The sequence below is a fragment of the Benzoatithermus flavus genome (genome assembly GCF_037908215.1).
In the GTDB taxonomy this organism is placed as follows: domain Bacteria; phylum Pseudomonadota; class Alphaproteobacteria; order Geminicoccales; family Geminicoccaceae; genus Benzoatithermus; species Benzoatithermus flavus.
In genome coordinates this window covers 166,003-222,463 of record NZ_JBBLZC010000005.1, presented here as the reverse complement: position 1 = coordinate 222,463, position 56,461 = coordinate 166,003, and the positions used below count along the sequence as shown (strand labels likewise).

Annotated in this window: 50 protein-coding genes and 1 pseudogene (2 of these 51 running past the window's edge); 27 read left to right on the top strand and 24 right to left on the bottom strand. The window is 69.1% G+C overall.

Translation table 11 applies throughout. The features are described 5' to 3' along the window. From U1T56_RS07425 to grxD, 8 genes are all read left to right on the top strand, one after another. Nucleotides 1–547 carry the 3' portion of a nitrilase-related carbon-nitrogen hydrolase gene (locus U1T56_RS07425; protein WP_418158815.1) on the top strand. The gene continues 704 nt to the left of window position 1, outside the view, so 547 of the gene's 1,251 nt are visible here — the last part of the coding sequence; its start codon lies off the left edge, out of view; the stop codon is at nt 545–547. A 114-nt stretch (nt 548–661) separates the two neighbouring features. Then, nucleotides 662–1,426 carry a phosphoribosylaminoimidazolesuccinocarboxamide synthase gene (gene purC, locus U1T56_RS07420; protein WP_418158814.1) on the top strand — a complete coding sequence of 255 codons (765 nt, stop codon included), beginning with the start codon at nt 662–664 and terminating at the stop codon, nt 1,424–1,426. Between the two features lie 143 nt (nt 1,427–1,569). Continuing rightward, a complete protein-coding gene (gene purS, locus U1T56_RS07415) occupies nt 1,570–1,812 on the top strand; it encodes a phosphoribosylformylglycinamidine synthase subunit PurS (RefSeq protein WP_418158813.1) in 243 nt (80 codons plus the stop codon). Between the two features lie 19 nt (nt 1,813–1,831). After that, nucleotides 1,832–2,128 (top strand): DUF29 family protein, encoded by a 297-nt coding sequence (locus U1T56_RS07410; protein WP_418158812.1) that lies wholly within the window; start codon nt 1,832–1,834, stop codon nt 2,126–2,128. Nucleotides 2,129–2,132: 4 nt separating this feature from the next. Then, the gene (gene purQ, locus U1T56_RS07405) at nt 2,133–2,798 is read left to right on the top strand and encodes a phosphoribosylformylglycinamidine synthase subunit PurQ (RefSeq protein WP_418158811.1); all 666 of its coding nucleotides are present in this window, start codon (nt 2,133–2,135) and stop codon (nt 2,796–2,798) included. After that, entirely contained in the window at nt 2,795–5,017 is a 2,223-nt protein-coding gene (gene purL, locus U1T56_RS07400; RefSeq protein ID WP_418158810.1) for a phosphoribosylformylglycinamidine synthase subunit PurL, read from the top strand. Before purQ ends, purL begins: the two co-directional genes overlap by 4 nt. A gap of 18 nt (nt 5,018–5,035) precedes the next feature. After that, nucleotides 5,036–5,272 (top strand): BolA family protein, encoded by a 237-nt coding sequence (locus U1T56_RS07395; protein WP_418158809.1) that lies wholly within the window; start codon nt 5,036–5,038, stop codon nt 5,270–5,272. A gap of 37 nt (nt 5,273–5,309) precedes the next feature. After that, nucleotides 5,310–5,639, top strand: coding sequence for a Grx4 family monothiol glutaredoxin (grxD, locus tag U1T56_RS07390; RefSeq protein WP_418158808.1), 330 nt, complete (start codon nt 5,310–5,312; stop codon nt 5,637–5,639). Between the two features lie 18 nt (nt 5,640–5,657). Here grxD and U1T56_RS07385 read toward each other — a convergent pair whose 3' ends face one another. After that, on the bottom strand, nt 5,658–6,485 hold the full coding sequence (locus U1T56_RS07385) for a DUF3108 domain-containing protein (protein WP_418158807.1): 828 nt from the start codon (nt 6,483–6,485) through the stop codon (nt 5,658–5,660). 131 nt (nt 6,486–6,616) lie between these two features. Here U1T56_RS07385 and U1T56_RS07380 point away from each other — a divergent pair, with 131 nt between their 5' ends. Then, on the top strand, nt 6,617–7,810 hold the full coding sequence (locus tag U1T56_RS07380) for an alginate lyase family protein (RefSeq protein WP_418158806.1): 1,194 nt from the start codon (nt 6,617–6,619) through the stop codon (nt 7,808–7,810). A 47-nt stretch (nt 7,811–7,857) separates the two neighbouring features. On the opposite strand, the gene rpsD is transcribed toward U1T56_RS07380, so the two are convergent. Further along, nucleotides 7,858–8,472, bottom strand: a complete 615-nt coding sequence (gene rpsD / locus U1T56_RS07375) for a 30S ribosomal protein S4 (protein WP_418158805.1) — start codon at nt 8,470–8,472, stop codon at nt 7,858–7,860. Nucleotides 8,473–8,829: 357 nt separating this feature from the next. After that, entirely contained in the window at nt 8,830–11,994 is a 3,165-nt protein-coding gene (putA, locus tag U1T56_RS07370) for a bifunctional proline dehydrogenase/L-glutamate gamma-semialdehyde dehydrogenase PutA (RefSeq protein ID WP_418158804.1), read from the bottom strand. A gap of 133 nt (nt 11,995–12,127) precedes the next feature. Here putA and U1T56_RS07365 point away from each other — a divergent pair, with 133 nt between their 5' ends. Further along, on the top strand, nt 12,128–12,349 hold the full coding sequence (locus U1T56_RS07365) for a type II toxin-antitoxin system Phd/YefM family antitoxin (RefSeq protein WP_418158803.1): 222 nt from the start codon (nt 12,128–12,130) through the stop codon (nt 12,347–12,349). Further along, nucleotides 12,346–12,495 (top strand): annotated as a pseudogene (locus U1T56_RS07360) (type II toxin-antitoxin system VapC family toxin); the annotation flags it as partial. The gene U1T56_RS07365 and the pseudogene U1T56_RS07360, both read left to right, overlap by 4 nt. Before the next feature lie 217 nt (nt 12,496–12,712). On the opposite strand, the gene U1T56_RS07355 reads toward U1T56_RS07360, so the two are convergent. The 5 genes from U1T56_RS07355 to U1T56_RS07335 are packed head-to-tail and all read right to left on the bottom strand — an operon-like array spanning nt 12,713 to nt 18,709. Next, nucleotides 12,713–13,630: a hydroxymethylglutaryl-CoA lyase gene (locus U1T56_RS07355; RefSeq protein WP_418158802.1), complete on the bottom strand. Its 918-nt coding sequence runs from the start codon at nt 13,628–13,630 to the stop codon at nt 12,713–12,715. Next, nucleotides 13,627–15,639 carry an acetyl/propionyl/methylcrotonyl-CoA carboxylase subunit alpha gene (locus tag U1T56_RS07350; protein ID WP_418158801.1) on the bottom strand — a complete coding sequence of 671 codons (2,013 nt, stop codon included), beginning with the start codon at nt 15,637–15,639 and terminating at the stop codon, nt 13,627–13,629. Before U1T56_RS07350 ends, U1T56_RS07355 begins: the two co-directional genes overlap by 4 nt. A 48-nt stretch (nt 15,640–15,687) precedes the next feature. Beyond that, nucleotides 15,688–16,254 carry a Uma2 family endonuclease gene (locus U1T56_RS07345; RefSeq protein ID WP_418158800.1) on the bottom strand — a complete coding sequence of 189 codons (567 nt, stop codon included), beginning with the start codon at nt 16,252–16,254 and terminating at the stop codon, nt 15,688–15,690. A 29-nt stretch (nt 16,255–16,283) separates the two neighbouring features. Beyond that, the gene (locus U1T56_RS07340) at nt 16,284–17,093 is read right to left on the bottom strand and encodes an enoyl-CoA hydratase-related protein (protein ID WP_418158799.1); all 810 of its coding nucleotides are present in this window, start codon (nt 17,091–17,093) and stop codon (nt 16,284–16,286) included. Between the two features lie 8 nt (nt 17,094–17,101). Next, nucleotides 17,102–18,709 (bottom strand): carboxyl transferase domain-containing protein, encoded by a 1,608-nt coding sequence (locus tag U1T56_RS07335; protein WP_418158798.1) that lies wholly within the window; start codon nt 18,707–18,709, stop codon nt 17,102–17,104. 114 nt (nt 18,710–18,823) lie between these two features. On the opposite strand from U1T56_RS07335, the gene U1T56_RS07330 reads away from it, so the two are divergent. Continuing rightward, nucleotides 18,824–19,087 carry a type II toxin-antitoxin system VapB family antitoxin gene (locus U1T56_RS07330; RefSeq protein ID WP_418158797.1) on the top strand — a complete coding sequence of 88 codons (264 nt, stop codon included), beginning with the start codon at nt 18,824–18,826 and terminating at the stop codon, nt 19,085–19,087. Next, nucleotides 19,084–19,482, top strand: coding sequence for a type II toxin-antitoxin system VapC family toxin (locus U1T56_RS07325; protein WP_418158796.1), 399 nt, complete (start codon nt 19,084–19,086; stop codon nt 19,480–19,482). The genes U1T56_RS07330 and U1T56_RS07325 overlap by 4 nt, the downstream gene beginning before the upstream one ends. An 18-nt stretch (nt 19,483–19,500) precedes the next feature. Here U1T56_RS07325 and U1T56_RS07320 read toward each other — a convergent pair whose 3' ends face one another. The 8 genes from U1T56_RS07320 to U1T56_RS07285 all read right to left on the bottom strand — a co-directional run bounded on the left by U1T56_RS07320 (nt 19,501) and on the right by U1T56_RS07285 (nt 27,313). Beyond that, complete coding sequence (locus tag U1T56_RS07320; protein WP_418158795.1) at nt 19,501–19,701, bottom strand: FitA-like ribbon-helix-helix domain-containing protein; 201 nt, start codon at nt 19,699–19,701, stop codon at nt 19,501–19,503. Between the two features lie 99 nt (nt 19,702–19,800). After that, the gene (locus U1T56_RS07315) at nt 19,801–20,403 is read right to left on the bottom strand and encodes a 2-hydroxychromene-2-carboxylate isomerase (RefSeq protein WP_418158794.1); all 603 of its coding nucleotides are present in this window, start codon (nt 20,401–20,403) and stop codon (nt 19,801–19,803) included. A 157-nt stretch (nt 20,404–20,560) separates the two neighbouring features. Beyond that, nucleotides 20,561–21,733 carry an isovaleryl-CoA dehydrogenase gene (locus tag U1T56_RS07310; protein WP_418158793.1) on the bottom strand — a complete coding sequence of 391 codons (1,173 nt, stop codon included), beginning with the start codon at nt 21,731–21,733 and terminating at the stop codon, nt 20,561–20,563. Nucleotides 21,734–21,819: 86 nt separating this feature from the next. Continuing rightward, a complete protein-coding gene (locus tag U1T56_RS07305) occupies nt 21,820–23,508 on the bottom strand; it encodes an AMP-binding protein (RefSeq protein WP_418158792.1) in 1,689 nt (562 codons plus the stop codon). An 81-nt stretch (nt 23,509–23,589) separates the two neighbouring features. Then, nucleotides 23,590–24,069 (bottom strand): MarR family winged helix-turn-helix transcriptional regulator, encoded by a 480-nt coding sequence (locus tag U1T56_RS07300; protein ID WP_418158791.1) that lies wholly within the window; start codon nt 24,067–24,069, stop codon nt 23,590–23,592. 58 nt (nt 24,070–24,127) lie between these two features. After that, a complete protein-coding gene (gene mmsB, locus U1T56_RS07295) occupies nt 24,128–25,138 on the bottom strand; it encodes a 3-hydroxyisobutyrate dehydrogenase (protein WP_418158790.1) in 1,011 nt (336 codons plus the stop codon). Beyond that, nucleotides 25,059–26,141, bottom strand: coding sequence for an enoyl-CoA hydratase/isomerase family protein (locus U1T56_RS07290; RefSeq protein ID WP_418158789.1), 1,083 nt, complete (start codon nt 26,139–26,141; stop codon nt 25,059–25,061). The genes mmsB and U1T56_RS07290 overlap by 80 nt, the downstream gene beginning before the upstream one ends. A 29-nt stretch (nt 26,142–26,170) precedes the next feature. Further along, a complete protein-coding gene (locus tag U1T56_RS07285; RefSeq protein ID WP_418158788.1) occupies nt 26,171–27,313 on the bottom strand; it encodes an acyl-CoA dehydrogenase family protein in 1,143 nt (380 codons plus the stop codon). 184 nt (nt 27,314–27,497) lie between these two features. On the opposite strand from U1T56_RS07285, the gene hemB reads away from it, so the two are divergent. Both hemB and U1T56_RS07275 read left to right on the top strand, forming a co-directional pair. After that, entirely contained in the window at nt 27,498–28,520 is a 1,023-nt protein-coding gene (gene hemB / locus U1T56_RS07280) for a porphobilinogen synthase (protein ID WP_418158787.1), read from the top strand. Between the two features lie 159 nt (nt 28,521–28,679). After that, nucleotides 28,680–29,651 (top strand): NAD(P)/FAD-dependent oxidoreductase, encoded by a 972-nt coding sequence (locus U1T56_RS07275; RefSeq protein WP_418158786.1) that lies wholly within the window; start codon nt 28,680–28,682, stop codon nt 29,649–29,651. On the opposite strand, the gene U1T56_RS07270 is transcribed toward U1T56_RS07275, so the two are convergent. The 8 genes from U1T56_RS07270 to ubiE all read right to left on the bottom strand — a co-directional run bounded on the left by U1T56_RS07270 (nt 29,602) and on the right by ubiE (nt 37,454). Next, on the bottom strand, nt 29,602–30,444 hold the full coding sequence (locus tag U1T56_RS07270) for an alpha/beta fold hydrolase (protein ID WP_418158785.1): 843 nt from the start codon (nt 30,442–30,444) through the stop codon (nt 29,602–29,604). The genes U1T56_RS07275 and U1T56_RS07270 overlap by 50 nt on opposite strands. Nucleotides 30,445–30,512: 68 nt before the next feature. Next, nucleotides 30,513–31,451 carry a DMT family transporter gene (locus U1T56_RS07265; protein ID WP_418158784.1) on the bottom strand — a complete coding sequence of 313 codons (939 nt, stop codon included), beginning with the start codon at nt 31,449–31,451 and terminating at the stop codon, nt 30,513–30,515. Nucleotides 31,452–31,550: 99 nt separating this feature from the next. Then, entirely contained in the window at nt 31,551–32,528 is a 978-nt protein-coding gene (gene cysK / locus U1T56_RS07260) for a cysteine synthase A (RefSeq protein ID WP_418158783.1), read from the bottom strand. Nucleotides 32,529–32,618: 90 nt separating this feature from the next. Further along, a complete protein-coding gene (locus U1T56_RS07255) occupies nt 32,619–33,074 on the bottom strand; it encodes an RrF2 family transcriptional regulator (RefSeq protein ID WP_418158782.1) in 456 nt (151 codons plus the stop codon). A 16-nt stretch (nt 33,075–33,090) separates the two neighbouring features. Then, entirely contained in the window at nt 33,091–33,573 is a 483-nt protein-coding gene (gene dut, locus U1T56_RS07250) for a dUTP diphosphatase (protein WP_418158781.1), read from the bottom strand. Further along, complete coding sequence (gene coaBC, locus U1T56_RS07245) at nt 33,566–34,783, bottom strand: bifunctional phosphopantothenoylcysteine decarboxylase/phosphopantothenate--cysteine ligase CoaBC (RefSeq protein ID WP_418158780.1); 1,218 nt, start codon at nt 34,781–34,783, stop codon at nt 33,566–33,568. The genes dut and coaBC overlap by 8 nt, the downstream gene beginning before the upstream one ends. A gap of 328 nt (nt 34,784–35,111) precedes the next feature. Next, nucleotides 35,112–36,632 (bottom strand): 2-polyprenylphenol 6-hydroxylase, encoded by a 1,521-nt coding sequence (gene ubiB, locus U1T56_RS07240; RefSeq protein ID WP_418158779.1) that lies wholly within the window; start codon nt 36,630–36,632, stop codon nt 35,112–35,114. 6 nt (nt 36,633–36,638) lie between these two features. Continuing rightward, nucleotides 36,639–37,454, bottom strand: a complete 816-nt coding sequence (ubiE, locus tag U1T56_RS07235; protein WP_418158778.1) for a bifunctional demethylmenaquinone methyltransferase/2-methoxy-6-polyprenyl-1,4-benzoquinol methylase UbiE — start codon at nt 37,452–37,454, stop codon at nt 36,639–36,641. A gap of 97 nt (nt 37,455–37,551) precedes the next feature. Here ubiE and mutM point away from each other — a divergent pair, with 97 nt between their 5' ends. The 12 genes from mutM to U1T56_RS07175 form a co-directional block, all read left to right on the top strand. Continuing rightward, entirely contained in the window at nt 37,552–38,367 is an 816-nt protein-coding gene (gene mutM, locus U1T56_RS07230) for a bifunctional DNA-formamidopyrimidine glycosylase/DNA-(apurinic or apyrimidinic site) lyase (protein ID WP_418158777.1), read from the top strand. 167 nt (nt 38,368–38,534) lie between these two features. After that, nucleotides 38,535–39,308, top strand: coding sequence for an enoyl-CoA hydratase (locus U1T56_RS07225; RefSeq protein ID WP_418158776.1), 774 nt, complete (start codon nt 38,535–38,537; stop codon nt 39,306–39,308). A gap of 99 nt (nt 39,309–39,407) precedes the next feature. Continuing rightward, nucleotides 39,408–39,695 carry a 30S ribosomal protein S20 gene (gene rpsT, locus U1T56_RS07220; RefSeq protein WP_418158775.1) on the top strand — a complete coding sequence of 96 codons (288 nt, stop codon included), beginning with the start codon at nt 39,408–39,410 and terminating at the stop codon, nt 39,693–39,695. Nucleotides 39,696–40,179: 484 nt separating this feature from the next. Next, nucleotides 40,180–41,583: a chromosomal replication initiator protein DnaA gene (dnaA, locus tag U1T56_RS07215; RefSeq protein WP_418158829.1), complete on the top strand. Its 1,404-nt coding sequence runs from the start codon at nt 40,180–40,182 to the stop codon at nt 41,581–41,583. Between the two features lie 145 nt (nt 41,584–41,728). Next, complete coding sequence (dnaN, locus tag U1T56_RS07210) at nt 41,729–42,847, top strand: DNA polymerase III subunit beta (protein WP_418158774.1); 1,119 nt, start codon at nt 41,729–41,731, stop codon at nt 42,845–42,847. After that, entirely contained in the window at nt 42,844–44,013 is a 1,170-nt protein-coding gene (gene recF, locus U1T56_RS07205; RefSeq protein WP_418158773.1) for a DNA replication/repair protein RecF, read from the top strand. Before dnaN ends, recF begins: the two co-directional genes overlap by 4 nt. Then, entirely contained in the window at nt 44,006–46,420 is a 2,415-nt protein-coding gene (gyrB, locus tag U1T56_RS07200; protein WP_418158772.1) for a DNA topoisomerase (ATP-hydrolyzing) subunit B, read from the top strand. The genes recF and gyrB overlap by 8 nt, the downstream gene beginning before the upstream one ends. A 353-nt stretch (nt 46,421–46,773) precedes the next feature. After that, nucleotides 46,774–49,716 carry a PAS domain S-box protein gene (locus U1T56_RS07195; RefSeq protein ID WP_418158771.1) on the top strand — a complete coding sequence of 981 codons (2,943 nt, stop codon included), beginning with the start codon at nt 46,774–46,776 and terminating at the stop codon, nt 49,714–49,716. Nucleotides 49,717–49,928: 212 nt separating this feature from the next. Further along, a complete protein-coding gene (locus U1T56_RS07190) occupies nt 49,929–52,949 on the top strand; it encodes a PAS domain S-box protein (RefSeq protein ID WP_418158770.1) in 3,021 nt (1,006 codons plus the stop codon). Nucleotides 52,950–53,028: 79 nt separating this feature from the next. Beyond that, the gene (locus tag U1T56_RS07185) at nt 53,029–53,271 is read left to right on the top strand and encodes a DUF433 domain-containing protein (RefSeq protein WP_418158769.1); all 243 of its coding nucleotides are present in this window, start codon (nt 53,029–53,031) and stop codon (nt 53,269–53,271) included. An 82-nt stretch (nt 53,272–53,353) separates the two neighbouring features. After that, nucleotides 53,354–53,590 (top strand): hypothetical protein, encoded by a 237-nt coding sequence (locus U1T56_RS07180; protein ID WP_418158768.1) that lies wholly within the window; start codon nt 53,354–53,356, stop codon nt 53,588–53,590. 54 nt (nt 53,591–53,644) lie between these two features. Then, a protein-coding gene (locus tag U1T56_RS07175) for an indolepyruvate ferredoxin oxidoreductase family protein (RefSeq protein ID WP_418158767.1) crosses the window boundary here: on the top strand, nt 53,645–56,461 show its 5' portion. It continues 750 nt past the right edge of the window; 2,817 of the gene's 3,567 nt are visible here — the first part of the coding sequence; it begins with the start codon at nt 53,645–53,647; its stop codon lies off the right edge, out of view.

Sequence of the window (56,461 nt, the reverse complement as noted above, 5' to 3'; positions counted from 1 at the left end):
GTCGCCCGCGAGCCGTGGCCCGATCGCCCCGCCGCTCCCGGAACTCGAGGCGCTGTGGCGAGCGCTGGTGCTGGGCCTGCGCGATCAGGCCCGCAAACGCGGACGGGAAGCGGCGCTGCTCGAGCTCTCGGACGAGCCGGATGCGACCCTGTTGGCCGCGGTCGCGGTGGAGGCGCTGGGTGTCGAGCGCGTGCGGGCCGTGGCGGGGGCGGGTTCGGCCGAGCTCGCCGGACGGCTCGGCATCCGGCTCGACGCGCTCGACACGGCACCGGCAATGGCAGCCCTGCAGCGGGCGCTGGAGCCGCTTCTGGGAGAGCGGCCCGCGGGCGGCATCGAGGCGAAGCTGCGGCCGGGTCTGCGCGACCTCGCCCTGGCGACGCTCGCCGAAGGACTCGGCGCTCTCCTGCTCGCCACCGAGGACGGGGGTTCCGGTTTTCCGGTGCTGCGCGGCCTCGACCCGCTGGACCGGCAGGCGCTCTTGCGCTGGCGGAACGCTGGCTGCGCCGAGCCGATGCCAGCGCATCCGAACAAGCAGCCTTCGACGTGAGCTGCGTTGTGCCGGCGGGGCTGCTACACTATACATGGCCCGCGTGTTTGGTATCCTCGCACGCCGGCGCCGAACCGACGCCGGCGCGCATGGTTTTTTGCAAGGCGGTGGAGCATGAGCCGGCGGCGGCAGGTTTACGAGGGCAAGGCCAAGGTCCTCTACGAGGGTCCCGAGCCGGGCACGCTCATTCAGTACTTCAAGGACGACGCCACGGCCTTCAACAACCAGAAGAAGGGCGTCATCACCGGCAAGGGGGTGCTCAACAACCGCATCTCCGAGTACCTGATGATCAAGCTCGGCGAGGTCGGCATCCCGACCCACTTCATCCGTCGCGTCAACATGCGCGAGCAGCTCATCAAGGAGGTCGAGATCATCCCGATCGAGGTCGTGGTGCGGAACGTGGCCGCGGGCTCGATCGCCCAGCGCTTCAAGCTCGAGGAAGGGACACCGCTCCCCCGCTCGATCGTCGAGTACTACTACAAGTCCGACGAACTGGGCGATCCCATGGTCACCGAGGAGCACATCACGGCTTTCGGCTGGGCGACCTACCAGGAGATCGACGAGATCTTGAACCTGGCCCTCCGGATCAACGACTTCCTCTCCGGCCTGTTCACCGGCATCGGGCTGCGGCTGATCGACTTCAAGGTCGAGTTCGGGCGTCTGTGGGAGGACGAGGACATGCGGATCGTCCTCGCCGACGAGATCAGCCCCGACAATTGCCGGCTCTGGGACGCGCGGACCAACGAGAAGCTCGACAAGGACCGCTTCCGGCGCGACCTCGGCAACGTCCAGGAAGCCTACGCCGAGATCGCGCGCCGGCTCGGCATCCTGCCCGAGGCGGGCCCGCGCGACCTCAAGGGCCCGGAGACCATGCAGTAGTGCCTCCCGGTCGAGGCTCGCGGGCAGCCCCGATCGATCGGACGTGGACATCGGGGGGTGGTTGCGCCATACCACGCCCGCATCCGCCAGAATGTCGAGGATCTGCGCGGCCCGTGCGCCCGCCTGACAATGGAGATTGCCCCTTGAAAGCCCGGGTGGAAGTCTCGTTCCGTGACGGTGTGCTCGATCCCGAGGCGCAGGCGATCGGCCGCGCACTCGCGAGCCTGGGCTTCGGCGACGTCAGGGGCGTGCGCCGCACCAAGGTGATCGAGCTCGACCTCGCCACGACCGATCGCGCCACCGCCGAGAGCGAGCTGAAGGCGATGTGCGAGCAGCTCCTCGCCAATCCCGTGATCGAGACCTACCGGATCAGCCTCACCGAGTAAGGTGCCTGGGGGCAAGCCCATGAGCACGCTCTACGAGCGGGACTTCTATAGCTGGACGCAGCAGCAGGCCGAGATCCTGCGCCGCGCCGGCGAGCAGCACCTGAACGCGCCGGCCGGGCTCGACTGGGAACATGTGGCGGAGGAGATCGAGCAGTTGGGCAAGGACGAGCTCGACGAGCTTTACTCCCGCTATGCCGTCCTGATCGCGCACGATACCGGCATGCCCACCGAAAGCCTCCCCGCCATCTGCCCTTCCACCCTGGAGCAGGTCGAGGACCAAGCCTTCTGGCCCGAGCCCGAGGAGGGGCGTCCTTAAAGCCATGCGCGCCGCTGTCATCACCTTCCCCGGCTCCAACTGCGACCGCGACCTCGCGGTGGCGATGGAGGCCGTATTCGGCCGGCCCGTGCAGCGGGTCTGGCATCAGCAGGCCGAGCTGCCGCCCTTGGACGTGATCGGCGTGCCGGGCGGGTTCTCCTACGGCGACTATCTCCGCTGCGGCGCCATGGCGGCGCGCAGCCCGGTCATGCGCGAGGTGATCCGCCGCGCCGCCGAGGGTGTGGCCGTCATCGGCATCTGCAACGGGTTCCAGATCCTGACCGAGGCCGGGCTCCTGCCGGGTGCGCTCGTCCGCAACGCCGGGCTCAAGTTCGTCTGCCGCCCGGTCGAGCTCGAGGTCGCGACCACGGCGAGCGTGTTCACGAAGGGCTACGGGCTTCACGAGCGGATCGTGCTCCCGGTGGCGCACCACGACGGCAACTACGTGATCGACACGGACGGGCTGAAGCGGCTCCAGGACGAGGACCGGGTGGCGTTCCGCTACCGCGACAACCCGAACGGCTCGACCGACGACATCGCCGGCGTGCTCGGCGGTCCGAAGCGCAACGTGCTCGGGCTCATGCCGCATCCCGAACGCGCGATCGAGCCGCTTTTGGGCGGCAGCGACGGCCGCGCCCTGTTCCAATCCCTGCTCGAGGCCTTCGGATGACCCTGGCCCCCGCCTCGCCCGAGATCACGCCCGAGATCGTGGCCGAGCACGGCCTCAGTCCCGAGGAGTACGAGCGCATCCTGGCGATCCTCGGCCGCGCGCCGAATCTGGTCGAGCTCGGCATCTTCTCGGTGATGTGGAGCGAGCACTGCTCCTACAAGTCCTCGCGCAAACACCTCTCGAAGTTCCCGACCAAGGCCCCGTGGGTCGTGCAGGGCCCGGGCGAGAACGCCGGTGTCGTCGACATCGGCGAGGGGCTCGTCGCCGTCTTCAAGATGGAGAGCCACAATCACCCCTCGTTCATCGAGCCCTACCAGGGTGCGGCGACGGGCGTGGGCGGCATCTTACGCGACGTGTTCACGATGGGGGCGCGGCCGGTGGCGCTCTTGGATGCGCTCCGCTTCGGCGACCCTTCGCACCCCAAGACCCGCCATCTCGTCCACGGCGTCGTCGCCGGCATCGGCGGCTACGGCAACTGCGTCGGCGTGCCGACCGTGGGCGGCGAGTGCACCTTCCACCACGCCTACAACGGCAACATCCTCGTCAACGTGATGTGCGTCGGCATCGCGCGGAAGGACCGCGTGTTCTACGCCAAGGCCAGCGGGGTCGGGAACCCGGTGGTCTATGTCGGCGCCAAGACCGGCCGCGACGGCATCCACGGCGCCACCATGGCCTCGGCCGAGTTCAGCGAGGCGACCGAGGCCAAGCGGCCGACCGTGCAGGTGGGCGACCCCTTCACCGAGAAGCTCCTGATCGAGGCCTGCCTCGAGCTCATGGAGAAGGACTGCATCGTCGCCATCCAGGACATGGGAGCGGCGGGCCTCACCTCTTCCTCGTTCGAGATGGCGGATCGCGGCGGCGCCGGGATCGAGCTCGACCTCGACCGGGTGCCGTTGCGCGAGGCCGGCATGACGCCTTACGAGATCATGCTCTCCGAGAGCCAGGAGCGGATGCTCATGGTGCTCGAGGAGGGCCGCGAGGGCGAGGCCATGGCGGTGTTCCGGAAATGGGGCCTCGACTGCGCGGTGATCGGCCGGGTCACCGACACCGGCCGGATGGTGCTGCGCTGGCGGGGCGAGGTCGTGGCGAATGTGCCCGTTGCTCCCGTGAGCGGAGCCTCCCCGGTCTACGACCGGCCGAGCGAGCCCTCGCCCCGGCGGGTGCCGATCGCGGCGAGCGACCGCGAGGCCGTGCTGCCGCACCGGCAAGCGCTCCTGCGCCTGATCGGCTCGCCCGATCTCTGCAGCAAGCGCTGGATCTTCGAGCAGTACGACCACATGGTCATGGGCGACACGGTGCAGCGTCCGGGCGGGGACGCGGCCGTGGTGCGGGTGCACGGCACGAACCGGGGCCTGGCGCTCGCGACCGACTGCACGCCCCGTTACTGCCAGGCCGATCCGCACATGGGCGGGATGCAGGCCGTGGCGGAATCCTGGCGCAACCTCGTCGCCACGGGGGCGCGGCCACTCGCCATCACCAACTGCCTCAACTTCGGCAGTCCCGAGCGGCCGCGGATCATGGGGCAGCTCATCGGCTGCATCGAGGGCATGGCGGCCGCCTGTAGAGCGCTCGACTACCCGGTCGTCTCGGGCAACGTCTCGCTCTACAACGAGACCGACGGCAACGCGATCCTGCCCACGCCCAATGTCGGCGGTGTCGGCCTGATCGAGGATCTCGGCCGCATGGTCGGAATCGCCTGGCAGGAGCCGGACCTCGTGCTCGTGCTCCTGGGCGAATGCCTGGGCTGGCTCGGCAGCTCGCTCTACTGGCAGGTCATCCTGGGCCGCGACGACGGCGCGCCGCCGCCGGTCGATCTCGCCGCCGAGCGCCGCAACGGCGAGTTCGTGCTGCGGCAGATCGCGGCGGGGCGCGTGCGCGCCTGCCACGACCTCTCGGACGGCGGCCTCGCGGTTGCCGTGGCCGAGATGTGCCTCGCGAGCGGCATGGGTGCTGCGCTCCACGTCCCGAGCGACGTGCCGAGCACTGCGGGCTGGCTCTTCGGCGAGGATCAGGGCCGCTATCTCCTGGCCGTCCGGGACGAGGACGTCCGGCCGCTGCTTCAGGCCGCGGCCGAGGCAGGCGTGCTCGCGCGCGAGGTCGGGCGGACCGGCGGCGGCGCGTTGATCCTGCGCGACGAGGAGCCCATATCGCTCCAAGAGCTCCGGGCCGTGCACGAAGGCTGGCTGCCGGGTTACATGGCGGCCGCCGCCGAGGTGTGAGAGGGAGTTTTCGAGCCCATGCCGATGAGCGCAGCCGAGATCGAGCGCCTGATCAAGGAAAGCCTGCCCGACGCTCGCGTCCGGATCGAGGACCTGGCCGGCGACGGCGATCATTATCGTGCGCACATCGTCTCCGAGGCATTCCGCGGCAAGTCCCGCCTGCAGCAGCATCAGCTCGTCTACCAGGCGCTCGGCCAGCGGATGGGTGGCGAGCTGCATGCGCTGGCCCTCGTCACTGCCGTTCCCGAGGACTAGGCCGCGACCCGAACCGATCAACGAGGATCGAACAGCGATGAGCACGATCAACGAGCGCATCAGGCAGCAGATCGAGGGCGACGACGTCGTCCTCTACATGAAGGGTACGCCCGTGTTCCCGATGTGCGGCTTCTCCGCCGCCGTGGTCCAGGTCCTGAACCAGGTGGGCGTGCCGTTCCAGTCCTACAACGTGCTCGACGACATGGAGCTGCGGCAGGGTCTGAAGGAGTTCTCCAACTGGCCGACCTTTCCGCAGCTCTACGTCAAGGGCGAGCTCGTGGGCGGCTGCGACATCGTCCGCGAGATGTACGAGAGCGGCGAGCTCCAGCAGCTCCTCGCCGAGAAGGGCATCACCCACAAGGCCTGATCCCGGCCTTTCCGGCTCTCAATGGGGCGTCGCGCAGCCCGGCGGCGCCTCGCACTCCTCCAGAAGCTCGGCCGTGAGCGGCCAGCCGTCGAACGAGCCGCTGGCGCGCAGCGGCAGATAGCGCCCGTCGGCGCTGACCACGATCTCGATCTCGCGCTGGGCCCCGCCCCGCTCGGGCACGAGCTTGCCCGTGTCCTCGTCGAGTTCCTGGGCGACACGATACTGCAACGCCACCCGATGCGCGGCCTTGCTGTCGCCGCGCTGCGTGATCTGCGTCGACCCGAGATAGCGCACGTGCGCGTCGTAGCGCTTGCGGCCGGTGAACACCTTGAGATCGAGCTCGTCGCCCTCGACGGCCTGGCCCAGCCAGGCGCGCGCGCGCAGGATCGCGGCGAGCGGGTCGACCGTTCCGCTGCCGAGCCCGTCCGGTACCCGACTCACCCGCACGCGTCCGCCCTTGGTGAGCGCAAAGCTCGCGATCTCGCCATCGGCGCCATAGCGGATGCCGATGTCGCGGATCCGGTCCTCGCGGCTGTAGGTGGCTTCGAAGCTCCTGGGCTTCACCTCGGCGGCGCGGACACGGGCGATTCCGTCCATACGGGTGAGCGATGGCTGGACGAGACCGAGCATGGCGCCGCTCTCGAACACGAAGCGCGTGCGCAGCCCCTCGGCCATGGACTCCAGCGAGAGCGCCGCCTGCCCGATCTCGATCCCCGTCGCCTGCACCGCGTAGCGCGCGTCGAAGCCGGCGGCGGCCGCCCGCATCGCCGTGCCGGTCGGCACGGCGAGACAAGCGGCCACCAGGCCCGCTACACTGACACGCAAGACATTCTCGCTGAGGCTCATCGGTCACCATTCCGACAGGGTTCGTCCCGCGCATGCGTCGAGAAGGCAGCCGCATGGCGAGCATACCGGGCAGGAAACGGCCGGGCATCGCCATGGTGGCCGCTGTCGCTGTCCTTGTCACGAGTTGCGGCATGGCCCGGTATGCCCGGCCGCCGGAGCCGGGAGCGAACGATCCTCTCCTCACCCGTCCGGGAGAGGTGCTGTTCCGGCGCGCGGAACGGCTGCAGGAACTGGCCTCCTTCCCCGCCTTCGTCCGCGATCGCTGGTGCATGGCGGGCACCGTACCGGATCGGGGCCGGCTGCCGCCACCCGTATCGGGCCTGCGCGCCCTGGCCGAGGGACCCGACCCGGCGAGCGAGCCTTTCGCTTATGCCGTGATGACCACCGCCGCGGCCGCATTCGGAGCCGGCGACGCCAACGCACGCCAAGCGCTGGCCGGGCTCCTCGACGTCTGGGCACGCGCCGACGCCCTCACCCGGATCGAGACGCCGAGCGCCAACGTCTACTACGCGCTCGACCGAACCCTTCTGCCGATCATCGTGGCTTTTGCCCTCTTACGTGCCGATCCGACGGCGCTCACACCGGACCGGCGCGCGCGGGTCGAGCGCTGGCTCGGGAAGGTCGAAGCGCTCCGCGGCCGGGAGCGCAGACTACCATCCCCGCGCGAGGTCACTGCTCGCAACAATCACTATTACCTGCGGGCCAGCGTCAGCATGGCCTGGGGTGCGCTCACCGGCGACGAGAGCGCGTTCCGGCAGGGGAGCGAGGCCTATCTTCAGGCGCTCCACGACATGCGGCCCGACGGCAGCCTGCCGCTCGAGACCCGGCGCAGCGTGCGCGCCTTGTGGTACCAGCGGCACGCACTCGCCTCGCTCGTGACGATCGCGGAGATGGCGGCGGTGCAGGGGCAGGACCTCTATGGCCGTGCGGTGGACGGCAAGGACATCCACACCGGCGTGCGCTTCCTGCTCGACGCCATCGACGATCCGGAGCGGGTGCGGGCCTACGCCGAAACGGGCGGCGAGCCGCAGGATCTGGGCTTCCTCGTCCGCCGCGGCCACGGCCGCCACTACATGGCCTGGGCCGAGCCCTACATCGCTCGCTTCCCGGAGCATCCCGAGAGCCGCCGCCTGCTGGCGCTCTTACGCCGGGCCGGGTCCGACTTCCGGCCGATGATCGACGACTACAGCGGCGGCGACACGACCTGCTTCTTCGCGAAGCTGCGGGAAGAGGCCGCCATCCGAGGCGCGCGAGAGCCGACCGGAGGCGACGGAACGATCCAAAACGCGAACGGCCCCTCGCGGGGCCGCTCCAACCGAGGGTGACGATCGCGGCAACGCCCCTGCCGGGCACGACCACGGTCGCGCCGTGCTCAGCGCGAGTAGTACTCGATCACCAGATTCGGCTCCATCTGCACCGGGTAGGGCACGTCCTGGAGCTTCGGGGTGCGGACGAACTGCGCCTTGAGGCCCTTCGGATCGAAGCTGATGTAGTCGGGCACGTCGCGCTCGGGATGCTGCACGCTCTCGAGCATGTTCGGATGATTCTTCGAGCGCTCGGCGATCTCGATCGTGTCGCCCTCGCGCACGAGATAGCTCGGGATGTTGACGCGCTTGCCGTTGACGAGCACGTGGCCGTGGTTGATGAGCTGGCGGGCGGCGAACGGGGTCGGCGCCAGGTTGACGCGGTAGACCACGGTGTCGAGCCGGCGCTCGAGCAGGCCGATCAGGTTCTCGGCGGTGTCGCCACGCAGCCGGGCAGCCTCCTCGTAGGCGCGCCGGAACTGCCGCTCGCTCATGTTGGCGTAGTAGCGCTTGAGCTTCTGCTTGGCCGCGAGCTGGAGCGCGTAGTCGGAGAGCTTGCGCCGCTTCTGGCCGTGCTCGCCTGGCCCGTAATCGCGACGCGCCAGCGGGTTCTTCTGGCGACCCCAGAGATTGACACCGAGCCGGCGGCAGATCTTCGTCTTGGCTTCAATGCGCTTGGTCATCGACCCTCGGCAGCGAACGTGACAAAAGAAGCGGCCCGGAGCTTTCGCCCGGCCGCGCGTGATGCCGCGTTATAGTGGACCCGCGTGCTCTGTCAAGATTCCTGCACAGCCCGTGGAGCGCCCCGGCCAGCAGGGCGAAGGCCGGCGAGGACTGGCATCGGCTCGGGCAGCAGAGATGGCAGCACGGAATGCCAGTCGCCAGTCCTCGGGCACCCGCTCGGGACGGCCCTCGGCGGGGTGGGATGCGCCAGGTCTTCCGGCACGCGGGCGAGCCCGAGCACGACCGCCATCAAGGCAAAAGGATATCGGGGCTGGCACCAGCTGGCGGCCCCCCGGGAACGGAAACGACGCCTTCTCCTAGGCCCCCTCCTCCTCCAGCGCCCCGAGCAGCGCCAGGTTGCCGCCTACCGCCGCCGTGTTGACCGTCACCGTGCGCTCGACGGCGAAGCGCAGGAGATAGTACGGACCGCCGGCCTTGAAGCCGGTGCCCGAGAGCCCTTCGCCGCCGAAGGGCTGGGAGCCGACGACGGCGCCGATGATGTTGCGGTTGACGTAGATGTTGCCCGCCCGCACCCGGCTCACGACGTGGTCGATGGTCTCGTCGATCCGGGAATGGATGCCGAAGGTGAGGCCGAAGCCGGTGGCGTTGATGCTCTCGACCACCTGGTCGAGTCGGCTGCCCGGATAGCGCACCACGTGCAGGATCGGCCCGAAGCTCTCCTTCTCGAGCCGGCCGATCCGGTCGATCTCGACCAGGGTGGGAGCCACGAAGCTGCCGTGCGCGTGGCGCTCGTCGAGTGGGCAGCGATAGAGCAGCCGCGCTTGCGCCGAGATCGCCGCCACGTGGCGCTCGAGCTCCTCCTTCGCCGCCTCCTCGATCACCGGGCCCACGTCGGTATCGAGCCGGGCGGGATCGCCCACCTGGAGCTCGGCCATGGCCCCGGTCAGCATGTCGATGACCTTGGGGGCGATCTCCTCCTGCAGGAAGAGCACGCGCAGCGCCGAGCAGCGCTGGCCGGCCGAGCGGAAGGCGCTCTCGATGGCATCGGTCACGACCTGCTCCGGGAGCGCCGTGTTGTCGACGATCATGGCGTTGAGCCCGCCGGTCTCGGCGATGAGCGGCCGGATCGGGTGATCTTTGGCCGCCATGGTGCGCTGGATCGCCCAGGCGGTCTCGGTCGAGCCCGTGAACACCACGCCCGCCGTGCGCGGATCGCCGACCAGCACCGGCCCCACCACGTGCCCCTCGCCCGGCACGTGGATCAGCGCATCCTCGGGCACGCCGGCCTTGTGGAGAAGGGAGATGATCTCCTCCGCGATCAGCGCCGTGGCTTCGGCCGGTTTCGCGATCACCGTGTTGCCGGCGGCCAGCGCCGCCGCGATCTGACCCGTGAAGATCGCGATCGGGAAATTCCAGGGCGAGATCGCGACGAACACGCCACGCGGCTCGAGGCGGAGCCGGTTGTCCTCGCCGGTCGGACCCGGCAGCGGCATGGGTGCGGCGAACAGGCGGCGCGCCTCGGCCGCGTAGTAGCGCAAGAAATCGATCGCCTCGCGCCAGTCGGCGACCGAATCCACGATCGTCTTGCCGGCCTCCTTCACGCAGAGCGCCAGGAGCACGCCGCGCTCGGCCTCGAGCAGGTCGGCGGCCCGCTCGAGAATGGCGGCCCGCTCCTCGGCCCGCACACGGCCCCAATGCGCGAAGGCGGCGTGCGCCGCGGCGAGCGCCCGCTCGGCAGCTTCGGCGTCGGCGAAGGCCACCTCGCCGATCACCTCGCGCCGGTCGGCCGGGTTGCGCACGGCGTGGCGGTTGGCGGCCGAGCCGATGCCGGGCTTCGCCACGAAGCGCCGCTCGCCCGAGATCGCCCGGGTCAGCGCCTGCTCGAGTGCTGCGCGCTCCTTGGGCGAGCTCAGATCGATGCCAACGGCGTTCTTGCGCTGCGGGGCGAACAGTTCGGGCGGCCGGCGGATCTTGGGGTGCGGCTTGGGGTGGACCGATCGCAGCCGCTGCACGGGATCGGCGATCAGCTCCTCGAGCGAGGTCTCGGGATCGACCACCTGATGGACGAAGGAGCTGTTGGCTCCGTTCTCGAGCAGCCGGCGCACGAGATAAGGGAGAAGATCCTTGTGGCTGCCCACGGGCGCATAGACCCGGCAGGGGATGCCGACATGCTCGACCGTGGCGAGGTCGCGGTAGAGCGCTTCTCCCATGCCGTGCAATTTCTGGAACTCGAACCCACTGCGCCGGTTGCCGGCGAGCTCGATCACGGCGGCGATGGTATGCGCGTTGTGGGTCGCGAACTGGGGATAGAACAGCTCGCCGCCCTCGAGCAGGCGCTTGGCGCAGGCGAGATAGGAGACGTCGGTCGCCACCTTCCGGGTGAACACCGGGAAATCGGGCACGCCCAGGACCTGCGCGTGCTTGATCTCGGTATCCCAGTAGGCCCCCTTCACGAGCCGGACCGGGATCTGGCGCGAGGTGCGCCGGGCGAGTTCGGCGAGCCAGGGGATCATGTACAGGGCCCGCTTCTGGTAGGCCTGGACGGCGAGCCCGAGCCCGTTCCAGCCCATGAGGTCGGGATGGGTCGCGAGGCGCTCGATGAGATCGAGCGAGGGCTCGAGACGCTCGCTCTCCTCGGCGTCGATCGTGATCGCGATGCCGGCGGCGCGTGCGGCCTTCAGAAGGCCGACCAGCCCCGGCAGCAGCTCGGCTTCGAGCCGGCGCCACTTCGCGAACTCGTAGCGCGGATGCAGCGCCGAGAGCTTGATCGAGAGGCTGGGCCGGTCGAAGAAGCCGGCCTGGGGGGCGGTGGCGGCGATCCGCTGCAGCGCCGCGTGGTAGGCCTCGAAATAGCGCGCGGCGTCGGCCGCGGTCTTGGCCCCCTCGCCCAGCATGTCGTAGGAGTAGCGGAAGCCCAGCTCGTGCATCCGCTTCGCCCGCTCGATCGCCTGATCGATCGTCTGCCCGAGCACGAACTGCTGGCCCAGGATGCGCATGGCCTGCCGCATGGCCTCGCGCACGACGGGCTCGCCCAGACGGCCGAGCAGGCTGCGAAAGCGCGTCGTGAAGTCCTCGCCGGGCTGGTCCCAGCGCATGACCCGGCCCGAGAGCATGAGGCCGAAGGCCGAGGCGTTGACGAGGAAGCTCTCGCTGCGCGCGACCCGCTTCTGCCAGTCCACGTCGCCGATCTTGTCGCGGATCAGCTTCTCCTGCGTCTCGGCGTCGGGCACGCGCAAGAGCGCTTCGGCCAGGCACATCAGCATCACACCCTCGTGGGTGTCGAGGCTGTAGGCGTGCATGAACGCCTCGACCCCGCCCTGCGCCGCCGTCTCCGCCCTGAGCCGGTGCGCCAGCCGGCGGGCACGCGCCTGGATGCGCTCGACCGTGGCCGGATCGAACCGGAGCTCGGCCAAGAGCATCTCCACGGCATCGGTCTCGTCACGGTGGTAAGCGGCGTCGATCGCTCGGCGCAAGGGATCGTCGTGGCGGGGCAGCAGGTCGGCGAGGAAGGCGGACGGCATGGACAGGGCTCCGCAGGAGGCAGCGGGCGCAGCTTAGCGCGGCGCGCGCAGGCTTGCACGCTTACGGGTCGGCTGGCTTGACACGCCCCCGAGTTGGTCCATGCATGGACCAACTCGAAGGCGACGAACTCACATGAAGGTCAACGTGCACGAAGCCAAGGCGCAGCTATCGGAGCTGCTCGAGCGGGTGGCGCGTGGCGAGGAGGTCGTCATCGCGAAGCGCGGCAAGCCGTTCGCCCGGCTGGTGAGGGTCGAGGAGAAGGCGCCGCGACGCCCAGGCATCGCGCGCGGGCGCGTGACCGAGGCGTTCTTCGAGCCGTTGGACGAGGACGAACTCAGGGCTTGGCAGCAGTGAGGGTGCTGCTCGATACCCGTGCGCTGCTGTGGTGGCTGTTCGACGATCCCAAGCTGCCGGCCGCGGCCCGCGGCGTGATCGCCGATCCGGACAACCAGATCCTCGTCAGCAGCGCCTCCGCCTGGGAGATCGCCACCAAGCATCGATACTGATGATCACCAGCGCCGCGAACCCGCCCTGGCCCGACGACGTCCCGATCGACGATCTGACGGCGGCCGGGCTGCCCAGGCCTTCGGTCGTCCGCCCGGCGAAGATCGCGACGGTCGAGGCGGCGCTTGCGAACGGCGCGGGCGAATCGGCGAAAACGTCGGAGAACGGGTCGAAGCCGCCCTGCGGGCCGGCCTCGGGTGAAAGGCTGCGAGCTCACCCCCTCTTGGCCTGCGCCACCTTGCTCCGGGTCTCGCGGCCCAGCACGCCGCAGATCGCCTCGCCGGCGCGGATCACAGCGTCGAGATCGACACCCGTCCTGACGCCCATGCCGTCCAGCATGAAGAGAAGATCCTCGGTCGCGACGTTGCCGGAAGCGCCCTTGGCGTAGGGGCAGCCGCCCAGGCCCGCGACCGAGCTGTCGACGACACGCACCCCCAGCTCCAGCGCCGTCAACACGTTGGCGAGCGCCTGGCCGTAGGTGTCGTGGGCGTGGATGGCGAGCGCGGTCGCCGGCACCTCGGCCATGACCGCCGCCAGCATGGCGGCGGTCCGGCGCGGCGTGCCAGTGCCGATGGTATCGCCCAGGGAGATCTCGAAGCAGCCCATCTCGAACAGCCGCCGCGCCACCCCGGCCACGGCCGCGGGGGCGATCGGCCCCTCGTAAGGGCAGTCGACGACACAGGAGACGTAGCCGCGCACGCGCACGTCGTGCGCCAGGGCCTTGTCGATCACGGGCCGGAAGCGCTCGAGGCTCTCTTCGATCGAGCAGTTGATGTTCTTCTGCGAGAAGGTCTCGGAGGCCGCCCCGAAGACCGCGATCTCCTCGGCCCCGGCGGCATAGGCCGCCTCGAAGCCCTTGAGGTTCGGCACGAGCACGGGATAGCGCACGCCCGGCCGCTTCGCGATCCCGCGCAGGACCGCGTCGCTGCCGGCCATCTGCGGCACCCATTTCGGCGAGACGAACGAGCCCGCCTCGACCACGGGCAGCCCCGCTGCCGCCAGCGCTTCGATCAGCGCCACCTTGACCTCGAGCGGCACCGGTGCCGGCTCGTTCTGCAGCCCGTCGCGCGGCCCCACCTCGACGATCGTGACCTCGGTCGGGACGGCCGCGAACAGATCGACTCCGGTCATGACGCCGCGGCCTCCTCCGCGCTCGCGAGGTCGAGCAGCACCGTGCCCTCCTCGACCTGCTCGCCTTCGCGCACATGGATGGCGGCGACGATGCCGTCGCGCGGCGCTTCGAAGCGGCTCTCCATCTTCATGGCCTCCAGCACGGCCAGAGGCTGGCCTTTCCGCACGCGATCGCCCGGTGCGACGAGGAGCTTCGTCACCTTGCCCGGCATGGGTGCGGTGAACAGGCCCTGATCCTCCTCCTCGCCGCGGGCGAAGAAGCGACCGTCCTCGAGCGTGAAGCTGTGCCGCCGGTCGTCCAGGGTGAGGACGAGCGTGTGGCCGACGAGGGCGGCGGGGAAGGCGCGGCGCCGGCCCTCCGCCTCGATCCAGACCCGGCCGTCGGCCACGCCGCAGCGGGCGGCGAGCGCGTGCTCGCCGAGCCGGGCGGTGAAGCGCTCGCCGGTACCCTCGACCGTGACGATCGTGAGCTCCTGCCCCACGAGAAGCCGGACGAGGCCGCGCGGCGTCTGGTTGAGACGCCAGGCATCGCGGCGGTGCCAGGGCGAGGTCCAATCCGTTCCGGGCACCGGCGGCGGACGTTTCCGGGCGAGACTCAAGGCCACGGTGGCAAGGGCCGCGAGCAGCAGGGTGTCCGGCGAAGGTGCCGGCTCGCGAGCGAGCTCTTCCGTGCCCTCGCGGTCGAGCCAGCCCGTGTCGATCTCCATCGTACGGAAAGCGGGGCTCGCCGCGGCGGCGCGCAAGAACCCGAGATTGGTCGTGACCCCTGCGACCTGGGTGGCGTCGAGCGCCTCGGCGAGCCGCTCGAGCGCTGCCGTGCGATCCGGCCCCCAGGCGATGATCTTCGCGATCATCGGATCATAGAACGGGGTGACGGGATCGCCCTCCTCCACCCCGGTATCGACGCGCACGTCCGCAAGCCCCTCGGGCAGCCGGAGCGTGCGCAGCGTGCCGATCGAAGGCAGGAAGCCCTTCGCCGGGTCCTCGGCGTAGAGCCTCGCCTCGAAGGCGTGGCCCTTGGCCCGGATCGCATCCTGGCGCAGCGGCAAGGGCTCGCCCGCGGCGATCCTGAGCTGCCATTCGACCAGATCGAGCCCGGTGATCGCCTCGGTCACGGGGTGCTCGACCTGAAGCCGCGTGTTCATCTCGATGAAGTAGAACCGGCCCTCGCGGTCGAGCAGGAACTCGACCGTGCCGGCGTTCTCGTAAGCAGCCGCCAGCGCCGCCTCGGTCGCGGCCCGGCCGAGGGCCGCGCGCACCTCGTCGGGAAGCCCTGGAGCGGGTGCTTCCTCGATGATCTTCTGGTGCCGGCGCTGCAGCGTGCAGTCGCGCTCGAACAGGTGGACGGCCTGCCCGTAGCGGTCGGCGAACACCTGCACCTCGACGTGGCGCGGCCGCTCGATGTAGCGCTCGAGCAGCACCCGGTCGTCGCCGAACGCCGCCTTGGCCTCGCGCCGGCAGGCGGCGAGGAGCTCGGCGAAGTCGGCCGCCCGCTCGACCTTGCGCATCCCCTTGCCGCCGCCGCCGGCCGTGGCCTTGATCAGGAGCGGAAAGCCGATGCGCTCCGCCTCGGCGAGCAGGCGCCGGTCGTCCTGATCGGCCCCGTGATAGCCCGGCACCAGCGGCACGCCCGCAGGCTCGAGCAGGGCCTTGGCACTGTCCTTGCCGCCGAGGCGCTCCATGGCCTCGGGCGGGGGACCGACGAAGACGAGGCCGGCATCGCGCACGGCGCGCGCGAATGCCGGGCTCTCGGAGAGAAAGCCGTAACCCGGATGGATCGCGGCGGCGGCGGTGCGCCGGGCCGCGTCCAGGATCTTTCCGATCACGAGATAGCTCTCGGCCGCCGGTGGCGGCCCCAGATGCACGGCCTCGTCGGCGAGCCGGACGTGGCGCGCGTCGCGGTCGGCGTCGGAATAGACCGCCACGGTACGGATGCCGAGCCGGCGGCAGGTCTTGATGATGCGGCAGGCGATCTCGCCGCGGTTGGCGATCAAGAGGCTGTCGAACAAGGCTCCCCCCTTCCTGCCGGCCCTCACGTCCCGGTCCACTGCCGTCCGTCAGAGGCCGGTGTGGCGGTAGAGCCGCTCCAGCGTGACATCGACGCCGAGCACACGGCTCGCGAAGCTCGCCTCGCCGGTGAGCGGCAGACCGGCGACCCAGGCGCCCTCGACCCGCTGCCAGACCAGCATCCAACGCTGCCGGCTGTCGATCAGCCGGATCTCCTCGACCGACGGCAGCTCGCCATAGGCCGCCACCTTGCGATGCTTGTCCACGCCCTCGGTCGAGGAGGACAGCACCTCGACGACGAGACGTGGTGTTGCGACCTCGAGTCTGTCCTCGGGCGGCTCACACGTCAGGGCCACATCGGCGGTGTAGAAGCGGTGATCGGTGGCGTCGATCAGCACGCTGGGCTGCTGGACGGCCCGACAGGGCGGACGGTCCTCGACGGCGCGCTCGATGACCGAGTCCGCATTCTGGCAGATGACCCCGTGCCGCTCGCGCGCCGGCGCCATGGCGACGAGCTCACCCCGATCGAGCTCGTAGCGGGTGTCGGTGCCGTCGTCCCAGCGCAGGAACTCCTCCAGCGTCATCCGCGGCGGCGAGGTTCTCGCGAGCTCACCCATGACCGTCCATCCCGATGGCCACACGGCGATCATGCCTGCTCCGCGCCAGCGATCCAGGCGGGCTTGCGCTTCTCGAGGAAGGCGCCGATCCCTTCCTTGCCCTCGGGCGAGGCGCGGCGCTCGGCGATCATGGCGACGGTAGCCTCGGCCAGAATGCTGCCGCCCTGCGGCATGGTCTCGACCAGACGCACGAGCCGCTTCGCCTCGGCGATCGCCTCGGGTCCGCCCTTCACGATCTCGGCCACGATCTCGCGGCCACGGGCTTCGAGGTGCTCGGTCGGCACGACCTCGTGGACGAGGCCGATGCGGCGCGCCTCTTCCGCCCCGAAGCGCTCGGCGGTGAGAAACCAGCGCCGCGCCTGGCGCGGGCCGATGGCGCGGACGACGAAGGGCGAGATCACCGCCGGCACGATGCCGAGCCGGACCTCGCTGGTGGCGAACTGGGCGGCCTCGCCGGCGATGGCGATGTCGCAGGCGGCAACCAAGCCGAGCCCCCCGCCGATGGCGGCACCCTGCACCAGCGCGATCACGGGCTTCGGGCACTCGTCGATCCGGCGCAGCATGAGCTCGAGCGCGCGGGCATCGGCCCGGTTCTGCTCCTCGTCATAAGCGGCGGCGCGCTTCATCCAGTTGAGGTCGGCACCGGCCGAGAAGCTCTTGCCGGCACCGGCGAGCAGCACCGCGCGCGCGGTCCCGTCCTCGGCGAGATGGCGGAAGGTCTCGGCAAGCGCCTCGATCAGCCGCTCGTCGAAGGCGTTGTGGATCTCGGGGCGGTTCAGGGTCACGCGCGCGAGCGGGCCGTCGCGGTCGACGCGGACGACGGGGGTATCCTGGCTCATCGTCTGCCTCACATGCGAAAGACGCCGAAGCCCGTGCGCGGGATGGGCGCGTTGAGCGCGGCCGAGAGGCCCAAGCCTAGCACGATCCTGGTGTCGGCGGGATCGATGATGCCGTCGTCCCAGAGCCGCGCGGTGGCGTAGTAAGGATGACCCTGCGTCTCGTACTGCTCGCGGATCGGCGCCTTGAACGCCTCCTCCTCCTCGGGAGACCACGTGCCGCCCCGGCTCTCGATGGCGTCGCGGCGCAGCGTGGCGAGGACGGATGCCGCCTGCTCGCCGCCCATGACCGAGATCCGGGCGTTGGGCCACATCCATAAAAAACGCGGCTCGAAGGCGCGGCCGCACATGCCGTAGTTGCCGGCCCCGAAGCTGCCGCCGACGATCACGGTGAGCTTCGGCACGGCGGCGTTCGAGACCGCATGGACGAGCTTCGCCCCATCCTTGGCGATGCCGCCGGCCTCGTACTTCCTGCCGACCATGAAGCCGGTGATGTTCTGGAGGAAGATCAAGGGAATGCGGCGCTGGCAGCACAGCTCGACGAAATGCGCGCCCTTCAGGGCCGATTCCGAGAACAGGATGCCGTTGTTGGCGATGATCCCGACCGGATAGCCGAACAGCCGTGCGAAGCCGGTGACGAGCGTGGCGCCGTAGCGCGGCTTGAACTCCTCGAGCACCGAGCCGTCGACGATGCGCGCGATCACCTCGCGGATCTCGAAGGGCTGGCGCAGGTCGGCCGGGATCAGGCCATAGAGCTCCTTCGGATCGTAGAGCGGCTCACGCGGCTCGCGCACGTCGAGGTCGATGCGCTTTTCGTGGTTGAGCGAGGCCACGATGCGGCGGGCGAGCGACAGGGCGTGGCTGTCGTCCTCGGCCAGGTGGTCGGCGACACCCGAGATCCGGGTATGGACGTCGCCGCCGCCTAGCTCCTCGGCGGTCACGACCTCGCCGGTCGCGGCCTTCACCAGAGGCGGACCGCCCAGGAAGATCGTCCCCTGGTTGCGGACGATGATCGCCTCGTCCGACATGGCCGGCACATAGGCGCCGCCGGCGGTGCAGGAGCCCATCACCACGGCGATCTGCGGGATGCCCTCGGCCGACATGGTGGCCTGGTTGTAGAAGATGCGGCCGAAATGTTCCCGGTCGGGGAAGACCTCGTCCTGGTTGGGCAGATTTGCGCCGCCGCTGTCGACGAGATAGATGCAGGGCAGCCGGTTGATGCGCGCCACCTCCTGCGCGCGCAGGTGCTTCTTCACCGTGATCGGGTAGTAGGTGCCGCCCTTCACCGTGGCGTCGTTGACCACGACGACACACTCGCGGCCAGCGACACGGCCGATGCCGGTGATGATCCCCGCCCCTGGCACCTCGCCGCCGTACATGCCGTGCGCCGCGAGCTGCGAGAGCTCGAGGAAGGGCGCTCCGGGGTCCAAGAGCCGCTCGAGCCGCTCGCGGGGCAGGAGCTTGCCGCGGGCCGCATGCTTGCGCCGCGCCGCCTCGTCGCCGCCCAGCGCGGCGCGGGCCACCTGGGCGCGCAGATCGTCGACGAGCGCCTGCATTCTCGCGGCGTTGTGCCGGAACGGCTCGCTGCGGGCATTCAGCCGGGTCTCGAGGATGCTCATGGGTCTGTTCTGCCTCTCCGTCGCCCTTTCCTATGCTTTGCCGGGTGGGCACGCAATGCTACATTGCCGCCATCAGGAAGAGCTGCATTCTTCCCAGTGGGAGGTGAGGAAGACATGGCGCTCAACATCAAGGCCACGGAGGCCGACAAGCTCGCGCGCGAGCTCGCCTCCCTCACCGGCGAGAGCATCACCGAGGCCGTGACGCGGGCGATCAAGGAACGGATCGAGCGGCACAAGCGGCTCCACGACCGGCCGCGCCGGCTCGCCCGCCGTCTCGCCATCGACGAGATCTTGAAGGAAGCGCACAAGCTGCCGGTGCTCGACCGGCGCTCCAACGACGAGATTCTGGGCTACAACGAGTACGGGACCTACGATTGATCGCGATCGACAGCTCGGCCATTCTGGCCATTCTCGCCGGCGACCCGGAGGCCGACGCGTTCCGCGCCCGCATCGAGATGGTGCCCGACCGCTTCCTCTCGGCGTTCAACCTGCTCGAGGCGAGAACGATCCTGCAGCGGCGCTACGGCCGGCAGATGGTGAGCTATCTCGGCGCCCTCCTCGACCGGCTCGAGATCGCCATCATGCCGTTCGACGAGGTGAACGCCAACATCGCGTTCAGTGCGTACCGAAAGTACGGCCGGGATTCCGGCCACAAGGCGCAGCTCACGCTCGGCGACTGCGCGGCCTATGCGCTCGCCGTCTCGCTCGACCTGCCGCTCCTGTTCAAGGGCGAGGAGTTCCGTCACACCGACGTGAAGCCGGCCATCGGCTGAGGCGTGACGCCGGAACGCTCATGCGCTCCGTTCATCGCGTGAGGAACGCACGAGCTCGGCACTGTCGCCGAACATCCGCGAGCCGAAGGCCGCAAGACGCGCCCGCAGCCGGGCCGCCATCGCGGCCGGATCGGTGGCCGTCGCGGCAGCGAGGATCTCCCGTACCTCCTGCTCCAGCGAGTGGCCGGCGGCAGCGGCCCGCTCCTGCAGACGGGCCATGATGTATCGTCCAAGCCGCGAATCGTGGGCCGAGCCATGGTGGGCGCCTGCAATGCCGGCACGGTGTCGTGCCGACACCGTAGGCGCGCCATCCGGCGATTACCAGCCCCCGGTCGCGAGCCAGCGCTCGACCTGGTCCAGGCGGTCCGCACCCCAGAAGGGCTCGTCGTCGACGAAGATGAAGGGCGAGCCGAACACGCCGCGCTCGATCGAGCGATCGGTCTCCTCCTTGAGTTTCGCCTTGACCGCAGGGTCCTCGATGCCCGCCTTGAGCTCGGCCTTCGGCAGCCCCAGGGTCTCGCCGATCTCGGCCACCTGGTCGGCCGTGGACATGTCGCGGCCTTCGCCCCAGTGCGCGTGGAGGACGGCCTGCGCGAAGCCCTTCGCCATATCGGGGTCCTGCGCGTGCAGCCACCAGAAGGCGCGCGATGCCGCAAGCGAACTCATCGGCATCACGGGAGGCATCTTGAAGGGCGCGTCCAGCATGCGCGCGAAACGCGGCGCGTCGCGCTTGAGATACTCGCCCTTCAAGGGCGCGCTCATGTTGGGCATGCTGCCGGTGAGCTTGAGCGCCGGCCCCAGCATGATGGGCCGCCACGCGACCTCACGGTCGTAAGCCGCCGCGATGGCATCGATCCGCAAGGAGGCAAGATAGCCGTAAGGGCTCGCGAACTCGAAATAGAAGTCGATGGGTGCCGACACGCGGGCCTCCCCTGACGTTGCTGACACGGACGGCGCTAACCTGCCACGAGGCGCACCGCTACCCCCTGCGTCAGGTTGCCTCGGCAGGAGCCAAATGGAGTTCTCTGTTCACTCGAAGGCTGCGGAACCGGATAGGTTCCGCAGCTTCTCGCCAGACTCAGGCCGTGAGCTTGAACAGCTCGCGCCCGATCAGCATGCGGCGGATCTCGGAGGTACCAGCACCGATCTCGTAGAGCTTGGCGTCACGCAGCAGCCGGCCCGTAGGGTAGTCGTTGATGTAGCCGTTGCCGCCGAGCGCCTGGATCGCCTGCAGTGCCATCCAGGTCGCCTTCTCGGCGCTGAAGAGCAGGCAGCCGGCGGCGTCCTGGCGGGTGATCTCGCCGCGGTCCGCGGCCTTGCCGCACATGTAGACGTAGGCGCGCGCCGCGTTCATCGTCGTGTACATGTCGGCGATCTTGCCCTGCATGAGCTGGAACTCGCCGATCGGCTGGCCGAACTGCTTCCTCTCGTGGATATAGGGGATCACCACGTCCATACAGGCCTGCATGATGCCGAGCGGGCCGCCGGCGAGCACCAGACGCTCGTAGTCGAGCCCCGACATCAGAACGCGCACGCCGCCCCCGACCTGGCCCAGCACGTTCTCCTCGGGTACCTCGCAGTCCTCGAACACGAGCTCGCACGTGTCGGAGCCGCGCATGCCGAGCTTGTCGAGCTTCTGCGCCGTGCTGAAGCCCTTCATGCCCTTCTCGATCAGGAAGGCCGTGATCCCCTTGGGGCCGGCCTCGGGATCGGTCTTGGCGTAGACCACGAGCGTGTCGGCCTCGGGGCCGTTGGTGATCCACATCTTGTTGCCGTTGAGGACGTAGCGGTCGCCCTTCTTCTCGGCGCGCGTGCGCATCGAGACCACGTCCGAGCCCGCGCCGGGCTCGCTCATGGCGAGAGCGCCTACGTGCTCGCCGGAGATCAGCTTCGGCAGATAGCGCCGTTTCTGCTCGGGCGTGCCGTGGAGCCGGATCTGGTTGACGCATAAGTTCGAGTGCGCGCCATAGGACAGACCCACGCTGGCCGAGGCTCTGGAGATCTCCTCCATGGCCACCGTATGCTCGAGGTAGCCGAGCCCGCTGCCGCCGTACTCCTCCTCGACCGTCATGCCGAGAAGGCCGAGCTCGCCGAGCTTCGGCCAGAGCCGGCGCGGGAAGGTGTTGGTGCGGTCGATCTCCTCCGCGATGGGGGCGATCTCCTTCGCGGCGAAGCTCGCGACGGTGTCGCGGATCATCTCGGCCTGCTCGCCGAGATCGAAGCGGACGGAAGGGCAGGTGAACTGAGGCATGATCGTCCCCCGATGGAGAGCTGCTCAGGCTGGCATAGTCGGGGCACCGGGTCCTGTCGAGGCCAGGGTCCGGATACTCCAGTGGCTCAGGCCGTCTTCTCCTCGACCAGGCCGAGCTCGGCCGCCGTCTCAGCGCGCAGCATGAACTTCTGCACCTTGCCGGTGACGGTGGTGGGGAAGCTGTCGACGAAGCGGATGTAGCGCGGGATCTTGTAGTGGGCGATCTTGCCCTCGCAGAACTTCCGGATCTCCTCCTCGGTCGCTTCCACACCCGCGCGCAGGATGATGGCAGCGCACAGCTCCTCGCCGTATTTCCGGTCCGGCACGCCAAAGCACTGCACGTCCTGCACCTTCGGGTGGGTGTAGAGGAATTCCTCGATCTCGCGCGGATAGATGTTCTCGCCGCCCCTGATCACCATGTCCTTGATCCGGCCGACGATGTTGCAATAGCCCTCCTCGTCGATGGTGGCGAGGTCGCCCGTGTGCATCCAGCGCGCGGCGTCAATGGCTTCTGCCGTGCGCTCCGGGTCGTCCCAGTAGCCGCGCATCACCGAATAGCCGCGGGTGCAAAGCTCGCCCGGCACGCCGCGCGGCACGATCCGTCCCCGCTCGTCGACGATCTTGACCTCGACATGGGGATGGATGCGGCCCACGGTCGAGACCCGCCGCTCGATCGGATCGTCCACCGAGCTCTGGAAGCTCACGGGACTGGTCTCGGTCATGCCGTAGGCGATCGTCACCTCGCGCATGTTCATCTCGTTGATCACGCGCCGCATGACCTCGATCGGGCAGGGCGAGCCCGCCATGATCCCGGTGCGCAGGGACGAGAGGTCGACCTCCTTGAAGCTCGGATGCTCGAGCTCGGCGATGAACATGGTGGGAACGCCATAGAGCGCCGTGCAGCGCTCCTCGTGGACGGTGGCGAGCACGGCCCCGGGATCGAACCCACCGCCCGGATAGATCATGGCCGAGCCGTGGGTGATGCAGGCGAGATTGCCCAAGACCATGCCGAAGCAGTGATAGAGCGGAACCGGAATGCAGACCTTGTCCTCGGGCGAGAGCCTTTGCGCCTCGCCGATGAAGAAGCCGTTGTTGAGGATGTTGTGATGGGTGAGCGTGGCCCCTTTGGGGGCGCCCGTGGTGCCGCTCGTGAACTGGATGTTGATGGGATCGTCGAACTGCAGCTGGCGGCTCAGCTCATCGAGGCGCACGCGCTGCGGGCCGCTTCCGGCTTCCAGGATCTCGGCGAACGGCAGCGTGCCGGCTTCGTGCCCGCCGATCTGGATCACCGTCTCGAGCCTGGGCAGGCGCTCGGACTTCAGCCGACCCGGATGGCTAGAGCCCAGCTCAGGTGCGATCTCCCGCAGCATGGCGAGATAGTCGCTGGTCTTGAACCGGGTGGCGGTGATGAGCGCCCGGCAGCCCACCTTGTTCAGCGCGTACTCGAGCTCGTGCACCCGATAGGCCGGATTGATGTTGACCAGGATCAGCCCGGCCTTGGCGGTGGCGAACTGGGTGATCACCCACTCGGCGTTGTTGGGCGACCAGATGCCGACCCGATCACCGGGCTCGAGCCCGAGCGCCAGGAGCCCGGCGGCGAAGGCGTCGACCCGCTCCTTGAGCTCGGCATAGGTCCAGCGCACACCCTGCTCGCGCACGACCAGCGCCGTGCGGTCGCCCCAGCGTGCCACGACCCGGTCGAGATGCACGCCGATCGTCTCGCCGATGAGGGGGACGTCGACGGCTCCGTGAACGTAGCTCAGCGTCCCGGTCATAGTCCTCTCCCTGATGTATCTCGTGAGCGCGGCTTAACTGTAACGCTCTCGGGAGACAACAAGGCAAGGGCGCCGATCCGGCTATCCCTCGAGCTCCATGGGCCCGAGCGCGGCGCCGAAGCCGATCTGGCTGCTCCAGTAGCGCTCGAGGCTCATCAGCACCTGGTTCGCCTGCCGGAGCTGCTCCTCGGTGACGTAGCGGCTCGCGAGCTCGTCGCTGTTCCGCCGGTAGAGCTCGCCGATCCGGGCGGTGAGCTCGAGCCCCTTCGGCGACAGGCGCACTCGCGTCATCCGTCGGTCGTGCAGCGAGCGCTCCTGCACGAGGTACTCGTTCTCGACCAGCTTCTTCAGGTTGTAGGAGACGTTGGAGCCCAGATAGTAGCCGCGGGCGGTGAGCTCGCCCACGGTGAGCTGCTCCTCGTTGATGTTGAACAGGATCAGCGTCTGGACGTTGTTGATGTCCTCGATGCCGAGCCGGTCGAGCTCGGCCTTGATCACGTCCAGGAACCGGCGGTGCAGCCGCTCGATCAGATGAATGCTGATGAGATACTGGTCTTTCACGTCCCGCCTCGGCCGTCCGTCGCTGCGGCGCCCGCCCAGCAGCCGAGCCGGCCGGGCGCTACGCGGCGCTGCCGATCATCATCTTGATAATGGCGGAAAAATCCAGCCCCTCGTTCCCGCTGGCCGCGAATAGGTTATAAAGTTGGTAAGCTTCTGCGCCTAAGGGTGTCGAGGCCGCCACGCCTTGCGCCGCGGCCTGGGCGAGCCGCAGGTCCTTCAGCATCATCGCCGTGGCGAAGCCCGGCTCGTAGCCGCGGTTGGCGGGCGAGGTCGGCACGGGTCCCGGCACGGGGCAGTAGCTCGTGAGCGACCAGCACTGTCCGGACGAGCGCGAGCTGATCTCGAACAGCTTCTCGGGGGCGAGGCCGAGCTTCATCGCCAGTGCCATGGCCTCGCAGACCGAGATCATCTGGATGCCGAGCATCATGTTGTTGCAGATCTTGGCCGCTTGGCCGTTGCCGGCAGGCCCCGCATGGATCACGGCCTTGCCCATGGCGGCGAGGATGGGCTCGGCGCGCGCGAAAGCCGCTTCAGTACCGCCCACCATGAAAGTGAGCGTTCCGGCCTCGGCCCCGGCCACCCCGCCCGAGACCGGGGCATCCACCATGGTGAAGCCGCGCGCGGCCGCGGCCGCGTTCACGGTGCGCGCGGTCTCGACGTCGATCGTCGAGCAGTCGACGAGCAGGGCCGAGGTAGGTGCCGACAGGAACACGCCGCCTTGGTCGAGATAGACCGTGCGGACATGACGCCCCTCGGGCAGCATCGTCACGACGATGTCGGCGTCCGCCACCACCTTGGCGATGCTTCCGGCCGGCACGCCGCCCGCGGTCGCGAGCGCGTTCACGGCCGCGGTGCTGAGATCGAAGCCTTGCACCACGTGCCCCGCCTTGAGCAGGTTCCTCGCCATAGGCAGGCCCATATGGCCGAGCCCGATGAAGCCGATCGTCGCCATGTGCGCCTCCTTCCATCCTCGTCTCGGGCGGCCGGGCTCAGATGCCCTGCCAGTCCAGAGCCAGCTCCCCCGCCGGCAGCGGCGCGAACACCGCCTCCACCTCGTCCGCAGGCACATCCTCGAGGCTCCGGTGCCGCCAGCGCGGTCGCTTGTCCTTGTCGACCAGGAGCGCTCTCACCCCCTCGATGAAGTCGCCGGCCTCGAGCATCCGGTGAACCATACGATACTCGAGCCTGAGACAGTCCTCGATGGAAAGATCGCGGCCGCGCCGGAGCTGGGCGCAGGTGACGTGCACGGCAAACGGCGACTTGCCGGCGAGGATCCCGAGCTGCTCCGCGCCGAAGCCGCTGGGCTCCTCGCGCAGGCGCTCCAGGATCTCGGCGACGCTCGCCCCGCCGAAGCAGGCATCGATGCGCGCGCGCACGGCCGGAAGCGAGGGTGCGCCGATGTCGCCCGTGTGCTCCTCGAGCACCGCCGCGACGATGGCGTGCGCATCGGCCCCACCCCGCAGCCGCTCGGCGAGCCGCTCCTCCAGCGCCATGAGCCGGTCCGCGGGCACGGCATGGGTGCCCACACCGGCAACCCGGCTATCCGCACCGTTCAGCCGTGCACCGGTGAGGCCCAGATACATCCCGACCTCACCGGGGCAGCGCGGCAGGAACCAGGTGCCGCCCACATCGGGGAAGAAACCGATGCCGGTCTCGGGCATGGCGAAGAGCGTGTTCTCGGTGACCACGCGGTAGCGGCCATGCACCGAGATCCCGACCCCGCCCCCCATGGTGATGCCGTCGAGCAGGGCGATATAGGGCTTGGGAAAGGTGTGGATGCGCCAGTTGAGGCGATACTCGTCGCGGAAGAACGGGGTTGCGGCCGCGATCCCCCGCTCGCGGGCGAGGTCCGTCACGACGCGCACATCGCCGCCGGCGCAGAACGCGCGGCCCGGCACGGCCTTGACCAGGACGGCGTCGATCTCGGGATCGTCCCGCCAGGCGACGAGCCGGAGGCTCAAGGCCTGCACCATCTCCCGGCTCAGCGCGTTGAGGGCGGCAGGCCGGTCGAGGACGGCGATCCCCAGCCGGCCGCGGCGCTCGAAACGGATGTCGGTCGTCTTGTCGCTCATGTCGCTCCATGAAGCCTGCACGGTGGGCATCAGTCGGCCAGAAGCCGACGGGCGATGATCACCCGCATGATCTCGTTGGTGCCCTCAAGGATCCGGTGCACGCGCGCATCACGCAAATAACGCTCGATCCCGTAATCGGCGATATAGCCGTAGCCGCCATGGAGCTGCAGCGCGCGGTCGACGATCTGAAAGCAGACGTCGGTGGCGAAGCGCTTGGCCATGGCACAGGCGACGGTAGCGTCCGGAGCGCCCGCGTCGAGCTTGGCCGCGGCGCACCAGGTCATGAGGCGCGCCGCCTCGAGCTCGGTCGCCATGTCGGCGAGCTGGAACTGGGTGTTCTGGAACTCGGCGATGGCGCGGCCGAACTGCCGGCGCTCCTTCGCGTAGGCGATCGTCCGCTCGAGACAGGCGCGCGCGGCGCCGAGCGAGCAGGCGGCGATGTTGATCCGTCCGCCGTCGAGCGCCCGCATGGCGATCTTGAAGCCGTCGCCCTCCTGGCCCAGCCGGTTCGCCACGGGCACCCGGCAGTCGGCGAAGCTCACGACGGCGGTGGGCTGGGAGTGCCAGCCCATCTTCTTTTCCTGCTTGCCGAAGCTCAAGCCCTCGGTGCCGTTCTCGACCACGACCGTGCTGATCCCGCCCGGGCCCTCGCCACCGGTGCGGCACATGACGACATAGAGGTCGCTAGCACCACCGCCCGAGATGAAAGCCTTGCTGCCGTCGAGAACGTAAGCGCCGGCCCCGTCGGGGCGTGCCGTGGTGCGCAGGGACGCGGCGTCCGAGCCCGCGCCCGGCTCGGTCAGGCAGTAGCTCGCGAGCCGTTGCATGGCGCAGAGATCGGGCAGCCAGCGCCGGCGCTGCTCCTCGTCGCCGAACGTGTCGATCATCCAGGCGACCATGTTGTGGATCGAGATGAAGGCCGCGGTCGAGGTGCAGCCTGCGGCGAGTTCCTCGAACAGGATCGCGGCGTCGAGCCGGCCGAGCCCGGTGCCGCCCACGTCCTCGCGCACATAGATGCCAGCAAAGCCGAGCCCGGCGGCCTTGCGCAGGGTCTCGACCGGAAAGACGTGATGCTCGTCCCATGCCGCGGCGTGCGGGGCCAGCTCCTCGGCAGCGAAGCTGCGCGCCATCTCCTGGATCGCGCGCTGGTCCTGGCTCAGCTCGAAGTCCACGTCCGTCGTTCCCGATCGTTGCCGTTCACATTGACGCGCGTGCCACGGTGGTAAGCACGGGTATACGGGCCGTCAATGCGGCCGGCGGCCGGACCCGCGGCGGGAGCGCGCGTTGCATCTCGCGGGTGCGACCTTTAGAAGCAAGGCTCAACCCGTTCTTCGCAGCAGACCACGGAGGCAGGCGGTGAGCCAGCCCATCCATCTCGTCCAGCCGGCGCCTTTCCCGAGAAACCGCATGCGCCGCCTGCGCCAGCACGGCTGGAGCCGCAGGCTGGTGGCCGAGCACCGGCTGGACGCTTCCGACCTGATCCAGCCTCTGTTCGTCCTGGAGGGCCGGAACCAGCGCGAGCCCGTGCCCTCGATGCCGGGGGTGGAGCGCCTCTCGGTCGATCTGCTCCTGCCCGTGGCCGAGCGTGCGGTCGAGCTCGGCATCCCGGCGCTGGCGCTGTTCCCGGTGACACCGCTCGAGTGCAAGAGCGAGGGTGGCGAGGAGGCCTGGAACGACGACAACCTGATGTGCCGGGCGATCCGGGCGATCAAGCGCGCGTTCCCGGAGATCGGCCTCGTCGGCGACGTGGCGCTCGATCCCTACACGACCCACGGCCAGGACGGCCTCGTGCGCGACGGGGTGATCCTCAACGACGAGACCATCGTGGCCCTGGTACGGCAGGCGACCTGCCTCGCCGCCGCCGGCTGCGACGTGGTGGCCCCGTCCGACATGATGGACGGCCGCATCGGCGCCATCCGGGCCGGGCTCGACGAGGCCGGCTTCGAGAACACGCTGATCTGTTCCTATGCCGCGAAATATGCGAGCGCCTTCTACGGGCCGTTCCGCGACGCGGTGGGCTCGGCCAGGAATCTCGGCAAGGCCGACAAGAAGACCTACCAGATGGACCCGGCCAACACGGCGGAGGCCTTGCGCGAGGTGGCGCTCGACATCGCCGAGGCCGCGGACATGGTGATGATCAAGCCGGGCCTGCCCTATCTCGACGTGATCCGCCGGGTGAAGGACGCGTTCCAGGTCCCCACCCTCGCCTATCACGTCTCGGGCGAGTACGCGATGATCAAGGCCGCGGCCGAGCGCGGCTGGCTCGACGGCGAGGCGGCGATGCAGGAGAGCCTGATCGCCTTCAAGCGCGCCGGGGCGGATGCGATCCTGACCTATGCGGCGCTTGAGACCGCCGAACGGCTGCGTCGCGGCGACTGAAGCGAGCACCCGGTACGATCAAGAAGATACTCGCCCACGGTCGGGCAGGCAGGCCGAGGCACCGGCTCCGGACCGACCGCATTGGATCCGAGCCGCCGGATCGGGCGTTGATGGTCGCGGACAGATTGCCGACGCAGCCTCGAGCTCGGAAGGGATCGCATGGATTGTCTCGTCATCGGCGCCGGCCCAGGCGGGCTCACCGCCGCCATCTACCTGGCACGCTTCCTACGCGATTTTCTCGTCGTCGACGCCGGCAAGAGCCGGGCACTCTGGATCCCTTGCTCGCACAACCATGCCGGCTTCCCGGATGGCATCGAAGGGCCGGAGCTGGTGGCGCGGATGCGCCGGCAGGCCGAGCGCCATGGTGCGAGGATCGAGGAGGGCGAGGTGCGTGCCTTATGGCGGAACGAGGAGGGCGGGTTCACGGCCGATCTCGGCCATGGCCGGATAGTGAGCGCGCGGCGCGTGCTCCTCGCCACCGGTGCCCTGGACCACGAGCCCGATCTGCCCGACCTCGACGCTGCCATCCAACGCGGCTTCGTGCGGCACTGCCCGATCTGCGACGCCTACGAGGTCCGGGGCGAGAAGGTCGCGATCATCGGCTACGGCAAGTGCAGCGTGCGCGAGGTGCTGCTACTCCGCGCCTACACGTCCGATCTCACGCTGCTGACCCTCGGCCGCGGCCTCGAGCTGCCCGACGACGAGCGGGCGCTCTTGCACGAGGCCGGCGTGCGCGTGATCGACGAGCCGGTGGCACGGCTCGGGATCGAAGGGAACCGGATCGTCTCCTGGCACATGGCGGGTGGCGAGGAGCATCGCTTCGACACGCTCTACACGGCGCTGGGCCTGCGCGCGCGCTCGGACCTCGCCATGGCGCTCGGCGCCGCCCACGACGAGGACGGGATGCTGCTCGTGGACGAGCACCAGCGCACGAGCGTCGAGGGCTTGTGGGCGGTCGGCGACGTCGTGAAGGGGCTGGGGCAGATCAGCGTCGCCATGGGCCACGCCGCCGTTGCCGCCACCGACATCAACAACAGCCTCGAGCGCCTGCGGGTACCTCGAGGCGACGAGAGGCGACGGCTCAGAGCCCGAGCCAGCGCGCCACGATCCCGATCTGCTCTTGCGTGTTGAGCGCCGGCGCATGGCCGACACCCGGCAGGCTCACGACCTCGGGCTCAGGCCCGCGCCGCTTCATCTCCTCGATGGTCTCCCGGGTGAGGAGCGGGCTGTCGGCGCCGTGCAGGACGAAGGTGGGGCACGTGATGCGGTCCCACTGCCGCCACATGTCGATGTCGTGCTCGGCGGCTTCGGCGAACGGCTCGCGGATCAGGGGATCGTAGTGCAGCCGCAGACCCTCCTCCGTCTCGCGGCTGCTCGTGACCGCCATGTGGCGCCATTCGGCGTCGCTGAGCTGCCCGAAGCCGGCGTGGATATAGCGCAAGTGCGCTTCGAGTTCGGCGATGTCTTCGAACCTGAGATCGAGCCCGAGATAGGCCCGGATCATGGCGAGCGCCTGCTGCGGCACGAACGGGCCGATGTCGTTGAGGACGAAGCGGCGGATCGGGCTTTTCTCGCTGCTCGCGATCTCGATCCCGATGAGCCCGCCCATGGAGGTGCCGACCCAGTCGACCTCCTTGAGTCCCAGAAGCTCGAGAAAGCGCCGCAAGTGACGGGCATAGACCTTCACGTCGTACTGCGAGGGATCGGGCAGCCAGGAGCTGCCGCCGCGCCCGGCCACGTCGACCGCGAGCACCCGGCGGCCGCGCCCGGCCAGCGCTTCGGCCAGCGTGTCGAAATCGCGCGCGTTGCGGGTGAGCCCGTGGATGCAGACCACGGGTGGCGGAGTGCCGGGATCGCCCCGGTCGAGATAGGAGAGCGTGACGCCGGAAAAGTCGCCGTCGAGCTCGATGGTCTTGTGCTGCATGTCGGAAAAGCCCGTCGCCGAGGGTGCAGACCCCGGCTGCTACCCGATCCGGCACCGCAGCGGAAGGCTCAGCGCGCGGCGCGGGCCGGCACCTCGCCGCGGCTGCTGCCGAGGGAGACGACCTTGCGCCGGACGGTCTCGCGCCAGAGCGTGTAGAGGCCGCTGCCGACCACGAGCGCCATGCCGACGAACAGCACCGGCGCCGGACGGTCGCCGAAGAGCAGGGCGCCGAACAGGATGCCCCAGATCATCTGCGTGTACTGGAAGGGCGCCACCACCACGGCGGGCGCTTCGCGGGTCGCGAGCACGAGCCCGGCCTGGCCGCAGCCCATGAGCAGGCCCGCCAGCGCCAAGAGGCCGAGCTCGCGCCAGGTCGGGAGCACGAAGGTCGCCGGCACCATGGGCGCGGTCACGAGCACGAGGGAGAGGAAGACGACGAGCAGGATCGAGGCGCTGGTCTCGCTGGTGCCGATCTTCCGCAGCGTGATGAGACCGAGAGCACCGGTGAGCGCTGCCAGCGCCGCGAGCAGGTGGCCGAGGCCCAGCGTCGCGAAGTCCGGACGGATCATGACCAGCACGCCCACGAAGCCGACGAGGGCGGCAGCCCAGCGGCGCCAGCCCACCTCCTCGCCCAGGAGCAATGCCGAAAGGCCCGTCACCAGCATCGGGGCCGCGAACAGGATGCCGTAGCCGTCGGCGAGCGGCAGGAGCCCGAAGGCGCGCCAGGCCAGGAGCGAGCCCGTGGCGGTGAGGGCACCACGTAGGATGACCAGCCCCCAGCGACGCGGCAGGAAGGCACGGATGCCGCCCTGCCCCGCCGTCAGCCCGACGACCGGGATCAGCGCGAACAGCGCCAGAGTGAACGCGATCTGGAACACGGAGAACCTGGTGCTGGCCAGCTTGATCACCGCGTCGCCGGTCGAGAAGCAGGCGTAGCAAAGGACGGCGAAGCCTATCCCGCGCACGACGGAGGCGGCGCGGGCGGAGGCGGCAGCGGCGATGGTCATCGGGTCGGGGATCCCGTTCGTGGCTCATCCGACCCGTAGCACTTTTATGGCACCGCAGCGTAAGAAGAATCGCCGCAGCAGCCATGCAGGACGCACCGATCAGAGCTCGGAGAACAGCTCCGTCGAGAGATAGCGCTCCGCCGCGGAGGCCAGGATGACGACGATGCGCTTGCCGGCCATCTCGGGTCTGGACCCGATCTCGAGCGCAGCCGCGACGGTAGCACCCGAAGAGATTCCGGCCGGAATGCCCTCGAGTGCTGCGAGTTGGCGGGCGGTCGAAAACGCGGTCTCGTTGCCGATCCGGATCACCTCGTCGACGAGGCTCAGATCGAGGTTGGCCGGGACGAAGCCGGCACCGATGCCCTGGATCTTGTGCGGGCCGGGCTTGCCGCCCGAGAGCACGGCGCTGTCCTCAGGCTCGACCGCGACGAAGCGGATGGCGGGTGCTCTTTCCTTCAACGCCTGGGCGCAGCCGGTGATGGTGCCGCCCGTGCCCACACCGGCGACGAACACATCGAGCCTGCCGCCGGTGTCGCGCCAGATCTCCTCGGCGGTGGTGCGGCGATGGACGGCGGGGTTCGCCGGATTCTCGAACTGCTGCAGCATGATGGCACCCGGCCGCTCGTCGAGGATGCGTTTGGCGGCGGCGAGCGCGCCGCGCATGCCGAGCGAGGACGGGGTGAGCTCGAGCTCGGCGCCCAGGAGCTTCAGCATCCTGCGCCGCTCGAGCGACATGCTCTCGGGCATGGTAAGGACGAGCCGATAGCCCTTGGCGGCACAGACGTAAGCGAGCGCTATGCCGGTGTTGCCGGAGGTCGGCTCGACGATGGTGCCGCCGGGCTCGAGCTTGCCCGCCCGTTCCGCGGCCTCGACCATGGCGAGCGCGATCCGGTCCTTGACCGAGGACAACGGGTTCAGGAACTCGAGCTTGCACAGGATCTCGGCCTCGCATCCGGCTTCTGCCGGCAGGCGGCCCAGCCGGACGAGCGGCGTGTCGCCGATGGCCTCGCAGATCGAGCCCAGGATGCGCTCCTGCCCGCTCGATTCCCCGCCCGTTTTGTGTGAATGGCGCTCCATGCCGGTTCCCCTTCTGCCGTGCCGTCATCTAAGCACAGCGAACGATAGGGAAAAGCGGGCGGGCCTGCTGTCGGCAGGGCGACGCCGGCCTCAGATGACGAAATCGAAGCTGCGGCGGCCTTCGCTCTCGATCGCCTGCTTCTCGGCCTCGCGGCAGAGGTCCTCGATGCTGACCGCATCGAGCCGGCGCATCAGATCGCGCTCCAGCTCCTCCCAGAAGGGGGCGATCACCTTGGTGCCGAGCGCCGACTCCGAGACGGGACCCTCCTCGCCCACCGGCTCCTCGAGCCCCTGCACGACGCGCACAACCTCGCCCACGCTGATCCGGCGGCGCTCCCGCGCCAGGCGATAGCCGCCCTTGGGCCCGCGCACACCCTTCAGCACGCCCGAGCGGACGAGCTGCTGCAGGACCTGCTCGAGATAGCGGCGAGGCAATCCCAGGCGACGGGCGATGTCCTGGCTCTGCACGGGCTCCGCCCCGCCGTGAAACGCGATGTCCACGACGGCCTCGAGCGCCAGAGCCAGCTTCTTCGACGGCCTGAGCATCGGCCTTGACCTCCTGTCAACGCAACAAGGCGGGGGGCCCGAGCCCGGTCGAGCCGAACCCGCCGACACCACGCGCCGTGCCCTCGTTCTCGAGCGCCCCCTCGTCCCAACCCACACGGACGATCGGGGCCACGACGAGCTGGGCGATGCGCATGGCACGTGTCACCACGAACGATACGTCGCCATGATTGACGAGGATCACCCCGACCTCGCCGCGGTAATCGGGGTCGATCGTGCCGGGGCTGTTGAGGACCGTGACCCCGTACCGGATCGCCAGCCCCGAGCGCGGCCGGACCTGCGCCTCGAAGCCCGGCGGCAGCGCGATGCGTATCCCGGTCGGGACCAGCGCGCGGCGGCCGGGCTCCAGCACGAGCGGCGCCGCCTCGGGCACGGCCGCGAGCAGGTCGAGCCCGGCTGCCTCCTCGGTCGCATAGGCCGGCAGCGGCAGGTCCCGCCCGTGCGGCAGGCGCTCGATCCGGACCCGCAGCGTCTCAGCCATGGTCGGCCTCCCGCGCGAGGTGATCGGCGATGCGGCGAACGAGGCGGCGCGCCACCTCGCGCTTGTCGAGCTCGGGCCAGGCCTCGCTCTCCCCCTCCGCCGTCAGCAGGAGGATGCGGTTGCTCTCCCCGCCGAAGATCCCGCTGCCCGGCGAGACGTCGTTGGCGAGGATCCAGTCGCAGCCCTTGCGCGCGAGCTTGGCTCTAGCCAGAGCCTCGAGATCGCCCGTCTCGGCGGCGAAGCCCACGACGAGCCTGGGCCTTCGCGGATGGCGGGCGAGCGTGCGGAGGATGTCCGGGTTCTCGACCAGCTCGATCACGGGTGCGGCAGCGCCTTCCTCCTTCTTGATCTTGCGTGCAGGTGCGAGCGCCGGCCGCCAGTCGGCCACGGCAGCGGCGCAGACCGCGATGTCGACCGGTAGCGCCGCCTCGACCGCGGCCAGCATCTCCCGTGCCGATTCGATATGAACCGTCGTGACACCTTCGGGATCCGGCTCCTGCACGGGACCGCTCACGAGCGTCACTCGGGCCCCGGCCTCGGCGAGCGCGCGCGCGATGGCGTGCCCCTGCCGGCCGGAGGAGTGGTTCGAGATGTAGCGCACGGGATCGATCGCTTCCCGCGTCGGCCCGCTGGTGACGACGGCGCGCTGGCCCTCGAGCGGCCGCTCCATCGGGTTCAGGATCGCCTCGATCGCGGCCAGGATCTCGTGCGCCTCGGCCATCCGACCCGAGCCGACCTCGCCGCACGCCATGTCGCCGGGGTTGGGACCCACCACCCGGATCCCGTCCTCCCGCAGCCGCGCCATGTTCCGCACCGTGGCCGGATGCGCCCACATCATCGGGTTCATGGCCGGTGCGATCAGGACCGGCTTGTCGGTGGCGAGGAGCAGGGTGGTGGCGAGATCGTCGCCGATGCCCGCCGCCATCTTGGCGATCAGGTTCGCCGTGGCCGGCGCCACGACGACGAGGTCGGCCTCGCGCGACAGCCGGATGTGCCCGATCTCGGCCTCGTCGGTGAGCGAGAACAGCTCCTGGTAGACCTTCTCGCCCGAGAGGCTCGCAAGCGAGAGCGGTGTCACGAACTCCTTGCCGCCTGCGGTCAGAACGCAGCGGAAGGCAAGCCCGCGCTCGCGCCCGCGCCGGACCAGCTCGAGGCACTTGTAAGCGGCGATGCCGCCGCCGACGATCAGCAATATCCTCTTGGGCGACACGACGCTCACCGGAACCGGGGATGGGCTCGCACCCGCCAAGCGCGACCGAGCCGCGCAATGTGTTTCCGCTTAAAATACGATCATTACATGGAATTCAAGCGGCGACGAGCAAGGATTCTCCACATCGCAAGGGCGTGAGGCGAACGCACATCACCCCAGAGTACGTTCCATCGGATCTCCTGCTGGGGATCGATCGGTGGACAGACATGGGCAGTGTCTGTGGACGATGGTGGAAAAGCCGTGGGACACGCGTAGCTGCGCCGCTTCGGCGGCCAGGGTATTTCATGAACCCTTTCAAGGAATTATTATGTTTTCCTAAAAGAATGATTCATCCAACGAGACGGCTCAGCAGGACTCCGAGCGCCACGCCGGTGAGCAGGTAAGCGGGCCAGGACCAAGCCCGGGCGTGGAGCACGACACGGCGCGGACGTCGTGCATCGTCGCCGAGAACGAGGGCCAGGCGTTCGGCTCGTGCGACCAGGGACGGCAGGCGCTGCAGCATGTCGAGCCCGTCGACGACGGCCTGCTGCAGCCGTGCCTCCGGACCGAGATGGTCGCGGATCCAGTTTTCAACCATAGGCTGCGCAAGTTGCCATATGTTGACATTGGGATTGAGCGCCCGGCCGACGCCTTCGGCCACCACCATGGTCTTCTGCAAAAGCACGAGCTCGGGCTGCTGTTCCATCTCGAACTGCTCGGCCACGGCGAGGAGCTGGCCCAGAAGCTTGCCCAGCGAGATCTCGTCGAGCGGCAGGCCCAGAATCGGCTCGCCGACCGCCCGGCAGGCCTGCTGGAAGGCCTGCGGGTCCTGGTGCGCCGGCACGTAGCCTGCACGGAAGAACACCTCGGCGACCCTGGAATAGTCGCGGGTCAGAAAGCCCACGAGGATCTCGGCGAGGTTGCGGCGCGTGGCGAGATCGAGCCGGCCCATGATGCCGAAGTCGAGCGCTACGATGTCGCCGTGCGCATCCACCAGCATGTTGCCGGGATGCATGTCGGCATGGAACAGGCCGTCGCGGAACACCTGGTTGAAGAACACGGCCGCGGCCTTCGCCATGATGCGGTCGGGATCGTGGCCGGCCGCGAGCAGCACCGCACGCTCGTCGATGGGGAGGCCGTGCACGCGCTCGAAGGTGACCACACGCCGGGACGTGCGGCGCCAGTCCACCCTCGGCACGCGAAAGCCCTCGTCGAGGGCGCAGTTGGCCGCGAACTCGGCGGCGGCCGCGGCCTCGAGCCTGAGATCCATCTCGCGCCGCGTGGTGACGGCGAGGGTCAGGACGGTCTCGACGGGACGGTAGCGGCGCAGGCCCGGACGCAGCCGCTCGACCCACTGGGCGAGCCAGAGCAAGAAGTCGAGATCGCGCTCGACCGCGAGCTCGATCCCCGGCCGCAGGATCTTGACCGCAACCTCCTCGCCCTCGGTGGTGACGGCGAAATGGACCTGCGCGATCGAGGCCGCCGCCACGGGCTCGTCGTCGAACGAAGAGAAGAGCGCGGGCAGAGGGCGCTCGAGCTCGGCCTCGATCACGGCTCGCGCCTTCGCGGCCGGGAAGGACGGCAGGCGATCCTGCAGCTCGGAGAGGTCGCGGGCGATCGTCTCGCCCAAAAGATCGCTTCGGACCGCGAGCGACTGGCCGAGCTTGATGAAGGTGGGCCCCAGCTCCTGCAGCGCCCGTGCGAGGCGCTCGCCGGGACGGCCCGGTGCCGCCTTGTTGCCGATGAGCTCGGCGAGACGCAGGACCGGCCGCGGCAGGGGCAGAAGGGCGAGCGGGAAGAGCGCGTTGTGACGGACGAGACAGCGCACGGTCTCGACGAGCCGTACGCCGTTCCTGAGCTCGCGCAGCATCGCGGCTCAAAGACGCCAGCCGGAGTGGATCGCGGCGATCCCGCCCGAGAGGTTGCGCCAGCGCACCTGCTCGAGCCCGGCGTCCTTCAGGAGAGCCGCAAAGGCCGGCTGGTCGGGGAAGCGACGGATGCTCTCGACGAGGTAGCGGTAGCTCGCCTCGTCGCGCGCGACGAGCCTGCCCAGGAGCGGCACGACGTTGAACGAGTAGGCGTCGTAGAGGCGGTCGAGGAGCGGCAGCACGACCCGCGAGAATTCGAGGCACAAGAAGCGCCCCCCCGGTCTCAGCACACGCCGCGCCTCGGCCAGAGCCTTGTCGAGATGGGTCACGTTGCGGATGCCGAACGCGATCGTGTAGGCATCGAACGATCGGTCCGGGAACGGCAGCGCCATGGCGTCGCCCGTCACCCAGTCGATCTCGCCGAGCCAGCCGGCATCGAGCGCCCGGTCGCGGCCCACGGCCAGCATGGCGTCGTTGATGTCGCACAACGTGACCCTGGCCTCGCCGTCGACGCGCGCAAGAAAGCGCATGGCGATGTCGCCCGTGCCGCCCGCGACGTCGACGAGATGCATGCCGCGCCGGGGCGCCAGCCAGTCGAGCAGGGCCTCCTTCCACAGGCGGTGAATGCCGCCGCTCATGAGGTCGTTCATGAGGTCGTAGCGCGAGGCGACGCGGCGGAACACCTCGCGGACCTTCGCGGACTTTTCCTCGGGCTCGACCTCCTCGTAGCCGAAGGACCGCGCCAGCCGGAGGGCGGCGGCCTTGGCGGGATCGGTGTCGGTGCCGGAGGGCGATGCCGGGCTTGCGGCTTGGGGCTCGCTCATGCAGATAGCGGCGCTCGTCTTGGCTGGTATCGGTGCGGTGTTGTAGGTGCTCGCGTGCCCCCCGGCAACCGCCCCGGTCGATCTGGGAACCCCGCTCATGCCCGAGCTGCCGGAAGTCGAGACCACGATGCGCGCCCTCGGTGCGCGCCTCGTCGGACGCCGGATCGAGCGCCTCGTCCAGCGCCGACCCGACCTTCGCTTTCCCCTGCCCGAGCATCTGGAGGCGCGGCTCGTCGGCCGCACGGTCGAGGGCTTCTCCCGGCGTGCCAAGTACATCCAGTGCTTCCTCGAGGGTGGCCTCGCCCTGCTGCTCCATCTCGGCATGTCGGGCCGGCTCCTGTTCGACGGCGAGCCGCGCGGGGCGCACGAGCACCTCACCTTCGGCTTCGACGACGGCACCACCTTGCGCTTCGTCGACCCGCGCCGCTTCGGCATGCTGGATCTGGTCCCGGCGGCGGATCTCGCCGCGCACCGGTGGCTCGTGCATCTCGGCCTCGAGCCGCTCGATCCGGGCTTCGACGGCGCGGCCCTGGGCCGGGCGCTCGCCGGCCGGCGGACCGCGCTCAAGCCGGCACTCATGGACCAGCGGCGCGTCGTCGGGGTCGGCAATATCTACGCGAGCGAGAGCCTGTTCCGGGCGGGCCTGAGCCCGTCCCGCCCGGCCGGCAGCCTCGAGGAGGCCGAGGCGGAGCGCCTCGCCGGCGCGATCCGAGAGGTGCTGCTCGAGGCGATCGAGGCAGGAGGCTCTTCTTTACGCGACTACGTTCAGGCCGACGGCGAACTCGGCAACTTCCAGCGCAACTTCCGAGTCTACGATCGCGCCGGCGCGCCCTGCCCGCGCTGCGGCCGTGCCATCGAGCGGATCGTGCAGGGTGCACGCGCCACCTTCTGGTGCCGGGACTGCCAGCGCTGAAGAGGGCGGCTCCGGCGATCCTCGCCCGCGATTGCCTCTGGACGGCTGCCCGCTCCCTGGTGTTTAACCCCGCGCGCCGCGGTGGTGCGCTTGGTGCAGTGCAGCGCGGCTCACTCAAGAACCGGAAGCCGGCTCGTGGACGATACCGGCTCTGGGGAGTTGCATGCATGGCTTACGAGACCATTCTCGTCGAGCGCCGCGGACGGGTCGGCCTCGTCACCCTGAACCGCCCGAAGGCGCTGAATGCGCTGAACGCCCAGCTCATCCGGGAGCTCGAGGAAGCGCTCTCGGACTTCGACCGTGATTCCGAGATCGCTGCCATGGTGATCACGGGCTCGGAAAAGGCGTTCGCCGCCGGTGCCGACATCAAAGAGATGATGGAGAAGGACTTCGCGCAGGCCTTCTCGAGCGACTTCATCGCCCCGTGGGCCAAGATCGCCCAGCACAGGAAGCCCGTCATCGCCGCGGTCGCAGGCTATGCCTTGGGTGGCGGCTGCGAGCTTGCCATGATGTGCGACATCATCCTCGCTGCGGACAACGCGAAGTTCGGCCAGCCAGAAATCAACCTCGGCACGATTCCGGGAGCCGGCGGCACGCAACGGCTGACCCGCGCCATCGGCAAGTCCAAGGCCATGGAAATGGTGCTCACCGGCCGGATGATGGATGCTGCAGAGGCCGAGCGCTCGGGCCTCGTCGCCCGCGTGGTGCCTTTGGCCGATCTCGTCGACGAGGCGGTTCGGCTCGGAGAGACGATCGCGAGCAAGTCGCAGCCGATCGTCGCGATGGCGAAGGACATGGTGAATGCCGCCTACGAGATGACGCTGGCCGAAGGCCTCAAGCTCGAGCGGCGCGTGTTCTATTCCACCTTCGCAACTGCAGACCGGCGCGAGGGCATGACCGCGTTCGCCGAGAAGCGCAGCCCGAACTTCACCCATCGCTGAAGCCGAAAGCCGCCCCAACCACGGCCCAGCGCGCCACGTTGACGGCGCCGAGAACCGGCGCTATACGGCGCGCTCGCACTTTTTGATGAGAGGTTTGCCTTGGCGCATCATCGTTCCGCGAAGAAGCGCATCCGTCAGACGGCCAAGCGGACGGCCATCAACCGTAGCCGGATGAGCCGGATCAAGACCTTCGTCCGCAAGGTCGAGGATGCCCTCGCGAAGGGTGACCACGAGGCTGCGCGCACCGCGTTCGCCGCCGCCGAGCCGGAGATCCGTCGGGGTGTCACCAAGGGCGTGCTGCACCTCAACACTGCTTCGCGCAAGATCTCGCGCCTGTCCCGCCGGGTGAAGGCGCTCGCGACGGCAGCACCTGCCGCCCAGGTCTGAGCAGGCCGCGCCGCTGGGAGGCGGCGCTTCTCCCTGTCGTGCGTCGATGATCGCGCTGGTCGTGCGAACGGCCGGCGCTTTTCTCGTGCGACCGGCGGCCGCAGCAAGAAAGCCGCGCAACCTCTCTCAACCATAAAGCAACATGACGCGTTCTCCGTTCGATCCCCTTGCCAGCGGCTGAGCCTCGCATTACTCTCCGCACCTGCGCTGCCGCCTGCGGCGGTCTGCTTCCATTAGATCCAGCGACTTGCCGCTGCCAGTAAGATGCACCTATGTATTCTCGAATACATACGTACATCGCCGTTCGTTCTTGTCGTGCAAAAGTTGTGCTGGAAAGTTGCAGTGGTGTGACGGGCAAGTGATCATGCGATGGCTCGGTAGGTAGATGGAAACAAGTCTATCGCGGCCCTGGGTCGGCGCGGGTCACGGTCGGTCACGGGGCGTGAGGGTGTCGCCGCAAGAAAAGGCGGAGTCCGAGGTGCGAATGGTCCTCCCGCAGTCGAGCGAGATCGAGCAGCAATGGAGCCAGGTCCGCGGCCTTCTGCGTGCGGAAGTGGGCGACACTGCCTACTCGACCTGGCTGAAGCCGCTCGATCTGGCCTGCGTGGACGGTGACCGCGTCGTGATCGCCGTGCCCACCCAGTTCATGCGCGACTGGGTGGTGGCCCATTATGCGGACCGCATCCGGGGCTTGTGGACTTCGATCAACCCGAACGTCCGCTCGATCGCGCTGAACGTCCGCCCGGCGGCCGCGGCCAACAGCGCGCAGGCCAATCCGGCCGCCATGCCGGCGGCGCCGGCGGTGATCCGCCCGGCCGAGCAGGCGGAAGCCGCGCCTGCGAGCGATGCCGCAGCGCTCGAGGAGCTGGGTGCGCGTCTCGACCCGCGCTTCACCTTCGAGACCTTCGTCGTCGGCAAACCCAACGAGTTCGCGGTGGCGGCAGCCGAGCGGGTCGCCTCCTCGCCGAAGCCCCCCTTCAATCCTCTTTTCCTCTACGGCGGCGTGGGCCTGGGCAAAACCCATCTCATGCACGCCATCGCCCATCGGGTGAAGCAGCTCGATCCCAACCGACGGGTGGTCTATCTCTCCGCCGAGAAGTTCATGTACCAGTTCGTGCGGGCGCTCCGCTCGAAGGACACCATGAGCTTCAAAGAGCTGTTCCGTTCGGTCGACCTCCTCATGGTCGATGACGTGCAGTTCATCAGCGGCAAGGACAGCACACAGGAGGAGTTCTTCCACACCTTCAACACGCTCGTGGATCGTGGCCGGCAGATCGTGATCTCGGCCGACCGCAGCCCGTCCGACCTCTCGGGCCTGGAAGAGCGCATCCGCTCGCGTCTGGGCTGGGGTCTGGTCGCGGATATCCACCCCACGACCTACGAGCTGCGCCTCGGGATTCTCCAGGCCAAGGCCGAGCAGCTCCGGGTCGAGATCCCGCTGCGCGTGCTCGAGTTCCTCGCGAGCCGCATCACGAGCAACGTGCGCGAGCTCGAGGGCGCCTTGAACCGCATCGTGCACCAGGCGAGCCTGGTGCAGAAGCCGATCTCGATCGACATGGCGCAGGAGGTCTTGAAAGACCTCCTGCGCGCGAACGACCGCCGGGTCACTATCGAGGAGATCCAGAAGGCAGTCGTGGAACATTACAATATACGTATGGCCGACATGACCTCGGCCCGCCGCAGCCGTGCGGTGGCGCGGCCGCGACAGGTGGCGATGTATCTCGCCAAGCAGCTCACGCCGCGCTCGCTGCCCGAGATCGGCAAGAAGTTCGGCGGCCGCGACCACACCACGGTGATGCACGCCGTACGGCAGATCGAGCGCCTCGCGGCCGAGGACCGCTCGATCGCCGACGATCTGGAAGCGCTCAAGCGCAAGCTACAGGGCTGATCGCAAGCATGGGCCGGGCGGCGCCCCGAGAGGCGCGCCGCGCGCACGAAAACTGTCGCTGTGCCGGCATTTTTGCTAGCGTGCGCGTCCCAACTTCGCCGGGGGTGGCGTGGCGCCGCCGGCGGCTGACGGATCGATATTGCCCATGAAGCTAACGATCGAGCGCGCGGCTCTCTTGCGGTCGCTTACGCACGTTCAGAACGTCGTCGAGCGCCGGACGACCATCCCCATCCTGTCGAACGTCAAGCTCGTCGCCGAGAAGGGACGGCTCGGGCTCACCGCCACCGACATGGACCTCTCGCTCGTGGCGCACGAGCCGGCGCAGGTCGGCAAGGGCGGCACCACCACCGTGGCGGCGCATACGCTGTTCGACATCGTGCGCAAGCTCCCAGAGGGCAGCGAGGTCGGGATCGAGCAGAACGGATCGGGCGGCGAGGTCACGATCCGGGCCGCGCGCTCGGTGTTCAACCTGCCGACCCTTCCGGCCGACGAGTTCCCGGCGATCGGCGAGGAGCAGCTCGGCGTGCGCTTCACCATGCCGGCGAGCGATCTCGCGAAGCTGATCGACAAGACCCGTTTTGCGATCTCGACCGAGGAGACGCGCTATTATCTGAATGGCATCCATGTCCACGCCACCAAGGCGGGGGCCACGAGCATGCTGCGCGGGGTCGCGACCGACGGCCATCGCTTGGCCAGGGTCGAGGTGCCGCTGCCGCAAGGGGCGGAGCAGATCCCGCCCATCATCGTCCCGCGCAAGACCGTGGGCGAGATCAGGAAGCTCATCGACAGCATCGGCGGCGAGGTCGAGGTCAGCGTGTCGCCGACCCGCATCCAGTTCACTCTCGAACGCGCCGTCCTGGTCTCGCGCCTCATCGACGGCACCTTCCCGGACTACGAGCGGGTGATCCCGACCGGCAACGAGAAGGTGGCGCTGTTCGACACCAAGCAGTTCAGCGAGGCCGTGGACCGTGTCGCCACCATCTCGACCGAGAAGGCGCGGGCGGTGAAGCTCAGCTTCGATCGCAGCACGGTCACGATCAGCGCCGTCAGCGCCGAGACCGGCCGCGCCATCGAGGAGATCGATGCGGAATATTCGGGCGACGCCCTCGAAATCGGCTTCAACGCTCGCTATATCCTGGACATGCTTCAGGAAATCGACGGCGAGAAGGTGCGCTTCGAGATGGCGAGCGCAGCCGCTCCTACCGTGGTGCGCGATCCGGGCGACAGCAGCACGCTCTACGTGCTGATGCCCATGCGGGTATGACGCTCTCTGCTCTGTCCCGCCGAGAGGCGGGGGCCAGCGCCCAGCCGGCCCGAGCGCTCGCGATCAGGCGCCTCGAGCTCGAGAACTTTCGCAACTACCGCCAGCTCCGGCTCGAGCTGGGGGCGAGTCCGGTCATCCTCCATGGCGAGAACGGTGCCGGCAAGACCAACCTGCTCGAGGCGGTATCGCTCCTGACGCCGGGGCGCGGCCTGCGGCGCGCCAGGCTGGCCGATCTCGACCGCGAGGGCGGCAGCGGCTCCTGGCACATCGACAGCCTCGTCGACGGCCATGCCGGCCCGGCGGAGATCGCGACCGCGCGCGATCCCGAAGCCGAGCGTCGTACCGTCGAGGTCGACGGCCAGGCGCTGCGCAGCCAGACGGGGCTGGGCGAGTTCTTGAGCCTGGTCTGGCTCACGCCCGCCATGGACCGGCTGTTCAGCGAGGGCGCGAGCGGCCGCCGCCGCTTCCTCGACCGGCTCGTGCTCGCGATCGATCCAGAGCACGCGACGAGGGTGGCGGCGTTCGAGCGTGCCCTGCGCGAGCGCTCGCATCTGTTGCGCGCCGGCCGGCGCGATCCGGCCTGGCTCGCTGCGATCGAGCAGCGCATGGCCGAGTCGGCCGTTGCCGTCGCCGCTGCCCGCCGCGAGCTCGTCCACGACCTCGATGCGGCGCTCCGCGATGCCCCTTACCCTTTCCCCCGCCCGCGTCTGGCGCTGGAGGGCGAGGTCGAAAGCTGGCTCGGCACCATGCCGGCCCTCGAGGCCGAGCAGCGTCTCGTGAACGCGCTCGCGAGCAGCCGCGCGCAGGATGCCGAGACCGGCGGTGCTGCCGTGGGCCCGCACCGGAGCGACCTCGTGGCCAGCGATGCGTTCCGCGGCGAGCCCGCCCAGCGCTCCTCGACCGGCCGGCAGAAGGCCTTCCTGATCAGCATCGTCCTGGCCGAGGCCCGGCTGCGGCAGGCACGTCACGGCGATCTGCCGATCCTTCTCCTCGACGAGGTCACCGCCCATCTCGACCCGCGGCGCCGTGCCGAGCTGCTCGCGGCCCTCGTCGATCTCGGTGCCCAGGCCTGGCTCACCGGCACCGACGCCCATCTGTTCGCGCCGCTCGCGAAGGCGGCGCAGATGTTTCATGTCGTCAACGGAGCGCTGACGCCCCATGAGTGAACCCTTGATGCAGAGCGAGCCCGTCTACGACGCGCGTTCGATCCAGGTGCTCGAAGGCCTCGAGGCCGTGCGGATGCGCCCCGGCATGTATATCGGCGATACCGACGACGGCTCCGGCCTGCACCACATGGTGTTCGAGGTGGTGGACAACGCCATCGACGAGGCGCTGGCCGGCTACGCCGACACGGTCGAGGTCACGATCAATCCCGACGGCTCGGTGACGGTCGCCGACAACGGCCGCGGCATCCCGGTCGACATCCACGAGGGCGAGGGTGTCTCGGCGGCGCAGGTGATCATGACCGTGCTGCACGCCGGCGGCAAGTTCAACCAGAACTCCTACAAGGTCTCGGGCGGGCTGCACGGCGTCGGCGTCTCGGTCGTGAACGCGCTCTCGGACTGGCTCGATCTCCGTATCTGGCGCGACGGCCACGAGCACTTCATGCGCTTCGAGAACGGCGGCGAGCCCGTGGCACCGCTCGCCGTGGTGGGAGCGCAGAACGGCAGGCGCGGCACCGAGATCACCTTCATGCCCTCGATCAAGGTGTTCTCGCAGACCGAGTTCAGCTATCAGACGCTCGAGCATCGCCTGCGCGAGCTCGCCTTCCTCAATTCCGGCGTGCGCATCACCCTCACCGACCGCCGCGTCGAGCCCACGAAGCAGGAGGTGATGCATTACGAGGGCGGGGTCGAAGCCTTCGTCCGCTATCTCGACCGCGCGAAGCAGCCTTTGCATGCGCCGATCGTGATCGGGGCCGAGCGCGACCGGATCGCGGTCGATGTGGCCTTGCAGTGGAACGACGGCTACCACGAGACCACGCTCTGCTTCACGAACAACATCCCGCAACGCGACGGCGGCACCCACCTCATGGGCTTTCGCGCCGCGCTGACGCGCGCTCTCAACAAGTACGCCGAGGACAGTGGTATCCTGAAGCGGGACAAGGTGGCGCTCACCGGCGAGGACATGCGCGAAGGCCTTACCTGCGTGCTCTCGGTCAAGATGCCGGACCCCAAGTTCTCCTCGCAGACCAAGGACAAGCTGGTGAGCTCGGAGGTCACCCCGGTCGTCTCGAGCGTGGTCGGCGATGCCCTCGCCCGCTGGTTCGAGACTCATCCGGCCGAAGCCAAGCTCATCGTCGGCAAAGTGGTCGAGGCCGCGACCGCGCGCGAGGCCGCGCGCCGGGCGCGCGAGCTCACCCGCAGGAAGGGCGCCCTCGACGTCGCCAATCTCCCGGGCAAGCTCGCCGACTGCCAGGAGCGGGACGCCGCGAAGGCCGAACTGTTCATCGTCGAGGGCGACAGCGCCGGCGGCTCGGCCAAGCAGGGCCGCGACCGCAGCTTCCAGGCGATCCTGCCCTTGCGCGGCAAGATCCTGAACGTCGAGCGTGCCCGGCTCGACAAGGTCCTGGGCAGCCAGGAGATCGGCACGCTGATCACCGCGCTCGGCACGGGCGTCCGCGACGACTTCGACATCTCGAAGCTGCGCTACCACCGCATCGTCATCATGACCGATGCCGACGTGGACGGCTCGCACATCAGGACCCTGCTCCTGACCTTCTTCTACCGTCACCTGCCGCAGATCATCGAGCACGGCCATCTCTACATCGCCCAGCCGCCGCTCTATCGGGTCAAGCGCGGCCAGAAGGAGCGCTACCTCAAGGACGACGCAGCGCTCGAGGCCTTCCTCATCGCCGAGAGCCTCGAGGAATGCACGCTCGTCACCGCCGGTGGCGAGACCATCGCCGGGGAACGGCTGCAGGCCCTGGTCGAGCAGGCCCGCACCTGCCGCACGCTGCTCTCGCATCTTGCGCGGCGACTGCCGATCGAGCTGGTCGAGGCCGTCGCCATGGCCGGTGGCTTCGCCGAGCACGCACTCGACGATCCGGCGGCAGCGCTCGAGCTCGCCCAGCGCACGGCCCGGATGCTGAGCAGCGCCGGTAAGGGGAGCTGGCAGGCGCACCGTGCCGAGACGGGCGAGCTGGTCTTCATCCAGGTGAAGGGCGAGCGCCGCGAGCGGCACCGCCTCGATCCCAGCCTCGCCCGCAGCCCCGATGCGCGTCGTGCTGCCCAGATCCTGGCCGAGATCGGCACCATGCTCACGGCCGGCGCCGTGCTCGCGCGCAAGGAGCAGACGCTCCCGATCACGGGTCCCGTGGGCCTCGTCGAGGCTCTGTTCCAGCTCGGCCGCAAAGGGCTCGCGATCCAGCGCTACAAGGGCCTGGGCGAGATGAACCCGGAGCAGCTCTGGGAGACCACTCTCGATCCCGAGAAGCGCACGCTCCTTCAGGTCAAGATCAACCAGGCGGATCAGGCCAACGAGATCTTCGAGACGCTCATGGGCGACGTGGTCGACCCCCGACGCGAGTTCATCCAGGAGAACGCGCTCAAGGTGGTCAATCTCGACGTGTGACGAGCACGGAACCTCGGGGCCCGCGGAAAGTCGTAGGCGCTGCGGTCTCCTTGATGGTTGGCAGATGATGAAGGGCAGCGTATCTAGGGCAGAATGACGAGCCCGAGGTGCGGGACCATGCCTGCAGCGCGAATCGGCATGGTCCGAGCCCCTACCATCGCGACGCACGCTGCCCGTCTCTCCGGTCCCTCGGCGACGAAGGGATGGTCGGCCGAGATTCCGGCAGAGCATCGCGCGTCTGGAGTCCCATCATCGTGACTGTCGCTCCCACCCGATCCCGGCGATCCGGCTCCGGTGAGCCTGCGGGGACCACCGGGCCGACCCTCGCTCCTGCGGATACCAGTGCAGGGACGGTGAGCGCACCGAACCGGCCGGTCTGGTCGTCCGAGCGTCTTCTGCTCGGGGTGGCGCTCGTGCTCCTGCTGCTGTGCATCGGGGCCGGCCTCGGCTACCGGCAGCAGATGCGGGGTGTCCTCGCCTCCACCGCGCAGATGCGCATCGCCGATCAGCGGGCCGAGGCGCTGGAGCAGGTGCTCGCGAGCCTGCGGGATGCGGAGACCGGGCAGCGCGGCTTCCTGCTCACCGGCCGGGCGGACTATCTCGACCCCTACCATCAGGCCGTGCAGCAGCTCGAGGGGCGGCTGACCGTCCTGCGGCAGCTCTACGCCGACGAACCCGCCCGCCGGCAGGAGCTCCGGGCCATCGAGGAGGACGTCCACGCCAAGCTCGCCGAGCTCGCCGAGAGCATCCGCCTGCGCCAGACGGGCGGCCTCGCCGCGGTCCAGGCGACCATGCTCGAGGATCGCGGCAGGGCGATCATGGACCGGCTGCGCACGGGCATCGGCGAGCTGCTCGCGTACGAACGCGCGCGCACGCAAGCCGAGCTGCGGACGACCCGCGAGCGTGCCGAGCGCACCATGACCATCTGGATGCTCGGCACGCCCCTGGCCGGCACGGTTCTCTCCGCCTGTCTCGCCCTCGTGGTCCGCGACATGCGACGCCGTGCTGCCCTGAACGCGGAGCTCGCCCGCGCTGCCGCCGAGGAGCGCGACTTCACGGCCTCTCTGTTCCAGGCGCAAGGTGCCCTCGTTCTGGTGCTGGACGCCGATGGCACGATCGTGCGCTGGAACGCGGCCTGCGAGCGGCTCACCGGCTATACCGCCGAGGAAGCGCTCGGGCGCAAGCTCCGGGATCTCCTGGTCCCGCCGGAAGCGATCGAAGCCGAGCGGCTCGACTTCGTCCGCTCGCCCGGTACGGATTCCGCGAACGCCGGGACGTCCGAACTGATCGCGCGCGACGGCTCGCGCCGCATCGTCGAATGGTCGACCACCGCCGTCCGCTCGCCCCGCGGCGAGGTACGCTACGTGATCGCGACCGGGATCGACGTGACCGAGCGCCAGCACGCCCAGGCGGCGCTGGCGGCGAGCGAGGGGCGGTTCCGCGAGCTCGCCGAGGCCATGCCCCATATCGTGTTCATCGCCGATGCCGAGGGCCGGATCGCCTTCGTCAACCGCCGCTGGCACGAGTTCTCGGGCCCGGACACGGCTCGCGTCTTCAGCGAGGGCCTGATGGCGCTGGTCCATCCCGAGGACCGCGCGATGATGGACCAGCGATGGGCGGATGCGCTCGCTCGCGGCGAGCGCTGGCATGCCACCTGCCGCCTCAGGGCCGAGGACGGCTCCTACCGTCGGTTCATGTTCCGCGCGCAGCCCATGCGCGATCCGGCGGACGAGAGCACGGTGCGCTGGTTCGGCACCGCGACCGACGTCGAGAACCTGATCCGCACCCAGACGGCGCTGCACGAGGCCGAGCAGGCTTCCGAGCAGAAGACCCGCTTCCTCGCCACCATGAGCCACGAGATCAGGACGCCCATGACCGCGGTCCTGGGCACGGCCGATCTTCTGGCCGGCACGCCGCTCGATGCGCGGCAGCAGCAATATCTCGACAATATCCGCCGCTCTGGCCAGCTCCTGCTCGCGATCATCGATGACATTCTCGACTTCATGCGGTTCGGCTCGACCAATTTCCAGCTCGAGCGGGTCGATTTCAGCCTGGGCCAGGTACTCGAGCAGGTCCGCTCCAGCATGCAGGTGAAGGCCAGCGAGAAAGAGATCGGGCTCACCTTCCACGTGCCCGAGGGCTCGCCGCCGGTGCTGCGCGGCGACCCGCGCCGGCTCGAGCAGATCCTGTTCAACCTCGTCGGCAATGCGATCAAGTTCACCGAACGTGGCGGGGTCACGCTCGACGTCACGACCCAGCCGACGGATGACGGCCGGATCCGGCTGCGCTGCGAGGTGCGCGATACCGGAATCGGCATCAGCAAGGAGGAGCAGACCCGCCTGTTCAAGGCCTTCTCCCAGGCCAACGAGGCCACCACGCGCCGCTTCGGCGGCACAGGACTCGGGCTCGCCATCTGCAAGCAGCTCGTGGAGGCCATGGGCGGCACGATCGGCGTCGAGAGCCAGCCGGGCGAAGGCAGCACGTTCTGGTTCGAGGTCATTCTCGAGCGCGGCGATGCCGTCGTCGCCAGAGCGATGACCACAGGCCTCGACGAGCTTCCGTCGCTCCGCATCCTGGTGGCGGAGGATGCGCCTTTGAACCGGGAGCTGATCGGCGACATGCTCCGGCGCCACGGCCACGAGGTGGTGCTGACCGAGAACGGCCGCGAGTGCCTCGAGCGAGCCGCAGCCGAGCGGTTCGACCTTCTGCTGCTCGACATCCAGATGCCGGTCATGGACGGCGAGCAGGCGATCCGGCAGCTTCGCGCCACGCCCGGCCCGAACCAGGCGACCCCGGCGATAGCGCTCACCGCCAACGTGGTCGAGGCGGACCGGCGGCGCTATCTCGCGGCCGGCATGAATCTCTGCCTGAGCAAGCCGATCGCATGGGCCAAGCTCTCCGCCGCGATGTCGGAGCTGGCCGACGCGGGCGGGCAGCCGGCCGCCGAGGTGCTGCGAGCCACCGGCAGCGCCGTCGATTGGGGGTTCGTCGCCGAGGTGTTCGCCGGCATGCCGGAGCAGATAGCCTCCTATCTCGGCCGGGCCCTTCTGGATGCCCGCGGGGTCGCAGCGGAGCTGCGCGAGGCGCGGCACGATCTGCCGAGGGCCGCCCGTCTCGCGCACCGGCTGAAGGGCACGGCGCGCAGCTTCGGCCTGGTCGCGATCGCGGATCGGGCAGAGGAGATCGAGAAGGCCGCCAAGACGGAACAGGATCTCGGGAAGCCTCTGCAAGCGCTCGACGAGGCTCTCGACACGACGGCCCGGGCTCTCGAGATGGCTCCGGGCGCTTCCGCTTGAAGCATCCGGCCGGCGCGCGCGAAAAAATGGCGCATCCTCTTGGGCGTGCCCAGGCTCCGGCTCAGGTGCTAGGCTGTTAGCCTTGGAGTGGGAAGGAGGGCGTTCCGTCTCCTCGATGGGCAGAACGCATCGGCGCTCCGAGGTCAGGCAGGGTCCGGGATCTGCTGGCGATGGCCGCTGCCGGCAGGCCGGGATAGGAGAGCATGGATCGGATGACCACCTCACCGCGCGTGGCAGACCGTCCGGTCGCGCGGCCGGACAGGCGGGAGCAGCGGTGGAGCCTGTCCGCGCGCCTCTTGGTCCTGCTCGCCGCCGCGCTGGTGCCGGTCGTGGCGATCGCGGTCTACAGCCAAGTCGAGCTGCGTCGGGAGTATCGGGCCGAGGTTCATCGGCAGGCACTCCAGCTTCTGGGCGGCCTCGAGAGCGAGCAGGAGCAGCTGCTCGAGGAGATCCGGCATCTCCTGGCCACCGTCCGGCAAACCCGGATCGTCCGCGAGCAGGACATGGCCGAGTGCGCCCGCTTCATGGACCGCCTGCGGCCGGACTATCCCGCTTATCTCGACCTCTACGTCACCGACCGGAACGGGGTGATCCGGTGCAGCACGGATGCCGCCTCGCTCGGGATCACCATCGGCGACCGCGTCCATGTCCGCCGTGCCATCGAGACCGACGGGCTCGCATCGAGCGGCTACATCCTCAAGCGCTCGAACGGACGCCCTGCCCTGCCGTTCGCGATTCCCTACCATGACGACGCCGACCGGGTCGCGGGTGTGGTCACGGTTCTTCTGGATACGCGCTGGCTCGAGGATTATGCCTCGCGGCGCTCCCTGCCCGAGAACGCGACCTTCGTCCTCGCCGACGAGAACGGCACGGTGCTGGCACGGGCCCCGGCGAGACCCGACCTCGTCGGCGTCGGGCTGCCCGCGCCGTGGCATTCCCTCCTGCACGCCTCCGGGTCCGGCGTTGAGGAGCTGCCGGGCCTGGACGGGGTGGATCGTATCGTCGCTTACAGTCCGCCCGTGCCCGGCACGGGCGGGCTCCTGGTCGCCGTCACGCTGGACCGGGAGAAAGCGCTGGCTCCCATCGACAGAACCTCCTACCGCATGGTGGGCCTGCTTGCCTTGATCCTCGCCCTGGTGGCAACGATCCTGTGGTGGGGCACCTCGCGCCTGGTCCGGGCACCGGTGGCCGCCCTGGTCGCCGCGACGGAGCGCTGGCGTCGGGGCGATCTCGCTGTCCGGGCCGGACTCACCGGCGTGCCACGCGAGATCGCGGCGCTGGGCGATGCGTTCGATGCCATGCTGGAGGATCTGGAGGCGCAACAGGCCCGGCTCCGCCGGGCCGAAGCACGCTACCGCTCGATCGTCGATACGGCGGTGGACGCCATGGCGGTGATCGACGAGCACGGCATCGTGCAATCCTTCAATCCCGCCGCCGAGCGGACCTTCGGCTACCAAGCCGACGAGGTGATCGGGCGCAACGTCTCCATGCTGATGCCCGAGCCGCATCGCTCGAACCACGACGGCTATCTCGCCCACTACCGCCGGACCGGCGAACGCAAGGTCATCGGGATCGGCCGCGAGGTGGAAGGCAGGCGCAAGGACGGCTCGATCTTCCCGCTGGAGCTCGCGATTGCCGAGTGGCGGGTCGACGGTGAGCGCTTCTTCACCGGCATCATGCGCGACATCACCGAGCGCCGCGAGACGCAGCGCCGCCTGGAAGAGAGCAACCGGCTCCTTACCACCATCATCGAGAGCATCCCCGAGCCCGTATTCGTGCGCGACCGCGAGGGGCGGTTCATCCTCGTGAACTCCAGCACCTGCGCGCTGCTCGGCCGCGATGCCGCCGCGGTGCTGGGCACGCGCGATCGGGATTACTGCCCGCCCGCGATCGCCGACCGGATCGAGGCCAGCGACCGCGAGGTGCTGGAGACCGGCAGGGCGATCGTGCTGGAGCAGGAGCTCCAGGACAGCACCGGGCAGCGCCGTACCTGCCTCAGCACGAAAGCCCCTTTGCGCGATGCGTCGGGTGCGGTGGTCGGCGTGATCGGCATCGCCTTCGACATCAGCGAACGCAAGCGCAGCGAGGAGCATCTGCACGCCGCCAAGGCCGAGGCCGAGCGGGCCAATCTCGCGAAGTCCAAGTTCCTCGCCGCCGCCAGCCACGATCTGCGCCAGCCCGTCCAGTCGCTCACCCTGTTCCTCGATCTTCTGAAGGTCCGGCTGCGCGACCATCCGGCCGCTGTCGTGCTCGGTAACATGGAGCAGGCGCTCGAAGCGTTGGGCGCGCTGCTCGACAGCCTGCTCGACGTCTCCAAGCTCGATGCCGGCCTCGTCGTGGCCCAGCCGGCACCCATACCGCTGGCGCCTCTGCTCGAACGTCTGGCTGCCGAATACGCGCCGCGTGCGGAAGCCGCGGGCCTGCGCCTGCGCGTGGTCTCCCCGCGCGTCGTCGTCCGCAGCGATCCCGTGCTCCTCGAGCGCATGCTGCGCAACCTGATCGAGAACGCGCTCCGCTACACCAAGCGTGGCGGCGTCCTCGTCGGCTGCCGGCGCAGGGGCGAGCATGTGCGGATCGAGGTGGTCGATACGGGGATCGGGATCGCGTCCGATCAGTTCCAGGACGTATTCGAGGAGTTCTATCAGGTAGGAAATCCCGAGCGCGATCGCCGCAAGGGCCTGGGGCTCGGCCTCGCCGTGGTCCGCCGCCTGTCGCGGCTGCTCGACCACCCTGTCGAGCTGCATTCCCGGCCGGGACGCGGCTCGACATTCGCCATCCTGGTCCCGCGTGCGACCGTCGTCGAGCTGCCACAGCCACCGGCGCGTTTCTCGGGAGGAGACGGAGGCTTCTCCCCAGGCGTTGTGATGGTGATCGAGGACGACGCGCTGATCCGCATCGGCCTCGAGGCCATGATCGAGGATTGGGGGCACACGGTGCTGGCAGCGGCATCGGTGGACGAGGCGATCGTCATGACCGATCGCGAGCCGCTGCCGGACGCCGTCGTCACCGATTACCGCCTGCAGGGAGGCAGGACCGGGCTGGATGCGGTGCTCTCCCTTCAGGCCAAGCTCGGGCGGCCGATCCCGGCCACGATCGTCACCGGCGACACCGCCCCGGAGCGTCTGGCCGAGGCCAAGCGCGGCGGCTTCCGCCTGCTCCACAAGCCCGTCGGCCCGCTCGAGCTCAAGGAGGCCGTGACGGCGATGCTGCGCGAGAGCCGCAAGATGGGGTGAAGAGCAGAGGCAGGCGACTTGCAGGAGGGTTCGCATGGGAGCACCATGCGCTCCTGAGATGCAGCTCGGAAGCGTGGCCATGCCCGAGCATCGCCCCGAAGAGGACTCTGCCTCCGCCGTCGCGCCCATCGTTCGGGACCCCGCCATCCTGGGCGGACGCCCGGTCTTTCGCGGCACCCGTGTTCCGGTCGAGGTGCTGTTTGATAATCTCGCCGATGGCCTCGGCCTCGACGAGATCCCGGCGAGCTATCCGACAATCGAGCGGGGTGATGCGCTCGCGGTGCTGGAGATGGCGCGTCATCGACTTCTCGATGCCGCATGACGCCACGGGTGCTGGTCGATGTGTGCCTGCCTGTCCAGCTACACCGCCGGCTGGCACCTTTGGAGGTGCGCAGGTTCAGTTCATGGGTTGGAAAAGTTTGGGAGACTCCGAACTGCTGGTCCAGGCCGCCGGCAAATTCGACGAGCTCCTCACGAGCGATGGTCTTCTGGCCGAGCAGAACGACCTGAAAAGCTTGGGTCTTGGCGTCATCGTTCCGACGACGAATCGCGTTCGCGAGGCGGGGCGTCCGGTGCCTGCGCTCCGGGCAGCCATCGCCCGCGTAGCTCCGGGCCAGAAGCTCGTGATTTCCCCCGCTTGACGCAACCTGCCCGGACGGATCACCCTGGTCGTTCCACGTTCGGGGAGGTGCGCCATGGCGCTGGCACAGGTCAGTCTCGACGATCGCTACGCTCTCGAGCGCGGCCGCGTGCTGATGACCGGCATCCAGGCCCTGGTCCGACTGCCGATGCTGCAACACCAGCGCGATGTCGCCGCACAGCTGAACACGGCGGGCTTCATCTCGGGCTACCGCGGCTCGCCCCTGGGCGGACTCGACCAGGCGCTGTGGCGGGCGCAGAAGTTCCTCGAGAAGCATCGGATCGTGTTCACGCCCGGGCTCAACGAGGACCTCGCCGCCACCGCGGTCTGGGGCAGCCAGCAGGTGGGGCTGTTTCCTGGCGCCAAGCACGACGGCGTGTTCGCGATGTGGTACGGCAAGGGTCCGGGTGTCGACCGCTCGCTGGATGTGCTCAAGCACGCGAACCATGCCGGCACCGCCCGGTACGGCGGCGTGCTGGTCGTGGCCGGCGACGATCACGCCGCCAAGTCCTCGACCCTGCCGCACCAGTCGGACCATGTCTTCGCCGCCGCCGTGATCCCGGTCCTGAACCCGGCAGGTGTCCAGGATTATCTCGATCTCGGCATCCACGGCTGGGCGATGTCGCGCTATTCCGGCTGCTGGGTGGCACTGAAGGCGGTGGCCGACACGGTCGAGAGCACGGCCGTGGTCGACGTCGACCCGCATCGGGTCGAGGTGCGCACACCGGAGGACTTCGTCATGCCACCGGGCGGGCTCTCGATCCGCTGGCCGGACCCGCCCTTGGTGCAGGAGGCGCGGATGCAGCAGCACAAGGCCTACGCGGCCTTGGCCTATGCCCGTGCCAACGGCCTGAATCCCGTCGTCATCGACAGCCCGCGGGCACGGCTCGGCATCATCACCGCCGGCAAGTCCTATCTCGACGTGCGCCAGGCTCTGGACGATCTCGGCATCGACGCGAAGCTCGCCGCCGAGATCGGTATCCGGCTGATGAAGGTCGGCATGACCTGGCCGCTCGAGCCCGAAGGTACCCGGCATTTCGCGGAAGGGCTCGAAGAGATCCTGGTCGTCGAGGAGAAGCGGCAGCACATCGAGTACCAGCTCAAGGAGGAGCTCTACAACTGGCGCCACGACGTGCGCCCGCGCGTGATCGGCAAGTTCGACGAGAAGGGGGAATGGTCGCTGCCGCAGGGCGGCTGGCTCCTGCCCGCCGCCTCGGAACTGACACCGGCCATGATCGCGCGGGTCATCGCCGCCCGGATCGCACGCTTTCATTCGAGCCGGCGGATCGAGGAGCGGCTCGCTTTCATCGCCAGCAAGGAGGCGGCCCTCGCCCGCCAGCGGCTCGCGATCCAGCGGGTACCGCACTACTGCTCGGGCTGCCCGCACAACACCAGCACGCGCGTGCCGGAGGGCAGCCGGGCGCTGGCCGGCATCGGTTGCCACTACATGGCGACCTGGATCTATCCCACTTCGACCCAGACCTTCAGCCAGATGGGCGGCGAGGGTGCGGCCTGGATCGGCCAAGCGCCGTTCACCGAGACCAGACACGTCTTCGCCAACCTCGGCGACGGCACCTACTACCATTCCGGCATCCTCGCGATCCGGGCCGCGGTCGCCGCGCACGTCAACATCACCTACAAGATCCTCTACAACGACGCCGTCGCCATGACCGGCGGTCAGCCGGTCGAGGGCTCGCTCACCGTGGCCCAGCTCGTGGCCCAGCTCGCGGCCGAGGGGCTCGAGCGGATCGAGGTCGTGGCCGACGAGGCCGAGCGTGCCGCAATCGGTGCCCTGCCCGCCGGCGTGCGCATCCATCCGCGCGGCGAGCTCGAGGCGATCCAGAAATCCTTGCGCGAGACGCCCGGAGTGACGGCTCTCGTCTATGTCCAGACCTGCGCCGCCGAGAAGCGGCGGCGCCGGAAGCGCGGCCGCCTGCCCGACCCGCCCCGCCGGGTCGTCATCAACGAGATGGTGTGCGAGGGCTGCGGCGACTGCTCCAACAAGTCGAACTGCGTCTCCGTGCTCCCGGTCGAGACCGAATGGGGCAGGAAGCGCGAGATCGACCAGTCGAACTGCAACAAGGACTATAGCTGCATCAACGGCTTCTGCCCGAGCTTCGTCACGGTCGAGGGCGGCAGGCTCAAGAAGGGCGTGGCCCTTGCCGAGGGGACCGAGACGCCGTCCGTTCCCGCCCCCATGCTGCCGAGCTTGCGCGAGCCCTGGGGCATCCTGATCACGGGCGTAGGCGGTACGGGGGTCGTCACCATCGGCGCCGTCCTCGCCATGGCAGCACACCTCGAGGGCAAGGGGGTGACGGCGCTCGACATGGCGGGCCTCGCCCAGAAAGGAGGTGCGGTCTGGTCGCATGTCCGCATCGCCGCCGAGCCCGGCCATCTCTGGGCGCCGCGCATCGCCGCCGGCGAGGCCGATGCGGTGATCGGCTGCGACATCGTCGTGACGGTGAGCGACGAGTCGCTCGCCAAGATGCAAGACGGCCGCACGCACGCCGTGGTCAACAGCGACGCTTCGGTGACCAGCGAGTTCGTCCGCACCGTGGCCGAGCAGGCGCGCACGGGCGACCTCAGCCGCTTCCGCGATCCCGAGTTCCCGAGCCAGGCCATGGAGGACCAGATCGTGGACGCGGTCGGGCGCGACCGGGTCTGGTTCGTGGACGCGACCGATCTCGCCACGGCCCTTCTGGGCGACGCCATCGGCACCAACATGTTCATGCTGGGCTATGCCTGGCAGAAGGGGCTCGTTCCGCTGTCGGAAGAAGCGATCTTGCGCGCGATCGAGCTCAACGGCGCCGCCGTGCCGCTCAACGTCGCCGCCTTCGCATGGGGCCGCCGCGCCGCACACGACCTCGCTACG

Excerpts from the sequence above, each read along its gene's own strand:
- purC (WP_418158814.1), top strand. The coding sequence starts at position 662 with ATGAGCCGGCGGCGGCAGGTTTACGAGGGCAAGGCCAAGGTCCTCTAC.
- U1T56_RS07410 (WP_418158812.1), top strand. The coding sequence starts at position 1,832 with ATGAGCACGCTCTACGAGCGGGACTTCTATAGCTGGACGCAGCAGCAG.
- purQ (WP_418158811.1), top strand. The coding sequence starts at position 2,133 with ATGCGCGCCGCTGTCATCACCTTCCCCGGCTCCAACTGCGACCGCGAC.
- purL (WP_418158810.1), top strand. The coding sequence starts at position 2,795 with ATGACCCTGGCCCCCGCCTCGCCCGAGATCACGCCCGAGATCGTGGCC.
- U1T56_RS07395 (WP_418158809.1), top strand. The coding sequence starts at position 5,036 with ATGCCGATGAGCGCAGCCGAGATCGAGCGCCTGATCAAGGAAAGCCTG.
- grxD (WP_418158808.1), top strand. The coding sequence starts at position 5,310 with ATGAGCACGATCAACGAGCGCATCAGGCAGCAGATCGAGGGCGACGAC.
- U1T56_RS07385 (WP_418158807.1), bottom strand. The coding sequence starts at position 6,485 with ATGAGCCTCAGCGAGAATGTCTTGCGTGTCAGTGTAGCGGGCCTGGTG.
- U1T56_RS07380 (WP_418158806.1), top strand. The coding sequence starts at position 6,617 with ATGGCCCGGTATGCCCGGCCGCCGGAGCCGGGAGCGAACGATCCTCTC.
- rpsD (WP_418158805.1), bottom strand. The coding sequence starts at position 8,472 with ATGACCAAGCGCATTGAAGCCAAGACGAAGATCTGCCGCCGGCTCGGT.
- putA (WP_418158804.1), bottom strand. The coding sequence starts at position 11,994 with ATGCCGTCCGCCTTCCTCGCCGACCTGCTGCCCCGCCACGACGATCCC.
- U1T56_RS07365 (WP_418158803.1), top strand. The coding sequence starts at position 12,128 with ATGAAGGTCAACGTGCACGAAGCCAAGGCGCAGCTATCGGAGCTGCTC.
- U1T56_RS07355 (WP_418158802.1), bottom strand. The coding sequence starts at position 13,630 with ATGACCGGAGTCGATCTGTTCGCGGCCGTCCCGACCGAGGTCACGATC.
- U1T56_RS07345 (WP_418158800.1), bottom strand. The coding sequence starts at position 16,254 with ATGGGTGAGCTCGCGAGAACCTCGCCGCCGCGGATGACGCTGGAGGAG.
- U1T56_RS07340 (WP_418158799.1), bottom strand. The coding sequence starts at position 17,093 with ATGAGCCAGGATACCCCCGTCGTCCGCGTCGACCGCGACGGCCCGCTC.
- U1T56_RS07335 (WP_418158798.1), bottom strand. The coding sequence starts at position 18,709 with ATGAGCATCCTCGAGACCCGGCTGAATGCCCGCAGCGAGCCGTTCCGG.
- U1T56_RS07330 (WP_418158797.1), top strand. The coding sequence starts at position 18,824 with ATGGCGCTCAACATCAAGGCCACGGAGGCCGACAAGCTCGCGCGCGAG.
- U1T56_RS07320 (WP_418158795.1), bottom strand. The coding sequence starts at position 19,701 with ATGGCCCGTCTGCAGGAGCGGGCCGCTGCCGCCGGCCACTCGCTGGAG.
- U1T56_RS07310 (WP_418158793.1), bottom strand. The coding sequence starts at position 21,733 with ATGCCTCAGTTCACCTGCCCTTCCGTCCGCTTCGATCTCGGCGAGCAG.
- U1T56_RS07305 (WP_418158792.1), bottom strand. The coding sequence starts at position 23,508 with ATGACCGGGACGCTGAGCTACGTTCACGGAGCCGTCGACGTCCCCCTC.
- mmsB (WP_418158790.1), bottom strand. The coding sequence starts at position 25,138 with ATGTGCCTGCGGACGAGGTGGAGGCGGTGTTCGCGCCGCTGCCGGCGG.
- U1T56_RS07290 (WP_418158789.1), bottom strand. The coding sequence starts at position 26,141 with ATGAGCGACAAGACGACCGACATCCGTTTCGAGCGCCGCGGCCGGCTG.
- U1T56_RS07275 (WP_418158786.1), top strand. The coding sequence starts at position 28,680 with ATGGATTGTCTCGTCATCGGCGCCGGCCCAGGCGGGCTCACCGCCGCC.
- U1T56_RS07270 (WP_418158785.1), bottom strand. The coding sequence starts at position 30,444 with ATGCAGCACAAGACCATCGAGCTCGACGGCGACTTTTCCGGCGTCACG.
- U1T56_RS07265 (WP_418158784.1), bottom strand. The coding sequence starts at position 31,451 with ATGACCATCGCCGCTGCCGCCTCCGCCCGCGCCGCCTCCGTCGTGCGC.
- cysK (WP_418158783.1), bottom strand. The coding sequence starts at position 32,528 with ATGGAGCGCCATTCACACAAAACGGGCGGGGAATCGAGCGGGCAGGAG.
- U1T56_RS07255 (WP_418158782.1), bottom strand. The coding sequence starts at position 33,074 with ATGCTCAGGCCGTCGAAGAAGCTGGCTCTGGCGCTCGAGGCCGTCGTG.
- dut (WP_418158781.1), bottom strand. The coding sequence starts at position 33,573 with ATGGCTGAGACGCTGCGGGTCCGGATCGAGCGCCTGCCGCACGGGCGG.
- ubiB (WP_418158779.1), bottom strand. The coding sequence starts at position 36,632 with ATGCTGCGCGAGCTCAGGAACGGCGTACGGCTCGTCGAGACCGTGCGC.
- ubiE (WP_418158778.1), bottom strand. The coding sequence starts at position 37,454 with ATGAGCGAGCCCCAAGCCGCAAGCCCGGCATCGCCCTCCGGCACCGAC.
- mutM (WP_418158777.1), top strand. The coding sequence starts at position 37,552 with ATGCCCGAGCTGCCGGAAGTCGAGACCACGATGCGCGCCCTCGGTGCG.
- U1T56_RS07225 (WP_418158776.1), top strand. The coding sequence starts at position 38,535 with ATGGCTTACGAGACCATTCTCGTCGAGCGCCGCGGACGGGTCGGCCTC.
- dnaA (WP_418158829.1), top strand. The coding sequence starts at position 40,180 with ATGGTCCTCCCGCAGTCGAGCGAGATCGAGCAGCAATGGAGCCAGGTC.
- dnaN (WP_418158774.1), top strand. The coding sequence starts at position 41,729 with ATGAAGCTAACGATCGAGCGCGCGGCTCTCTTGCGGTCGCTTACGCAC.
- recF (WP_418158773.1), top strand. The coding sequence starts at position 42,844 with ATGACGCTCTCTGCTCTGTCCCGCCGAGAGGCGGGGGCCAGCGCCCAG.
- gyrB (WP_418158772.1), top strand. The coding sequence starts at position 44,006 with ATGAGTGAACCCTTGATGCAGAGCGAGCCCGTCTACGACGCGCGTTCG.
- U1T56_RS07190 (WP_418158770.1), top strand. The coding sequence starts at position 49,929 with ATGACCACCTCACCGCGCGTGGCAGACCGTCCGGTCGCGCGGCCGGAC.
- U1T56_RS07185 (WP_418158769.1), top strand. The coding sequence starts at position 53,029 with ATGCCCGAGCATCGCCCCGAAGAGGACTCTGCCTCCGCCGTCGCGCCC.
- U1T56_RS07180 (WP_418158768.1), top strand. The coding sequence starts at position 53,354 with ATGGGTTGGAAAAGTTTGGGAGACTCCGAACTGCTGGTCCAGGCCGCC.